The 57,671-nt window shown below is 59.2% G+C and carries 44 protein-coding genes, 17 pseudogenes and 1 other annotated feature (1 of these 62 running past the window's edge); of the genes and pseudogenes, 29 read left to right on the top strand and 32 right to left on the bottom strand.

What is annotated here, in order from left to right; translation table 11 throughout:
- Both AMK02_RS23550 and AMK02_RS23545 read left to right on the top strand, forming a co-directional pair.
- Nucleotides 1-128, top strand: the final stretch of a protein-coding gene (locus AMK02_RS23550; RefSeq protein WP_016737399.1) for a multicopper oxidase family protein. Its footprint begins 1,822 nt before the window's first position; 128 of the gene's 1,950 nt are visible here — the last part of the coding sequence; the start codon falls outside the window, past its left edge; its stop codon occupies nt 126-128.
- A 26-nt stretch (nt 129-154) separates the two neighbouring features.
- Nucleotides 155-547, top strand: a complete 393-nt coding sequence (locus AMK02_RS23545) for a hypothetical protein (protein ID WP_004674379.1) — start codon at nt 155-157, stop codon at nt 545-547.
- A 77-nt stretch (nt 548-624) separates the two neighbouring features.
- Here the strand turns inward: AMK02_RS23545 and AMK02_RS30435 are convergent.
- From AMK02_RS30435 to AMK02_RS23530, 4 genes and pseudogenes are all read right to left on the bottom strand, one after another.
- A pseudogene (locus AMK02_RS30435) lies at nt 625-1,292 on the bottom strand (IS66 family transposase zinc-finger binding domain-containing protein); the annotation flags it as partial.
- Between the two features lie 47 nt (nt 1,293-1,339).
- Complete coding sequence (locus AMK02_RS23535) at nt 1,340-1,627, bottom strand: hypothetical protein (protein ID WP_008534161.1); 288 nt, start codon at nt 1,625-1,627, stop codon at nt 1,340-1,342.
- A gap of 326 nt (nt 1,628-1,953) precedes the next feature.
- Nucleotides 1,954-2,193 (bottom strand): annotated as a pseudogene (gene tnpB, locus AMK02_RS32485) (IS66 family insertion sequence element accessory protein TnpB); the annotation flags it as partial.
- 205 nt (nt 2,194-2,398) lie between these two features.
- Nucleotides 2,399-2,866 carry an avidin/streptavidin family protein gene (locus AMK02_RS23530; protein WP_004674376.1) on the bottom strand — a complete coding sequence of 156 codons (468 nt, stop codon included), beginning with the start codon at nt 2,864-2,866 and terminating at the stop codon, nt 2,399-2,401.
- A 209-nt stretch (nt 2,867-3,075) separates the two neighbouring features.
- Here AMK02_RS23530 and AMK02_RS32695 point away from each other — a divergent pair.
- From AMK02_RS32695 to AMK02_RS23510, 6 genes and pseudogenes are all read left to right on the top strand, one after another.
- Nucleotides 3,076-3,234: pseudogene (locus AMK02_RS32695) on the top strand (transposase domain-containing protein); the annotation flags it as partial.
- Nucleotides 3,235-3,434: 200 nt separating this feature from the next.
- A pseudogene (locus tag AMK02_RS32245) lies at nt 3,435-3,653 on the top strand (FAD binding domain-containing protein); the annotation flags it as partial.
- A gap of 604 nt (nt 3,654-4,257) precedes the next feature.
- The gene (locus tag AMK02_RS23525; protein WP_008534159.1) at nt 4,258-4,536 is read left to right on the top strand and encodes a (2Fe-2S)-binding protein; all 279 of its coding nucleotides are present in this window, start codon (nt 4,258-4,260) and stop codon (nt 4,534-4,536) included.
- Between the two features lies 1 nt (nt 4,537).
- Nucleotides 4,538-5,299, top strand: a complete 762-nt coding sequence (locus tag AMK02_RS23520; RefSeq protein ID WP_004674371.1) for an N-acyl homoserine lactonase family protein — start codon at nt 4,538-4,540, stop codon at nt 5,297-5,299.
- A pseudogene (locus AMK02_RS30415) lies at nt 5,296-5,620 on the top strand (xanthine dehydrogenase family protein molybdopterin-binding subunit); the annotation flags it as partial. The gene AMK02_RS23520 and the pseudogene AMK02_RS30415, both read left to right, overlap by 4 nt.
- A 178-nt stretch (nt 5,621-5,798) precedes the next feature.
- A pseudogene (locus tag AMK02_RS23510) lies at nt 5,799-6,199 on the top strand (transposase); the annotation flags it as partial.
- A gap of 592 nt (nt 6,200-6,791) precedes the next feature.
- Here AMK02_RS23510 and AMK02_RS31875 read toward each other — a convergent pair.
- The 3 genes from AMK02_RS31875 to AMK02_RS23495 form a co-directional block, all read right to left on the bottom strand.
- The gene (locus AMK02_RS31875) at nt 6,792-6,935 is read right to left on the bottom strand and encodes a hypothetical protein (RefSeq protein ID WP_016737394.1); all 144 of its coding nucleotides are present in this window, start codon (nt 6,933-6,935) and stop codon (nt 6,792-6,794) included.
- Between the two features lie 39 nt (nt 6,936-6,974).
- On the bottom strand, nt 6,975-7,232 hold the full coding sequence (locus AMK02_RS23500) for a BON domain-containing protein (protein ID WP_008534156.1): 258 nt from the start codon (nt 7,230-7,232) through the stop codon (nt 6,975-6,977).
- 154 nt (nt 7,233-7,386) lie between these two features.
- A complete protein-coding gene (locus AMK02_RS23495) occupies nt 7,387-7,596 on the bottom strand; it encodes a CBS domain-containing protein (protein ID WP_008534154.1) in 210 nt (69 codons plus the stop codon).
- Between the two features lie 270 nt (nt 7,597-7,866).
- Here AMK02_RS23495 and AMK02_RS23490 point away from each other — a divergent pair, with 270 nt between their 5' ends.
- Nucleotides 7,867-8,919: a type III polyketide synthase gene (locus AMK02_RS23490; RefSeq protein WP_008534153.1), complete on the top strand. Its 1,053-nt coding sequence runs from the start codon at nt 7,867-7,869 to the stop codon at nt 8,917-8,919.
- Nucleotides 8,920-9,139: 220 nt separating this feature from the next.
- Here AMK02_RS23490 and AMK02_RS31870 read toward each other — a convergent pair.
- A pseudogene (locus AMK02_RS31870) lies at nt 9,140-9,286 on the bottom strand (hypothetical protein); the annotation flags it as partial.
- A 765-nt stretch (nt 9,287-10,051) separates the two neighbouring features.
- On the opposite strand from AMK02_RS31870, the gene AMK02_RS23485 reads away from it, so the two are divergent.
- Complete coding sequence (locus AMK02_RS23485) at nt 10,052-10,930, top strand: response regulator (protein ID WP_016737392.1); 879 nt, start codon at nt 10,052-10,054, stop codon at nt 10,928-10,930.
- Here AMK02_RS23485 and AMK02_RS23480 read toward each other — a convergent pair.
- The 3 genes and pseudogenes from AMK02_RS23480 to AMK02_RS23470 form a co-directional block, all read right to left on the bottom strand.
- Entirely contained in the window at nt 10,896-11,543 is a 648-nt protein-coding gene (locus AMK02_RS23480) for a BON domain-containing protein (RefSeq protein WP_029532346.1), read from the bottom strand. The two genes, AMK02_RS23485 and AMK02_RS23480, sit on opposite strands and share 35 nt — an antisense overlap.
- Nucleotides 11,544-11,666: 123 nt before the next feature.
- Nucleotides 11,667-13,022: a trypsin-like peptidase domain-containing protein gene (locus tag AMK02_RS23475; RefSeq protein WP_016737390.1), complete on the bottom strand. Its 1,356-nt coding sequence runs from the start codon at nt 13,020-13,022 to the stop codon at nt 11,667-11,669.
- Between the two features lie 108 nt (nt 13,023-13,130).
- A pseudogene (locus AMK02_RS23470) lies at nt 13,131-13,373 on the bottom strand (alcohol dehydrogenase); the annotation flags it as partial.
- A gap of 22 nt (nt 13,374-13,395) precedes the next feature.
- Here AMK02_RS23470 and AMK02_RS32235 point away from each other — a divergent pair.
- Nucleotides 13,396-13,530 (top strand): annotated as a pseudogene (locus tag AMK02_RS32235) (alcohol dehydrogenase); the annotation flags it as partial.
- A gap of 151 nt (nt 13,531-13,681) precedes the next feature.
- On the opposite strand, the pseudogene AMK02_RS23460 reads toward AMK02_RS32235, so the two are convergent.
- Nucleotides 13,682-14,137: pseudogene (locus AMK02_RS23460) on the bottom strand (pyridoxamine 5'-phosphate oxidase family protein).
- Nucleotides 14,138-14,266: 129 nt separating this feature from the next.
- Here AMK02_RS23460 and AMK02_RS23455 point away from each other — a divergent pair.
- Complete coding sequence (locus AMK02_RS23455; protein WP_008534144.1) at nt 14,267-15,088, top strand: universal stress protein; 822 nt, start codon at nt 14,267-14,269, stop codon at nt 15,086-15,088.
- A gap of 77 nt (nt 15,089-15,165) precedes the next feature.
- Here the strand turns inward: AMK02_RS23455 and AMK02_RS32590 are convergent.
- From AMK02_RS32590 to AMK02_RS30395, 4 genes and pseudogenes are all read right to left on the bottom strand, one after another.
- Nucleotides 15,166-16,004, bottom strand: a pseudogene (locus AMK02_RS32590) (HAD-IC family P-type ATPase); the annotation flags it as partial.
- A gap of 167 nt (nt 16,005-16,171) precedes the next feature.
- The gene (locus tag AMK02_RS23445; RefSeq protein ID WP_012489416.1) at nt 16,172-17,266 is read right to left on the bottom strand and encodes a nucleotidyltransferase family protein; all 1,095 of its coding nucleotides are present in this window, start codon (nt 17,264-17,266) and stop codon (nt 16,172-16,174) included.
- A 135-nt stretch (nt 17,267-17,401) separates the two neighbouring features.
- A pseudogene (locus tag AMK02_RS23440) lies at nt 17,402-17,955 on the bottom strand (hypothetical protein).
- Nucleotides 17,956-18,082: 127 nt separating this feature from the next.
- Nucleotides 18,083-18,757: a transcriptional regulator gene (locus AMK02_RS30395; RefSeq protein WP_008534132.1), complete on the bottom strand. Its 675-nt coding sequence runs from the start codon at nt 18,755-18,757 to the stop codon at nt 18,083-18,085.
- A gap of 598 nt (nt 18,758-19,355) precedes the next feature.
- On the opposite strand from AMK02_RS30395, the gene AMK02_RS23430 reads away from it, so the two are divergent.
- Nucleotides 19,356-20,081 carry a DUF2726 domain-containing protein gene (locus tag AMK02_RS23430; protein ID WP_016737385.1) on the top strand — a complete coding sequence of 242 codons (726 nt, stop codon included), beginning with the start codon at nt 19,356-19,358 and terminating at the stop codon, nt 20,079-20,081.
- Between the two features lie 203 nt (nt 20,082-20,284).
- Here AMK02_RS23430 and AMK02_RS23425 read toward each other — a convergent pair whose 3' ends face one another.
- From AMK02_RS23425 to AMK02_RS23405, 5 genes are all read right to left on the bottom strand, one after another.
- A complete protein-coding gene (locus AMK02_RS23425) occupies nt 20,285-21,106 on the bottom strand; it encodes a DUF2182 domain-containing protein (RefSeq protein ID WP_016737384.1) in 822 nt (273 codons plus the stop codon).
- Nucleotides 21,103-22,704, bottom strand: coding sequence for a tyrosinase family protein (locus AMK02_RS23420; RefSeq protein ID WP_016737383.1), 1,602 nt, complete (start codon nt 22,702-22,704; stop codon nt 21,103-21,105). Before AMK02_RS23420 ends, AMK02_RS23425 begins: the two co-directional genes overlap by 4 nt.
- Before the next feature lie 72 nt (nt 22,705-22,776).
- Nucleotides 22,777-23,169: a hypothetical protein gene (locus AMK02_RS23415; protein ID WP_029532339.1), complete on the bottom strand. Its 393-nt coding sequence runs from the start codon at nt 23,167-23,169 to the stop codon at nt 22,777-22,779.
- 69 nt (nt 23,170-23,238) lie between these two features.
- Nucleotides 23,239-24,486 (bottom strand): M4 family metallopeptidase, encoded by a 1,248-nt coding sequence (locus AMK02_RS23410; RefSeq protein WP_064807211.1) that lies wholly within the window; start codon nt 24,484-24,486, stop codon nt 23,239-23,241.
- Nucleotides 24,487-24,521: 35 nt separating this feature from the next.
- Nucleotides 24,522-24,878, bottom strand: a complete 357-nt coding sequence (locus AMK02_RS23405; RefSeq protein ID WP_064807207.1) for a hypothetical protein — start codon at nt 24,876-24,878, stop codon at nt 24,522-24,524.
- A 499-nt stretch (nt 24,879-25,377) separates the two neighbouring features.
- Between AMK02_RS23405 and AMK02_RS23400 the strand changes: the two genes are divergently transcribed.
- Nucleotides 25,378-25,569 (top strand): hypothetical protein, encoded by a 192-nt coding sequence (locus tag AMK02_RS23400; protein WP_016737380.1) that lies wholly within the window; start codon nt 25,378-25,380, stop codon nt 25,567-25,569.
- A 1-nt stretch (nt 25,570) separates the two neighbouring features.
- Here the strand turns inward: AMK02_RS23400 and AMK02_RS23395 are convergent.
- A pseudogene (locus AMK02_RS23395) lies at nt 25,571-26,804 on the bottom strand (IS3 family transposase).
- Nucleotides 26,402-26,518: a sequence feature (AL1L pseudoknot), on the bottom strand. (Overlaps the previous pseudogene by 117 nt.)
- 56 nt (nt 26,805-26,860) lie before the next feature.
- On the opposite strand from AMK02_RS23395, the pseudogene AMK02_RS30390 reads away from it, so the two are divergent.
- Nucleotides 26,861-27,103 (top strand): annotated as a pseudogene (locus AMK02_RS30390) (DinB/UmuC family translesion DNA polymerase); the annotation flags it as partial.
- 34 nt (nt 27,104-27,137) lie between these two features.
- Here AMK02_RS30390 and AMK02_RS23385 read toward each other — a convergent pair.
- From AMK02_RS23385 to AMK02_RS31345, 6 genes are all read right to left on the bottom strand, one after another.
- Nucleotides 27,138-28,502 (bottom strand): hypothetical protein, encoded by a 1,365-nt coding sequence (locus AMK02_RS23385; RefSeq protein WP_016737376.1) that lies wholly within the window; start codon nt 28,500-28,502, stop codon nt 27,138-27,140.
- A gap of 50 nt (nt 28,503-28,552) precedes the next feature.
- Complete coding sequence (locus AMK02_RS23380; RefSeq protein ID WP_009991263.1) at nt 28,553-29,140, bottom strand: hypothetical protein; 588 nt, start codon at nt 29,138-29,140, stop codon at nt 28,553-28,555.
- A 16-nt stretch (nt 29,141-29,156) separates the two neighbouring features.
- Complete coding sequence (locus AMK02_RS23375) at nt 29,157-30,815, bottom strand: c-type cytochrome (protein ID WP_016737375.1); 1,659 nt, start codon at nt 30,813-30,815, stop codon at nt 29,157-29,159.
- 10 nt (nt 30,816-30,825) lie between these two features.
- Entirely contained in the window at nt 30,826-33,654 is a 2,829-nt protein-coding gene (locus AMK02_RS23370) for a peroxidase family protein (protein ID WP_199287286.1), read from the bottom strand.
- Nucleotides 33,629-33,835: a hypothetical protein gene (locus AMK02_RS23365; RefSeq protein ID WP_016737373.1), complete on the bottom strand. Its 207-nt coding sequence runs from the start codon at nt 33,833-33,835 to the stop codon at nt 33,629-33,631. Before AMK02_RS23365 ends, AMK02_RS23370 begins: the two co-directional genes overlap by 26 nt.
- Before the next feature lie 75 nt (nt 33,836-33,910).
- Nucleotides 33,911-34,150: a hypothetical protein gene (locus tag AMK02_RS31345; RefSeq protein ID WP_125462013.1), complete on the bottom strand. Its 240-nt coding sequence runs from the start codon at nt 34,148-34,150 to the stop codon at nt 33,911-33,913.
- 452 nt (nt 34,151-34,602) lie between these two features.
- On the opposite strand from AMK02_RS31345, the gene AMK02_RS23360 reads away from it, so the two are divergent.
- The 8 genes from AMK02_RS23360 to AMK02_RS23325 all read left to right on the top strand — a co-directional run bounded on the left by AMK02_RS23360 (nt 34,603) and on the right by AMK02_RS23325 (nt 46,620).
- Nucleotides 34,603-34,785 carry a hypothetical protein gene (locus tag AMK02_RS23360; protein ID WP_009991623.1) on the top strand — a complete coding sequence of 61 codons (183 nt, stop codon included), beginning with the start codon at nt 34,603-34,605 and terminating at the stop codon, nt 34,783-34,785.
- Nucleotides 34,778-35,446: a Fic family protein gene (locus tag AMK02_RS23355; protein WP_016737371.1), complete on the top strand. Its 669-nt coding sequence runs from the start codon at nt 34,778-34,780 to the stop codon at nt 35,444-35,446. The genes AMK02_RS23360 and AMK02_RS23355 overlap by 8 nt, the downstream gene beginning before the upstream one ends.
- Before the next feature lie 438 nt (nt 35,447-35,884).
- Nucleotides 35,885-36,325, top strand: coding sequence for a hypothetical protein (locus tag AMK02_RS23350; protein WP_143541353.1), 441 nt, complete (start codon nt 35,885-35,887; stop codon nt 36,323-36,325).
- On the top strand, nt 36,306-37,556 hold the full coding sequence (locus tag AMK02_RS23345; RefSeq protein ID WP_016737369.1) for a hypothetical protein: 1,251 nt from the start codon (nt 36,306-36,308) through the stop codon (nt 37,554-37,556). Before AMK02_RS23350 ends, AMK02_RS23345 begins: the two co-directional genes overlap by 20 nt.
- 23 nt (nt 37,557-37,579) lie before the next feature.
- On the top strand, nt 37,580-38,158 hold the full coding sequence (gene dcd, locus AMK02_RS23340; protein WP_009993369.1) for a dCTP deaminase: 579 nt from the start codon (nt 37,580-37,582) through the stop codon (nt 38,156-38,158).
- Between the two features lie 220 nt (nt 38,159-38,378).
- The gene (locus tag AMK02_RS23335) at nt 38,379-41,171 is read left to right on the top strand and encodes a S8 family serine peptidase (RefSeq protein ID WP_125462012.1); all 2,793 of its coding nucleotides are present in this window, start codon (nt 38,379-38,381) and stop codon (nt 41,169-41,171) included.
- Between the two features lie 8 nt (nt 41,172-41,179).
- Nucleotides 41,180-43,252 carry a trypsin-like serine peptidase gene (locus tag AMK02_RS23330; RefSeq protein ID WP_016737366.1) on the top strand — a complete coding sequence of 691 codons (2,073 nt, stop codon included), beginning with the start codon at nt 41,180-41,182 and terminating at the stop codon, nt 43,250-43,252.
- On the top strand, nt 43,249-46,620 hold the full coding sequence (locus tag AMK02_RS23325; RefSeq protein WP_016737365.1) for an AAA family ATPase: 3,372 nt from the start codon (nt 43,249-43,251) through the stop codon (nt 46,618-46,620). The genes AMK02_RS23330 and AMK02_RS23325 overlap by 4 nt, the downstream gene beginning before the upstream one ends.
- Before the next feature lie 47 nt (nt 46,621-46,667).
- On the opposite strand, the gene AMK02_RS30385 is transcribed toward AMK02_RS23325, so the two are convergent.
- Nucleotides 46,668-47,009: an AAA domain-containing protein gene (locus AMK02_RS30385; protein WP_080956186.1), complete on the bottom strand. Its 342-nt coding sequence runs from the start codon at nt 47,007-47,009 to the stop codon at nt 46,668-46,670.
- Between the two features lie 226 nt (nt 47,010-47,235).
- Here AMK02_RS30385 and AMK02_RS23320 point away from each other — a divergent pair, with 226 nt between their 5' ends.
- Nucleotides 47,236-48,402: an IS110-like element ISRel9 family transposase gene (locus AMK02_RS23320; RefSeq protein WP_011053406.1), complete on the top strand. Its 1,167-nt coding sequence runs from the start codon at nt 47,236-47,238 to the stop codon at nt 48,400-48,402.
- A 229-nt stretch (nt 48,403-48,631) separates the two neighbouring features.
- Here AMK02_RS23320 and AMK02_RS32220 read toward each other — a convergent pair whose 3' ends face one another.
- Nucleotides 48,632-49,144 (bottom strand): ATP-binding protein, encoded by a 513-nt coding sequence (locus tag AMK02_RS32220; RefSeq protein ID WP_080956182.1) that lies wholly within the window; start codon nt 49,142-49,144, stop codon nt 48,632-48,634.
- Between the two features lie 625 nt (nt 49,145-49,769).
- Between AMK02_RS32220 and AMK02_RS23310 the strand changes: the two genes are divergently transcribed.
- The 3 genes and pseudogenes from AMK02_RS23310 (at nt 49,770) to AMK02_RS23300 (ending at nt 53,245) form a co-directional block, all read left to right on the top strand.
- Nucleotides 49,770-50,924 carry a site-specific integrase gene (locus tag AMK02_RS23310; protein WP_016737363.1) on the top strand — a complete coding sequence of 385 codons (1,155 nt, stop codon included), beginning with the start codon at nt 49,770-49,772 and terminating at the stop codon, nt 50,922-50,924.
- A gap of 23 nt (nt 50,925-50,947) precedes the next feature.
- A pseudogene (locus AMK02_RS30375) lies at nt 50,948-51,335 on the top strand (hypothetical protein); the annotation flags it as partial.
- Between the two features lie 992 nt (nt 51,336-52,327).
- Complete coding sequence (locus AMK02_RS23300; protein WP_029532324.1) at nt 52,328-53,245, top strand: recombinase family protein; 918 nt, start codon at nt 52,328-52,330, stop codon at nt 53,243-53,245.
- A 1,022-nt stretch (nt 53,246-54,267) separates the two neighbouring features.
- Here AMK02_RS23300 and AMK02_RS23295 read toward each other — a convergent pair.
- Both AMK02_RS23295 and AMK02_RS31340 read right to left on the bottom strand, forming a co-directional pair.
- Nucleotides 54,268-55,236 carry an IS481-like element ISRel2 family transposase gene (locus AMK02_RS23295; protein WP_016737360.1) on the bottom strand — a complete coding sequence of 323 codons (969 nt, stop codon included), beginning with the start codon at nt 55,234-55,236 and terminating at the stop codon, nt 54,268-54,270.
- Between the two features lie 84 nt (nt 55,237-55,320).
- Nucleotides 55,321-56,046, bottom strand: a pseudogene (locus AMK02_RS31340) (integrase core domain-containing protein); the annotation flags it as partial.
- Nucleotides 56,047-56,061: 15 nt separating this feature from the next.
- On the opposite strand from AMK02_RS31340, the gene AMK02_RS23285 reads away from it, so the two are divergent.
- Together AMK02_RS23285 and AMK02_RS31335 are read left to right on the top strand one after the other, a co-directional pair.
- Entirely contained in the window at nt 56,062-57,021 is a 960-nt protein-coding gene (locus tag AMK02_RS23285) for a transposase (protein ID WP_016737358.1), read from the top strand.
- Nucleotides 56,975-57,217, top strand: a pseudogene (locus AMK02_RS31335) (integrase catalytic domain-containing protein); the annotation flags it as partial. The gene AMK02_RS23285 and the pseudogene AMK02_RS31335, both read left to right, overlap by 47 nt.
- Nucleotides 57,218-57,671: the final 454 nt, after the last annotated feature.

The following is a 57,671-nucleotide window of genomic DNA, read 5'->3' as shown; positions in this document are numbered from 1 at the left end:
ACCAGCGCTATATCGGCGAGTTCGTTCTGCATTGCCACATCCTCGATCATGAGGACCAGGGCATGATGCAGAACATCAGGATCACCCTGCCGGACGGCCAGGGTGGCACCGTTTCCGGCCATCATTAGGGCGTCGATCGCCATTGGGAGGAACTATGAGCTTCACTGGCACTTGGAGTTATCGCAGCCTGATCAACAATCCCGATTTATCGGTTGATTTCAATGCACTGGAATTTGGCCAGGGAACGCTGGTGCTGACCGAGTTGGCTCGGCGCAAGGTCGGCGGAACCATTGGTGGGCCCGGGTGGTCGCTGGAATTGACCGGTACGGTGCGTCCGGGAGACCCTGTCGAGCTGCAATTCACTGGAAAGGGCGATGTGGCCGGCGAGACCTGGATCTACAGCTATCGCGGCTACATCGTGCCGAACTGGCCGAATGGCGTCGATCAAAGGGACGCCATTGTCGGTAGCATCGTCCGCGACGTCCCGCATTCGCATGGGGTCGCCGCAGCCGGCTACGTTGCCTCCTGGTATGCCGTGCGACAGTGATGCTCCAGCATTTGCCGCAGCTCGAAGACATTCGGATCAACATTCACCGGCCAGGGTCTAGGTCGACGGACCGATGCCTCACATTTGAACCGCGTGCTCTGGCGGTTCAGCGGGATGTGCTGCCCGAACTTGTCGAACACGATCGTCGCCAGCAACTGAGGGCCGATGAAGCCGCGCGGGCGTCGCATGGAACGGTGCGGGAGCCTGACTGATCGCCTCGCAATCGCGGCAGGTAAATTTCTCGCGCACCGTCTCGATCACCTTGAATCGGCGCGGGATATCCTCCAGCGTTTCCGTCACATCCTCGCCCAGCTTCGACAGCCGCGAGCCGCCACAGCAGGCACATGCCGTCGGCGCTTCGATGACGATGCGTGCGCGCTCGACGTCTTTGGGCCACGCCTTGCGCACTGGACGCTTGCGGGCGAAGGCGCGCACGGACTGCGTTCTGGCCGCGGCCTCTTGGACGCTCAGTTCGTCCTCGGCGGCCTACGCCACGAGCTCTTCGAGCTGCAAATTCCAACTGATCGATCAGCCGCTGCGTGCGCTCGCGGCGCGGCCCGTGCTTCTCGCGCTCCAGCTTGCCGGTCAGCAACTGCAAATGCACGTTGAGCGCCTCAATGCTCGACAGCCGCGCCTTCGCGTTGGCCGCGTCCGCCTCAGCTTGCAGCCGCGCAGCACGTTCGGCCAGCAGCGCCGGATGAGCGCTGGCAAGGTCCGATGGCAGGGTAAGCGGCGGCAATGTCATAACGACATTGAATCAGATTTCTCAACAATTTCAATGCAAAAATTGAGTCAAACCCGGCTGGGGCGCCAGGTTTCCTGCCGTGCGCGCCAGTCAATTCCCTCCAGCGACAACGCATGTTGATGCCCCTCCTGGTGAGGCTGAATGATTCTCAGATCGAGTTGATGAATGGTACGGTTGCGAAGGTCGCGAACCGCGTTGACGACCGCTGGGGAATTTTGGAACAAATATGCTCCGGTTGATTGCTGGTCGATGAGCAGGCGCTTCCGCCTGATTTGAACGTAAATCCAATTGACGGGAATATCGAGCCTGGCGGCAAGTTGTACGGCGCTGAGCAAACTAGGTTCGTGTGTCCATCTGTTGCGCTGTGCCTTTACCTAGATGCCCGCTGCAAGGCGGAGGCGTTGCACAGTGATTGGCAAAACCTTCTCCTCACAATTGGGCGAATGGTGTCCTTCGCGCGTCAGTATTTCAGGCTTCGACATATCCCTGTGTCGCAGACACGGGTATCAGCAAGGTCGATCCACCACGATGTTCAACCTCATACGACGGCGCGAAGTTGCCGCCTCTACGTCCCACCTCACGCATCACATTAAAGGGGCGTCCAAATAACGGATGGCTCGGATCCAGCACCTCGATCTTGTCCGGTGATGATTCGTCAGACTCACAAGCAGGGATATTTCTGTAGACCTTCGAGCAGATAACCGAGCTGCGCCGGTGTGATCACCACCGTGCCGTCAGCGGCTGACGGCCAGATGAAGCGGCCGCGCTCCAGCTTCTTCGTGAACAGACAAGCGCCCTGGCCGTCACGCTAGATAAACCTTCCTCGCTCCAATTTTTTCGTGAACAGGCAGGCCCCCTGGCCATCGTGCCAAACGACCTTGATCAGATCGCCGCGTTTGCCCCAAGGCGGCGCATCCTCGGATGCTTACTTTTGTCCGGAAAGTTTTGGCCGCATTGAACTCATCAAATAAGGATTTGCGCCGCGCGGACGAGCACGCGGCGCTTTTATTCGGCAGGGAAAGCAGCTTCGTCTAAGCCTTTGGCCATATTCGATGAATTCTTGCTCCACAATCTCTGACGGGCCAGCGCCGGCAGGGCAGAGGAGATTAATCCTTCAAGAGGCTTTTGTTCTCAGTCGTCGGCACGTACTGGAAAGTGTCTTGTCCTTGCTCAATGGCCGGACCGGAGCCGCCTTCGTAAGCGAGGTTCCAGCTCGTGACTATCTCAGTGTTGTTGCCGTTGACCTGTGCGTAGCCGGTCCATCCGGTTGCGGAATTGCAGTTCTCCGTCGAATTGTTCCAGCCGACCGAAAATGCGATGAACGTCCCGTTTACCCTTCCTGTTAGCGGATAGGGCGAGTTCTGGCATCCGGTGCCCTGGGCTCTGTTTACATATTGGCCGGAGACATTTCCGAACGAGTCGACTTGAATGATCATCGTCGAGCCGGACTGGTTCTGCCAACTGCTGGAAGCCGATGCGATGCTTGAAAAATCCTTGAAGTTGCTTGCATCGAAAGCAAGAGCTGAGGTTGCTACAGCAAACACAAGTGCTGCAACTGCATTAGTACGGATCATGGTTTTTCCTCCTGATGTGCGCCGACCGTCGGCGATCGTACCGAAGGTTGCATATAAACTCGTAATAATCAATCAATCCGAGTAGCAATTTCCCGGGTTGAGAAAACCGAAAGACGGGCCGCGCGTTGCGTGGCGCGGCCCGAGAACGAGCATCAGGAGTGAAGACTTACACGATGCAAATTACGAACGGGATAGCGCAACGCTAATATTTGACCATCATTGGAACGGACAAACTGCATGGCCGCAACCCCGAGAGCTACCTCACGGACGTCCTAACCCAGATCAAAGATTAACCGGTAGATAGGCTTGAAGACCTGTTGCCGTGGAATATGCTTCCGACGGTCTCCACTGCGCAAAAGGCCGCCTGATGGCTCGTTCGATGCATATCTGCACGATCGAAGACGTGGCCACCATGACCGGCGAGAACCTCGAACTGCTCAGAGAGATCGTATCCATCCGAGCAGGGCCGCGGGATTTTGGGCGCCGCGCGTAGTAACGTCGGTTCATGGAGATCGGATCGAACTGCACGGAGATCGGGTGAGAATCGGCGCCGACGGTACGCCATCACATGACCGCGACAGACCCGATCATCCGCCAACACTTGCCGATCGTGCATGAGGCGATGCATCACGTCACCCATATGACCGTGCGCAACCGCGGCACCTTCGGCGGCAGCGTCGCGCATGCGGATCCAGCGACCGAGATGCCGATGATGACACGGTTCCTCGGTGGGACGGTCATCGCCTCCTCTCAGCGCGGCAGACGCGAAATACCTGCAGCCGATTTTTTTGTCGGATCGCTGGTCAACTCGTTGGAACCGGACGAGTTTGTAATTCGCGTCGAGCTCGACGCGATGAGACCGGATGCCGGATGGGGATTTGAGGAGTTTGCAAAACGCCACGGGGACTTCGCACTCGCTTGCTTTGCGACGACGCTGCATTGTGTAGATGGCAGGGCGTCTGACGTTCGCGTTGGCATGATGGGCGTTGGTGAAACCCCGCTGCGGCTTGAAGAGATCATCGAGGACGGATGTTTCCGAGCCGGCTCTCGATACGGTGGCGGATCGCCTGGCTGGAATCCTCACGCCCAACACGGATATCCATGCCTCTGCAGATTACCGCAGGCATCTCTCAGGCGTCCTTGCCAAACGGGCCCTTCGCGCCGCCTGGAGCCGCGCGAACCACGAAAGGCTTCAAGCAAGATGAGTGAGAAGACGATCACCGTCAGCGTCAACGAAGCGTATATGACGCGCACGATCGAAGCACGAACGCTGCTGAGCCACTTCCTGCGCCAGGATCCTTTGCCTGACCGGAACCCATGTCGGGTGCGAACATGGCGTTTGCGGTGCCTGCACCGTCATTCTCGATGGAAGGAGCGCACGCTCCTGTCTGATGCTTGCAGTGCAGGCAGACGGGAGCGAAATCGAAACCATGGCCAGGGAAGCGTCGATACTCGGACGAATCCAAGAAGCGTTCCGCCAGCATCATGGCCTGCAATGCGAATTTGTAGGCCCAGTTTCATCGTTGGCGATCATCGACCTTCTTCGCCACCATCCGCTGGAAACCGATGATAAGATCAGGGAAGCGCTCTCAGGAAACATCTGTCGTTGTACGGGCTATGAAAACATCGTCAACGCCGTCCGCGAACTGGCTAGCAAGAGAGGACCTTAAGATGAAGATGCATTTTCTCGAGGCCGGCCGCCTTCGTATGCGCCGGTCCATCTACGTCCCTGGGGCGCTGAAGGAAGAAGCGATTGAATTGCCGGTTCACGCCACCCTGATGCGCCATCCCCAAGGCAACGCGCTGTTCGATAGCGGATGCAATCCAGAGGCCGCCATCGATCCAGGCGCGCGATGGGGTGGGTTAAGCAAGGTTATGACCCCGATCTTTTCGCCAGAGCGGACGGTCGTTCATCAGTTGAAGACTCTTGCTCTCGATCCCGAGGACATAGATGTTGTGATCTGTTCACATCTGCATCCCGATCATTGCGGCTGCAACGCGTACTTTCGGCGCGCAACGATCCTCTGCCACGAAGCGGAGGCGCAGGCCGCCACGGCAAGCGGTGCAGAAAATCAAGGCTATCTTCGAGGAGAATGGGACCAGCCCCAGGGTTTCCAGACCTTCAATGCCGAGCATGACGTCTTTGGCGACGGGCGCATCGTCTTGCTGCCCATGCCGGGTCATACCCCCGGAATGACCGTCGCCCGTGTCGAGCTGGAAAAAGATGGTTCATTTATACTCGCTTCAGATGCTGCCCCGCTCCAGGCGAGCGTCGACACCGGTATCGCTCCGAGAAATACTTGGAACATCGAACTCGCCGCAGAGGCACTCGCTCGCCTGAAAGCTCTTCGGGAGCGGGGAGCTTCTATCATTTTCGGCCACGACGACGCGCAATGGCAAGAGTTGCGAAAGGGTGTGGAGTTCTACGAATGAGCCAGCAGGACCATTCCGTCGAGCTGCGGCCCAAACTTGTCGGCAAGCGGGACAAGCGCACCGAAGATCCACGTCTGCTGACGGGTGTTGGTCAGTATGTCGATGACATGGCGCCGCGGTATGTTGCATATCGCATTGCGACGCTCCGACCAGCCACATGCCCGAATCCTGAACATCGATGTCGGCGATGCGTTCTCGGTGCCCGGCGTCGTCGCGATCTATAACGCGAGCGACCTGGAAGGAGAGATCAAACCTGCCATACCGACCTCGCGTATGCCTGGTTATTACGCCACCCCCATATGGCCACTTGCACGCGGGAAAAGGTGGCCGTTCTATCGGATCGTGTCCCAGTACGTGGCGTAGGTGACGGTAGGGAGTAAAGCCGAGCGCCCGCGCGCTTCTCGTTGCGCTGTAGCGGGTGACCGGCTTTGCGGGCGGCCATCAGTGTTTTTCCGCTAGGGTCGGGTTGTTCAAGACCAACCTGACGGAAAGATCACCGATGACCAATGACATGATGAACGTGCGCTCCCTTGTTGAGAAGAGTGCCGATGCAGATTTGTTGCGTGAGATGATCGGTCTTGCTGCCGATCGGCTGATGGAGCTGGAAGTAGGCTCGGCTACGGGTGCAGACTTCGGTGTGAAGAACTCGATGCGGCTCGCACAACGCAATGGCTACCGTGACATCGGGAGACGCGGGCTGGCACCGTCGAGCTTCGCATTCCGAAGCTGCGCAAAGGCAGCTACTTTCCGAGCTTCCTTGAACCGCGCCGCATGGCAGAGAAAGCTCTGACGGCCGTTATCCAGGAAGCGCATATCCAGGGAATCTCGACTCGTTCTGTCGACGACTTGGTCAAGGCCATGGGTATGAGCGGCATCTCCAAAAGCCAGGTGAGCAGCCTAACATCGGGACGAACGCAATCTGCGGGGCGAAGGTGGCTGCGACGGCCATCCTCATCAGCGGCTGGAGATAGATCAGATAACCGCCCACGGTGACAAGGATGCCGATCTGGAGTAGCGGCTCGGAGATGCTGGTCCCAACGAAACTGCCCACCGGTTCCGCTTCCGCAAAGACGATCGACAGCTCAACCCCCTCGAGCGTGGATTCCGATGGCGGCGTCTCGGCCCGATGCAGAACGCGCGCCCCGAGCCAAAGCGTGCTTTTTTCGCCCACCCAGCTTCTTTAGAGGTTGGAGGTGAATTTATCGCGCCCTTCAACACTGCGACCGCGAGATAGAGGGAGACGAGAAAGAGAAGAGACCGGTATGACGCTTGCTCGGTCGCCTCATTGACGATCCGGCGCTGGAGTTCGAGAGGCGCCGCGCCGATAACGAAAAGAGCCAGGGACAGCCCTGCGACCAACGCCTGATGACGCCTTCCCATCAGCCAGATGAAGCCGAATAGTTCGGAGAGCATCGAATCCGTCGCGCCATTTGCGGGACGCGGCCGGACAATTAAATCCTGGAGGGCCAGATGTTCATCGCGCACTCACGGGTCAGAGAGAGCGCTCGACGCGCCCGGTTCGGGAGTCGTCGGATGGCCTCACCAGTAGGACGCTCACGACCGTCCCCACCATGAGGATCAGGATGACGAGGAGAAGCCTCGACACGACGGCGTCTGCGATGACCCTGACAAACATGACGGAAACTCCAGGGACGATTTCATAGTTTGAGAGAGCTCACCATGCGGTATCCAGGGTGATGTTGTTTACCACGCCGCCGACGCCGCGGATGCTTTCCGCCGCCACCCTGGCCGCCGAGCATTCCAGCTCCGTCTCGACCTCTCCCCTCAGGGTCACTGCCCCGTCGGAGACGGTCGCATTGACGATGGGGAACCTTATTTCGAACTCGGTTTCCAGGCGGCCACGAACGGCCGTCCCTAGGGCCTCGTCGCCGGAAGCAGTACACTGCCGTCGAACATCGAGAAGCGCTCGCATCAAGTCGTGACGGCTGATTATGCCGGCGAGTCTGCCGTTCGGTGTTTGATGTCGTGGGCCTGCAGGAGTTCTGCGAGCTGGCTCGCGGTTGCGCTCGGGGCGGCGCTGACGACGGGCGTCGACATCACGTCCTTGACGCGCCAGCTTCGGGCCTTCACATAGTCCGCCAGTGCATCTTCGCGGTCGCGCGTATGCGGTACCGCCCGTCTCGCCCAGGATGACGCCACCCGGCGCAGCAGGTCTCCCCGGTGACGATGCCGGTGAGCCGCCCTTCGCCATCGATGACGGGCACCGCGCCGATCTTGCTGGCGTTGACGATCTCGACGGCTTCCCTGACGTTGTGTCCCTCGTCGAGCGTCGTCACGGGGTCGTCATGATGTCTCTAGCAAGCATCGCGCTGTCTCCTTTTCGATCGGACAATTACGGAGCCAACTTGTTGAGCGCATTGACGTGGATCAAGGCAGACACGAAGCCGCGGGAGGCATCCTTCACGCGTCGTCGTCTCTGAAGCCTTCCGACGAAGTGCGGCGTCAGGCTCGCCCGCATTGCAACTTATTGAGGATCGAGGCGTTACGGTTCGGTCTCGTCCTCGCGCGGCGTACCAAATTCTTCCCGCGCCGTCGCAAGGAGTCTTATGCAGCAACCCGTCAAGCTGGTATCCGTCGGCACCGCCGTTCCGCCACATGTCATCGACCAGCGTGACGCGGCGCGAGCCTCGCACACCGCGTTCTCATCGCGATTTGGCGATTTCGAAAAGCTGGCAAGGGTGTTCGAAACCTCGGGAATTCGGCGCCGCTATGCCGTCCGGCCGATCGAGTGGTATCTCGAGACGTCGGGATGGCCCGAACGAAACCTCGCTCATATCGAGGGCGCTGGTGCAATGTTCGTCGCCGCCGCCAGCAAGGCTCTCGTGTCGGCGGGCATTGCAGCAGGCGATGTCGACACGATCGTAACCGTCTCCTCGACTGGTATTGCGACACCTAGTCTGGAAGCGAGGGTAAGCCGAGAACTGGGCTTCCGGGACGATGTCGAACGGGTTCCCGTGTTTGGCCTCGGCTGTGCCGGCGGAGTCTCTGGGCTTTCAATCGGGTCACGGCTGGCGGCATCCCGGCCAGGCTCAGTCGTGCTGGTGGTCGCCGTCGAGACCTGCACGTTGGCATTTCGCATGGACAAGCTTACGAAGGCGAACATCGTGGCGACCGCCCTCTTCGGCGACGGGGCCGCCGCCTGCGTGGTGCGTGCTAGTGAGACCGGTCTGGCCGAGGTCGAACTTGCAGGCCAGCATACGTGGCCCGACACGCTAGACATCATGGGATGGAGCGTCGATCCGGAGGGTCTGGGCGTGATCTTCGATCGTGCGATACCACCGTTCGCCGAAACTCATGTGCTGAAGGGCGTAACGTCCATACTCGCCCGATCAGATCTTGCTCCTGCCGACGTTGACCGGTTTGCGTGCCACCCCGGTGGATCAAAGGTTATCACCGCCTTGGAATCGGCGCTTAAACTAAGCCAGGGAACCCTCGACCAGGAACGTGAGGTTCTCTCGGACTATGGGAACATGTCCTCGCCAACCGCGCTGTTCGTACTCGAGAAGCTTCTTGCGCAAGGACTACCCAGGAGAACTGTCCTGACGGCGATGGGACCGGGCTTCACCCTTAGCTGCCTCTCGTTGACGGCTGCAGCATGACCCGGCGATCATTCTCCAGGACGTTTTAAGATCGCATCGTTTGCAGAACGAACAGGACTCGAAACACGTAGCTGACGCTGCAAAGGCTGCGATTGCCGTGGGACACCCCAAGTCGAAGGCGAGGTTGCCACCTCGCACTCGAATCCTTTCTCTTGCGTGCCGGCGTAGCTGCGGCAGTATGGCTGGTGGTAGTCGCTACCCAATCCGGTCCTCTGTCGCACTAGGAGGAGCGTGCCCAGCGCCAATTCTGGATTTCCGGCAAGTCTTCTCCACGCTCCCGCACGAACGCCCGGTGCTCGTCGAGCTTTGCATGCAAGGCTGCCGTCACATCTGGCACCTTTTCGGCGAGGCCGGGCACGCGCGCGATCGGTCGCGATGTCTATCTGCGTGTATCTGAACCATGCGATCCAGCCATGGCACTGAATGTGCATCGGCAAACAAAAGCGGATTTACAACCAACGTTGTCAGATACGTCTCCCCCAAGCGGGATTGATGTCTCGGGGGCCAGTGTCTCTCGATTACGCCTGTCATCGATCGCCGACCTCGGCAGGCCACAAGGAGTGGGAAACTTTGATCTCCTACGCACTTTGCTCATCGCTTCCCATTCCTAGCTGCATTGAAGCGTATCTGGGGCAGAGTGACTTCAAATAGGCGCTTCAGCGGAGTCCACCGACCGAGGCACTGGATGTTCGCAACCAACTGCCGCTTTTCCGGAAGATGATGAGTTAAGGTGGCAGGAAACGGAATAAGACTGGTTGACGAGAAGCCCGGGAAAAACAACAGAAACTGGTTCGAAAGTTCTTGTTCGTTCATCAGCGCTTTTTGTTGGATTGTGAGAGCACGGATCCTGCCAACTGCTTGGTAGCAGTGCTGTATTTCGTGCTCGATAGAACCTGCGAAGCCTTGTCCTCCATCGCAGCTCCTGTCTGCTTTGAGGTGCCCGCCTGCAAGGGCTCTGTTGCAAGATCGACTCCGACTATGTCCTGATGTACCCGGCGATCCGCCCCGGCAGCTACGTCCTCATTTCCGTGACCGACACCGGCACCGGAATGACGTCCGATGTGATGGAGAGGGCTTTCGACCGTTCTTCACCGCGAAACCGACGGGCTCGGGAACGGGGCTTGGGCTGAGCATGGTCTACGGTTTCGCAAAGCAATCCGCAGGGCACCTGCAGCTCTACAGCGAACTTGGCGAAGGGACGACGGTGCGCCTCTTTCTTCCACGCGCCGACGCCGGAAAGGATTCTCATCCGAACGAGCAGCGGGCTGAGGAAGCCCCGCCTCGGGGCACGGAAACTATCCTGGTGGTCGAGGACGACGCGAGAGTTCGCCGAGTGACGGTCAGCCGCCTGCAGACGCTTGCCTACTTCGTGATCGAAGCTACGAACGGGATCGACGCGGTGAAGGAGCTGGAGGCGGGGCATGACGTAGCGCTCCTGTTCAGTGATGTGGCCATGCCGGGAATGAACGACGACGAACTGGCCCGGAATGTCCGGGAGCGCTGGCCGAGGGTGAAAATTCTCCTGACGTCGGGCTTTTCTGAACCCCATGCCGCGGACAAGGAGATCGAAGCGGGCGCCGGCTGGCTGAAGAAGCCGTACACTGCATCGGAGATGTCGACCCGTCTCAGGCTGCTGCTCGCCACGAGGCCTAATAGCGATTCTGCTCGACAGCAGGATTTCAATTTAGAAAAATCAAACCCAAACCTCAATCGCGCTGCCGTTGCGGGGACTCATATCTTTCTTCGCGGAAGATCCCAGCCTACGTCGCCACCCAAGGTCGCTCTCCAAGAACATCAATGGTCGCCTTGTGCTCGCGACGGAGGCTCTGCAACGGGTGGTGCGGAATTTCGTTCCGAAGACGAGATCTGCGCGCAAGTCGATCAAGGAAATTGGGCTCTATGCGAAGGGCGCTCAGCGGCGCCCTTGCTGCTGAGTGTGGGCAGAGCAGTAATGTCTAGCCAATCCCGATATTCGATCACCCGACCGTCAGTCGGTCGTCGAGAGTGCTGATCCCTGGAGCGGACCATGCAGCGCGCTCCGCCGCCTGCCGTTCCGACCAGGTCTTCACCTTGCCGGAGAGGATTACCTTTCTGCCTTGGACGTCGATTCTGATTGCATCGGCCTCAAGAGCGGCGTCGCGCTGGAAAGCATCCTCGATGCGTTTCTTGACATCCACCGCCGTAATATGCGGCTTCAGCTCCACTAGGTTGGACACCCCTACTACGCCGGCGAGATCCCGCACGGCGTCGTAGGCCGCGTTCTTTTGATATTGCCACTCGACCTCTCCCCGCAAGGTGATCCACCCTTTGAGGACCCCCACCTGCACCGAATCCTTTGGCACGGAAACGTTCCAGTCGAGCATTTTGACAGCTCGCCGGGCGATGTCGTCGTCGTCTGTTTCCTTCGGCCCGAAAATCCGGACCTCGATATCGGCAGCTATTCCGCGCACGCCCTTGACGCGACTAACCACGCGCTCTGCGGCTTCTTTCTCCGCGTAGGTGCGCACGTGACCAGTCAGTGTGACGATCCCGCTATCGACCGCGACGCCGATATCAGCCGCGTCGATGCTGGGCTCGAATTCCATTTCGTCGAGAATGTTCTGTCTGAGTTGAATGTCGTTCATGACAACCTCCTTCAGGTTTGCGACGTGCCGATCGTGACAGCGCCGCAGATTTTCGTCGTTGATCTTCATCAAGCACGAGAGCGACCTTGGAATTTCAGCGGACAGAACACGGTCTGCGGGCTGCTACTGGGTCTGCACGTCAGCGGCCACGAAGAGGCGGTGGCCGTTCCTCACGACGGTGATGAGAGCACGGGCATGCTCCTTCACGAGTATTGAGAGGAGTTGCCCGACGTCCGTCACCGGCTGCTGGTCGAGAGCGACGATAACGTCGTCCGGCTGCAGGCCGGCCTGTGCCGCGACCGAACCCTCGGCGACGACGACGACGCGGGCGCCGGGACCATCGGGAGAGTTCGCCATCTCGGCGTCGGCGAGAGGGCCGCGGGCGATATGAATGGTACGCGAAGCAGCCGGTTCGGCAACCGGTGCGTCGGACACCACGGGAAATGCTTCTATCCTTCGGCTCGCGCGGTCGATCTGGAAGGACGGCTTGGACTGCAACGGTAGCGATCCCACAAGCCTTCGAACGTCGGACGCGCCGCGCACCGTCCTTCCGTCGACCATCCGAATGACGTCGCCCGGCTGAATTCCTGCATTTGCCGCCGGTGAACCCGGAAGGACTTCGCTGACCAGCGCGCCCGCCCCTTCATCGACGCCGAACGCCTTTGCGAGACCGGGCGTCAGGTCCTGCGTTAAAATTCCCACCTCGCCGCGTACCAACTTGCCGGTCAGGATGAGCTGCCGCATCACGATGCCGACAGTCTCGGCTGGGACCGCAAAACCGATGCCGATGCTTCCTCCGGCGGGGCCGATGATCGCGCTATTGATCCCGACCACGACGCCGTCCTCGCTTACAAGCGCGCCGCCCGAATTGCCGGGATTGGTCGACGCGTCCGTCTGAATGAATCCTTCGTACCCCTCCGATCCCACGGCACGGCGCCCAAGCGCGCTTACGATGCCCATCGTCGCGGTCTGGCCCAGGCCGAAGGGATTCCCGATCGCCACGACGACGTCGCCGACGTGAAGCGAGGACGCGCTTCCAAACTCGGCTTGAACAAGATGATCAGGTGGAATTTGAACGACAGCGACATCCGTCTCGGGATCGGCGCCGACAAGTTTCGCTTGGAAGCGTCGGCCGTCGGAGAGCGCCACCTCGATTTTTGAGGCGCTTGCTATGACATGCTGGTTGGTGACGATGTAGCCGTGGACCTCGTCGATGACGACACCCGATCCGGCCGATTGGAAGCTGTGCTCTGCCGGCGCAGCGTCGTCAGGTAGTCCGAAGAACTTTCTGTAGAAGGGATCAGCAAGCGTTGCATCCGCGTCGTCGAGTTCCCTGCCCTGCACCGAGATGCTGACGACGCTCGGCACGACACGCTGGAGCATCGGCGCGAGCGACAGGCTGTCTGCAACGGCTGGAGCCGACAATAGGCTCTCACCTGCGATGAAGAGCGCCGCCAAGGCGAGCAACGAACGCGACATCTCTGATCTCCTTGCGGAAGCGCCGCCGGTTGTCGGCGGACGTCTTGACGAAGAAGCTTTTGTGTAGCGCAAGCAAAGCGCATTGATCCTTGTCAAGGGGAACATCGGCTACGGAACGATCACGGCGGCTCCAGAGACACGGCCTGCGCGCAGATCGTCGAGAGCCTCGTTCGCATGCTCGAGGGGGTAGACGCTGGTGAAGCATCTGACCCCTGCCGCCTTCCCGATCGAGAAGAATTCCGCCCCGTCGCTCCGCGTCAGGTTCGCCACCGAGACGACCCGCCGCTCGCCCCAGAGCAGACGATAGGGCATGCTCGGAATGTCTGACATGTCGATGCCGCCGCAGACCAACGAGGCCGGACGGAAGTTCACGCTTGATCTTGGCGCCGTCTGGACCGGGTTTTCCGGTGAAAGGCCGCCGGTGCCGCTCGACGCCGCCATCATCTTCGCGCCGGCCGGCGAGCTCGTGCCAATGGCGCTCGACGTGGTGCGGAAGGGCGGAACGGTTGCCGACCGGCAAAGATCTCGTCTTGAATCAGAGCGCCCGCGCGAAACGCGGGTGCGAGGTGAAATTAGATGTGGCGCTTGGATATAGGCCGCGTAGATATGGCATGTGGTGCTCCGATTGTGGGATGCGGGTTCGGCTCGAGCATCGACGGTCATTCCGTTCTGACTGCACTGCGTCCCGACACGGCCGTGACGGCAATGCCGTAGAAGACATGAGGAGAGCCATCGGGCATGGGGAACTCCTGGGGCTTTATAGAGCCGATTTCCCACCAGTCCGAATACTTTTGGAGAAGACCACGCGTGGAGCCGTTCGCTTTGTCGCGCCTCGCTGTCAGGAAATTCCTCGAACCTGCCTTCGACGACGATGCTCGTCCACCCGCCGGCGCTCGAACGCTGCTCGATGTGTAGGCAGACCTTGTCGTTCCCCGCATCCAGTCGAGCTTCTTGCCGGGCATGGTGAAGCTATAGGCGACGCCGTTGGAAAAGGCGAAATAGATCGCCGCCACGTAGAGCTGCCCATCCTTGCAGCATGCCAGATGACCGAAACGCTCGTTCTCCAGGATGCGGTAGCACTCACCGGGGTTGATCTCCGTCAGATTGATCGTCATGGCCGTGTCCTCCAGCTTCGATGAAGGCGCGATTATAGGAGCTTCATTGCGCCGCGGCCTTGACCAAGCGCAATGCGAACTCTCTCAGCGGCATGCATCATGACGGAAGTTAAACCTCAGGAGGCAAGCATGAAGCCGCAGTTCCATCTCCCGTTGTCGACCTATCCCGACGCGAGTTCCTTCGCCATAATCGACAATGCTATCGGCCTCGCTAGGCAGAATGACGCCCATCTCGTCGCCAGTATCCCACAAGTCCGGATCCCCCAGGTCCATCCGCCCTTTCCCACCGTTATCGATGTCGAGACATGGCGGGGACAAGCAGAACGGTATAGCCGGGACAGCGGGACTTCGCTGCGGGGACACATCGCCGACGCTATTTCGGAAACTGGCTTCGAGGTGCGAATCCACGGATTCGAGGTCAGGGAACCGTTCGTCTATGAACGCTTTTCTGAAATTGCCAAGTGCTACGACCTTTCCATCGTCGAAGCCTCGGAGCTCTCCCGGCAACTCTCCGAAACGCTGCTATTCGGAAGCGGCCGTCCGCTCGTGCTATTTCCAGCCACCAGCGTCTACTCTCGTGTGGACACGATCGCCGTCGCCTGGGACGGCAGCGCCACCGCAGCGCGCGCCCTTTCCAGCGCACGGGTCTTCATCGAACGCGCGATCAAGGTGCAGGTCATCTCGATCACCGACGACAAGGAGATCGACGAGGCGAACCGCGCCCTCCTGATCTCTTCGTTGAAGCATTCGGGACTCGACGTGGATGACGTATCGATCCAGGCAGGCGGCGAGACCGCGACAGGCGCCATCCAATCGGCCGCGCTGGAACGAAAGGCGGACCTTCTGGTCGCGGGCGGATTTGGCCATTCGCGGCTTCGTGAGTTCATCCTCGGCGGCGTCACTCGAGAACTTCTCGTCAAGGCCGAGCTACTAGTGCTTCTCGCCCATTAGAGGGCGCGAAGGGCGTTTAGAATGACCGCGACGTCGATGGCCTCCTAAAGCAATGCCCCGCCGACTGGCGGAAGGTATTGAAGCCGGTCTTCGAGCGTGATCGTGCCAGCCGGCGTGCCGTCAAACACTACCTTGACACGCATTGCGCTGCCTGACCCGTTAGGCGTCTCCTCCGACGCCGACGCGCACGCCATCGACGATTCCGGATCCCGCGGTCTCGGTCACCTCCGATGGGCGGCTCACTCCCAACCCACGTCTATGCGCCTCGTCCACCAGCGCGCGTCCGACCACATGCCCCGACGCCTGGTCCAGCGAGGCGGCCAGCCGCAGGATCCTGTTAGGATGCTCCGATCCCTCGATGTGGCCGACTTCGGGCTGTCCCGCGGTGAGCGTCCCCGTCTTGTCGAACACCGCCACGGTGGCCTGGACGAGTGCCTCGAGAGGTCCCGCACCCTTCACCAGAACGCCCTCCTTCGCAAGTGCGACGGGTACGGCCAGGATCAACGGACAGGGCGTGGCGACGACCAGCACGGCCACGATCCTTGACAGGTCTCCGGACATGAACGCCGAGACGCCTGCAATCGCTACCGTGGCGAACAAGAACCACACCGAGAACCGGTCGGCCAGTCGCATCAGCTTCGCCTTGGAGCGCCTCGATGCTTCCACGAGCCTCACTATTCCGGTATTCCGGCATAGGTGCTGTCTCGGCGCGACTTAGAACGCGGATTTCGATCACGTCCCCCTCGTTCGTAGCGCCACTTGAAATGTTGCCATCCCTCGCGATGCGCACCCTTAAAGGCTCTCCGGTCAGGACCGCCTGGTCGATCGTCGCGACTTCGCTGACGAGAGCCCCGTCGGCCGGTACGACGTCGCCCTTGCGTATCAGGAGCACGTCGCCGACCGCGATCTTCTCGATTGACCCCCTTGCTATGTAGATCAGCGCTTCGCCTGCCCGGCGCTGGCCGGGGCCAGATCTGAGACCGTGCGATGCAGATATTCGGCACAGGACCCCGCAGGACCATATTCATCTTCATTGTCTTCACGACTTCGAATCAAATCAACTGCTTAGCCTTGAAAGACGGCCTATTCTCCAAACGGAAGTTCAATTTCTTCGCCGTTTCTTTTTCCGCCCTCGGTCAGGACCGTGTTGAGCCGCTCGGCATCTTGTGCTGGCAGCATTCCCGCCCCGGTTCGAATACCTTCTCGCCATGTAGGCCCGCGCCTCCATGCTTCGTTGTAGACGAGCGCCAAGTCGGTAGATCGCCTTGTCTGCTGCAGCGCTTCGAAGAGCAGCGCAGCTTGTCGGATGTCCTTCTCACGCTTCGCCGGCCCCTGCCCGTCCGTGTTTCGGCGGCTGGCGACTATTAGCTTGTGGACGGCATACCGGGACGGATCAGGGACGACGACCGGAACACCGCTTCGGTGGAGCAGCATTGTCCTGACGGGTTCCCTTATGAGGAAGTCGAGAAAGCGCAGTGGATCCGCGCTGGCGCCACCAAGAGCGGGCATCTTCGCCGGCTGATCGATGTAGTCATCCGAACCACGGTTCGACGTCAGGAACTCAACCCTGTAGCCGTCGGCATTCTGAAACGCTGACGATACCGCGGCTCCCGATCGATGTGGAACTGGACGAAAGCTGGCGTCGACGCCCTGCAGCAACTCAAGGATCGGAGGCAGACTATCTTCGACCTCCCGACTGATGGCATAGTCCTGGGCGATGTCAGCATCGCCGGTCAGGATCGCAGCCATGGGAAGACGGACACCGAGCAGTCCTGAATAGCACTGAAAGGCCACCGTGCCTATGAGAATACCCCGGAGCCGAAAGAGACCGCCATCGGCAAGAGCCTCGACGATATCGCCCGACATGGCGTCAGGGGCGATCATCCCGCCTTCGCGGGTCAGGGTATTTACCAAGCGCCTGCGAGCGCGTAGATCGTCCTTGTCCCGCTTATGATCAGCTACGCGCTGTGCGATAACCGGATCATCAGCGGAACCGACGTAACGACGTTTCGTACCACCATGTCCATCCGGGATGTCGAAATACCAGTACTTGCGCCCCTTGATGTTTGCCGGGGTGAACCGACCCTCCGGAGGGAAATCGGCCGTCCAAGCGGCGTCGAGCGAGCGCTGACCGAGCTCAGCGAGCATCGTCTGATACATGAGGTCGATGGACTTCATAGCTCGACTCCAGGGTTATACTGTTTTTCAAAAACAGTATAACGGTCGTGAGGATAGGTCGCAAGATAGGATGCCGCCTCTATCGCCTTGAAAGGACACCTGCAACAAGCTTAAAAGGCAGGCAGCGCGTCGCGCTCATCGTTCAAACCGCTCCAGCATTTTTCTCAACTGCGCGTTTTGCAACGTTAGCTTTCTGGCCAGCTGATCCCTGAGCATCCTGATCTCGTCATCGAGGCTCATCCCGTTTGCAGTTTGGATAAATTGGGGATCGTCTGCAATCGCCACCGCTTCCTTGCTGCGGCTCCTTTGCTCGCGCGGTGCGACTCGGCAATTCGCTTGAGCCTAGCGGCATCATTCGCAGCGGTGACGTCGAAACCAGTACCACCTGATATAGCGGGATCAGCGACCTCCACGATTTCGGCAACTTCGCCGTCGACCTTGTCGTGGACATCGCTTTCGGCTTCTTCGGAATGCACAGGCTTGAGGGAAATTGCACCGGGTTGACCGTGACGAGGTAGCTCCGCGCCTGCCGGCCGACCATCGCTATTCAGGCTGTCCTCGGCAGGCGTTTCAGTCGGACCAGAACTAGGCAACGCCTCCGGCGAAACCTTCTCGGTCGAGCCGCTTTCTCGCTTTTGTTCGCGTCCCGGTGAGACCAGTCGGGCAAGAAATTTCCAGGGAGACGCCATCTATCCGACCTCGCGTTTTATCCCGCAAGCAGGCAGTAAGTCTTCATTCCGGCAACAGCTCACCGTCGCCAAATTTTATCTCTTGATAAGCATGGAAATGCGGCCGGCGATTGACCAGCTGCTTTTATCAATCGAGCTTGAGCCGTTTGCGCAGATCGGCATTTTCAGCGCGAAGTTTTTCAGCCAGAAGCTTGCGCAGCCGCTGATTTTCCTCTTCTAACTGCAGGAGGTCCGCCATTTCATCGATCGCTGTCATCGGCGCGGCAGGCGCCGGCTGCACAGCCTTTGGAGCGCGGCGCACCGGTGCGCGTTTGGCACTCGCCGCAGCTTCGACCACCTTTGTCTTGCGCCCTCTCCTCTTCACACCACCGGCGCCGGCCAGAGCAGCTGCTGGCTCTGCCGTAGTGTCAGCTGACGCGGTTTCGAGTGCCGCGGCTTTCTTGGCCCTGGGTTTGCGCTGTTTCTTCGGCGTAATTGGCGTTTCGACAACGGCCGGCACATCGGCACTGGTTGCAGTATCAGTCTCGTCGGCCATGCTCGTCTCCTGTGTATCTGATGCAGTTGTCGACGGCTCAAGAGGCGGTGTCAACAACGACTCAGCCTGATCTGGTTTTGGTAGAGAAATTTCGCTGTTGGATTTGCCACTCTGAGAGCTATCCGACAGAAACGGCATTGCCTCTTTGTCTAGGTCGCGAGCGACGGATTTTAGGTCCACGTTGCCCCAGATCGAGTTCGACCTAGTATCGAGTTTTCGTCTGCCGCTTTTGTACTCGACGGCAAAACTGCGTTGCACTTTTTTCAATATAAAAGCCCTTGAAAAATTCACGGGATGATTTGGTGATGGGGTGGTGTATCCGAAATAACGATTACCGGACTGCCCGTCTATAGCCACGCTCGAATGTCCACCTCACCTTTCCAGGAGCAGAATTCGTGGCCAGTCGAATGGGGGATGAGACGGGTGAGGCTACATTGGCCCTGAACGAAGTCAAACCGTACTGATTCAAAAGTTGCACGTGGGCAACTTATCGGCGAGCTTCCTTGTTGTGCATCGCCGGAGTCTTAAAAGATTTTAACTGCCGAACCCTCAATCGAAGAAGCAATGCGCCTGTCAACCTTGTCTTTCTTTGCTCGCCTGCCGGGCCAGTTCCCTTCGATCCATTATGCGATCTTCCTGGCCCAAAACGTGAACTCCATAGCAACAAGCCGGCCGCTGGCCTCGAAAGCTCTCCCAGTACCAGCGACGTAGGAATGTCCTGGGCCGAGCGGATTGCGACTGACCGCTAGAGCCAATATCGGTGCGCCGGCGGAAGCTTCATGCGTGCGAGCCCTCATTCTTTTGGATGACTTTCCGCGCATCGTAAAAGCGTCATACTATCTTGGCGGGAAATTCGGAGAGGGGCATGCATTATCGCCAAAGGTCGGTGCTGTCTGCGGCACCTTGGCTGATCATCGGAGCTGCCGTAGTAGGCGCTTCGAGCGGTGTAACTGTTGCAGACTTCGAAAAGCCGGAACTGCTAATCGCCGCCCTGCTTGTCGGCCTTATCATCGGCATGTCCGTTGAGCAGTTCCTAACCAGGACGAGCAGACAGGCGTGGCGCGAGAGAAACAGGTCACGATCGGAGGAAAGGCGCTGGAACGAGCGCATCATACAGGAACCCAGGCTTCAGACGCCAGCTGCTGAGCCATTGCGTCCAGTCGACGCCACGGATCAACTGCGTATTGTGATGCGCTCCAATTTCACCATTCAGCCATTGTTGAACAAGAGCGAAGCCCGGGTGTTTCGGGAACTCGACAGCGTCGTGATCGGCTGCAATTCCACCTGGCAGGTGATGGCTCAGGTTTCGTTGGGCGAGATCCTTCGAAGTGCCGACCCAGACGCCTACAGTTGCATCAACTCCAAACGTGTCGACTTGCTCCTCGTCGACGGCAATTGCCAACCGAGGCACGTCATCGAATACCAGGGCGGAGCACACCACCAAGGCACCGCGGCCGCGCGTGATGCGGTAAAGAAGGAGGCGCTGCGACGCGCCGGGATCGGCTATTATGAGGTGGTGGCTGGCCAAACGACGCCGTCGGAACTCAGGCGATTGGTCGAGAAGCTGGTGGACAACCCGCGTGTCACTTAAAGCGATATCATCACAAACCTATGCACGGCCGAGCCTCTTCGACAGGAAGAAACGATTGTCTTGCCGCGATGTAATTGAGGCACACCCGGAATGATCTCCGATCTCCAGGCGGTTCGCGAAAATCTGTTTCCGGCCAGTCGCGCAGCGATCGAGGACTTGCAGGCGTTCCCTTGGCATCGTGATCGAACCAATCGAATCCAAGCCTACAAGGCGCATTCGTCGCAAGCCATCGTAATCGATGTACTGCCAGAACTTTGTCGCCATCCCGCAACGTTCCGGGCGATGAGCCTGATGGCCCTTGAAGGCACCCGGAATTGCCAGCGAGGCGCACAGGCCGGCTCCAGTCGCTCCGCCCAGATGTAGACGGCGACAATTGCCATGAGTGGCAGATGATGCGACGGCGCAAGCAAGGGCAACAGCATCAAGCCCCAACAGCTTGCAATGCACCAGAGACCGTGTGTCATCCCCCATGCCAGCACATTTTCATAGGCCGCCGGCGGAAAGGCGGCCAGGCTGGGGCGGCGATGACACCGGTTCAGGGCGACCTGCTTCCAGGGTGAAATCTGCCAGATAAACGCGATGATCAGGCACGCGACCAGAGGCAGGGCGGAACTGGTTGAAGCTAGGCGCAGCGTGATCGCGACGCCGAGGAGAGCAATACCCGCCACCATCCATGTACCGAGATAACTGACGACAAACAACAGCTCGGCCCACGGCCGCACGCGCCAGAAGCTGCGCTCGCGCACATGCCTCAGTGGAACAGAGAGCGTCGGCAGCATCATTGCCATCACCATCATCGCCCAGCTGACGATCAGCTGCAAAGGTGAGACGTAACTGAAGAAAAAGGCATAAGTCTTCGGTGAGGGAGTGGACCAGACGAAAGCAGCGGAACAGATCGTCGGCATGGAGGTGCTGTCGCCGCCGACAGCCAGGGGAATCCATGCCGAGCCGGCAGCCAGTGCGAGTGGCGCAAAACCGCGGCGCCACTCGCGCACCGCAGGAGAGGTGCTGCGCAAGACGCTCACTCGAATTGCCGATAGATGCTGATCCGGCCGATTTTGATATTCGCCGCATCCGGGATGTTTTCGAGCGGGACGAAACTTACCGGCAGGCGGGCGACATCAAATTCGCCGTCGAGGTGCATTTTATCGACAATGTCTGTGATTTCCAGCTTGTATGTGATGCCGTTTCCGGAATGTTTGCCTGCCGGATCGCTCGCCTGCGTCACGCCAAAGAGCGCGACACTGCCCGCCAGATATTTCTTGTTCCCGGCGGGATCGGCCCCCTCGGGCAGCCCGACATAGACCTGGAATATCACGGCGTCATGCACGCCGGTGACATTCTCGAGATTGAGAAACACGCGGTCGGGCGCCGTCGGGGCGATCCTGTTGGCGCTCAGGCTTTGGCTCACCCTGGCCCTCGCATCCGGCTCGACCTTGACAGAGCTGCGCATAGTGCCGCTGCCGGCGAGCGACATGCCGCTGTCGCTGGCCGCGACCAGTTCCACCTTGTTCTGTGTCGGCATGTCTAAACCTCTTGTGGCAGCAACGGAACTCCGCGCAATGCCCAGTCTCTCCATGCGTGCGGCGACGGTGACGATCGGTCCGGCCTCCGCGCCGGGTGTCAGGTCGTCGTATTCATAGCCCAGACTGGCCAAGTCCTGCATTTTCGTCGGAGTATAAACCCATTTGGTCTTATCTGGGTTCGGCATTGTAAATTCGCGCTCACCGATGCTCGCCGGCCCATCCAACCATTTGGAGTCTGTCGGATTTTGCCAATCCGTCGGCGAAGTAAAGGGTTTGCCTGTGGGAAATTTGTTCCAGCTCTCCCACAACCGATCGATATTGCAGTGATGTAGGTAAAAGATAGGGTCGAGCGCTGCCGCGGTCGGAGTCGACATCAGGCCCGGCAATGGGCGCCCGGCCTGAGGCGAACCTGGCGGAAACACCAGGGTTGGGTGACCACCACCAACCAGCACATGGATGATGTTGTGCGGATCCGATTCGATTCCGCCGCTTTCTTCGCCGCTCCAGCTGAAGCCCGTTTCAACGCCACCGAATCCGGCACTGCCCCCGCCGCCGGGTCCGGCAAATTCTGGATCCTGCATCGCATTCAGGTTGGTTTGCGAGCTGACGTCGAATGGTGTGCTGCTGCTGAGCACCCCCCACCGCTGTTCGACAAACAGCGGATTGTCTCCGGTGCCATCCGGCCAATTGGCCGTGCGGAATGCCGGCGGCAGGACGTCCTGATCGGTTCCGAAATAGTTCCAATAGGGCAAGGCCCAGCTGGCGCTTGGTCCGTTGAGCAGTTCGATCTCGTGCCGGAGCATATTTTCCAGAGCCAGGAGATACCCGCGATGCCAGGGCAGGAAATACCAGCTCTGGTGCTGACATTGGTCGAGATAGGTCGACGTGTCGGATGCATTGGGGTCCGCATCGGCACTGTCGGTGATCTGATAGAAATCCCAGAGCCCGCGCCACATCCCATGAATCGCCGCATAGAAGTTCCAGCTTGTCGGATCTTCCAGCTTGCGGGCCTTCATCGCCTTGACGCCCCTTGCATACCAGAGGATCGGGTCGGCCCAGTCACTTCCCAACTCAAAGATATTCTCCCGTTTGCGCATCGCACTGTCCTCTCAGGAAACGATCGAGAATTGCTGGCCGCAGACTGCACGCGACCACTCAGGCCGGCCGCATCAAACGCGCACCGCATAGAACGTGGCCGTATAACCCGCGGGTGACTGACCATTGGAGTGGGTCACTGTCCGAATAACCGTACCGACGATGGTGTCGATCTGGTCCACGCCGTTCGGCCAGCGGGGAACGGGATAGCCGAGATAGTCGTAGACCCATTCCTCGTTGTCGATCATGCCGCGCCCCTGCCATTTCAGCGTCGCCGGCGCGCCGTCCGTGGCAGCCCCGTCGAGGGAAAGAGACCAGCCGGTTCCGCCAAGAGAACCGCCGATCTTGCCGGGCGCAGGCTCGGACAAAATCAGCGTTCCCGCGCCAAAGCGCAAACTGTCGAAAGATGCGGAAAGGTCGGGGTTGTTCACCAGGCTTCGATAACTCCAGATGCCGGAAAAGCTTATCGCCATGATAGTCCTCCTTCGGTGAAGCATGCTCAAATCATGTGGCGAGCGGCAGAGGGTCCCCCCGCGTCAGGCGATGCCGACACCGTCGAATGACGCGTCGATCGCCGAAATCCGTCGCGCAAGCTGAGCGGATGGAGCGGTCCTGAACAAGGTGCGTGCCGCACTGACGACAGCCCGACGACTGTCACGGAATTGCGAGGTGCGCGAGAGCAGCTGCGTCACCGCGACATAGAAGACCGCGGCGACTTCGTCTGGCGTGAAGACCAGACTGCCGCCTTCCTCCGCCACCAGCATGAGATAAGCCGCCTTGTTATGGATACCGCTGTTGACATGCACCCCTCCCCAGTCGCCATTCTGAGTGACCGGCATGATCCGATACTGGTTCATATGTGCAGGCTGGCCCCGCGACGCGGGATCGGACATGTCGCGGATGGGACCGCCGCCTCGCGCGAACCCCTGCCCGAGCCTCCAGTCCCATTGGCGGGGATCGGGATTGCCTCTATTGGCGATCAGCATGCCGAAAATATCGGAATAGGATTCGTTGAGCGCTCCGGATTGCGCTGCATATTCGAGGCGTGAGGTATTGTCGGTCACGCCATGGAACATCTCGTGCCCGACGATATCGAGCGCGGCGGCCAGGGTGAGAAGCTGGTTGCCGTTGAGCACCTGGCCATAGACCATTTGGACGCCATTCCAATAGGCGTTGAACCACTGGTTTCCACCGGGGCTTTCGCGCATGACGACGCAATTGATGCTGGCGTTCATCGGGCCGCCGCGATTGTCGATATTATTCCTCAACACGACTTCACGGAGGAAATGCGCGACGGCCGCCGCATTTGCATGCGCGCTGACTGCGGCAGGCGGCCAGGCAGGTCCTATTTCGTCCCCCGGCAGCAGGGCATCGTTGACGTTCGGATCCCGAAAACGAAAGTCGAAGGTCTGGATATTGTTCACCGTGTCCTTCAGAACGGCGCGGGCACCAATTTTTTCGACATTTATGGTCCGTTGAACATTGCGGGCGTCGAAGGCGAGCTGCTCCTCGGCGGCCATTGTCGGGGTACGCGGTAATTCCGCAATCACCCTCCCGGTATTCGCATCCACCACGTAGTCGAAATAACGCGGCCTCAACGGACCGGATCCGGCACTCTCCGGCATCGTCACCTCGACGTCCTCGAAAATATATGCCAGATGCCATTTGTCCTTCTTGGCCTCGTAATAGAAACTGAGACGGGGCGCGACACCGGCGATCTTCTTCTTGAACTGGCCTTTCTTGTCGACCGCCGACGCCGCTCTGGTGGCCGAAATCTTCGCCACAGGCGGAACATTGGTCGGCTCCCCCAGCGCCGAATTCAGCTCACGAGTTTGTTGTCGTCGTCCAGCTCCACGGTCACCAGCGACCCGTAGACAGGGATGTCGTGGAACGCCTGGCGAAATTTGACGGTACGGGTATGGGTCAGTGGAACCGTTTCTGTGCCGATAACCTTGAATTGAGAGTCAGCGTTTTCTGCAGACGGCGCAGTAAAGTCGGGGACGCTATTGCTTGTGAGCGCATGGCCGAGATATCGACGGGCCGCAGTCTCAGGGTCCACCACCTGTGTGGCAGCAGGCTCAAACGCGAAGGTCGGGAGGTCAGACTGTTCTTTAGCGAGAGCGGCGAACATAGGAGCCGATCCGGCGTCCGATACGTGCATCGAAAAAGATTTCATCCCGTTTCCGGGCCTGTGTGACTCTGCCATGGCAAATCCCCATCCCCATAGAGGCAGCCGCGTCGCAGGCGGCACGCCGGCTATGCAGTGTTGCTTCGGTCAAATCCGATATCGCTCACACCCTTCTAAATCGTTCGCGGAGGTATCCATGCTCGTCGGCTCGCCATCTGTAGCGCACGTCCTGTTCGTTCTGCCCGCGTCTACGGTTCAACGCCAAAGTCACAAAAGCACAGCATGCTCCGCGAGTAGGGTCACGACATAGTCGCGTCCCCCTCCGAGAGAGGATCCGGAAGAACTGAAATGGTGTGGATGCCCTTATAACGATAGGTTTTATTAAAACACGAACGCAAGCAACCATCAAGAGCTTTATCGTTCATAGTACAATTATTTCATGCACTCATTATTACTTGTAGGGACGATGGATCCATAGGTGTGCAGGTGGCCGCATTAGGCCTTGCAGGGAGAAAACGCGCACCAGCCGCCTGGATGAGAATCTGCATTGGTCGGCAAGGCGGATTTAGGCTCAGAGGCGGGTCTGGGAGAGCAGGCAACTTGCGAGCACGAGCAGCTTGAGCATGATGGCGACGAGGAGATCTTGGCTATTTTTCCTGCGGCTTTGAATGTGTTTGCTAAGCGAGCAAGAGCGGGGGGACTGAACCGCGCCGGGTTTGCCGGAGACCGTTTGGTTTAAGTTATGCGGCCATAGCTGGTGCGTCCAGCATGGCGTAGTATCGTTCTTCTGCCTCTGCTGGCGGAATATTCCCAATGGGTTCCAGAAGACGGCGGTGGTTGAACCAGTCGATCCATTCGAGCGTGGCGAACTCCACGGCTTCGAAGTTGCGCCATGGGTCCTCGCCGATGGATGACCTCGGCCTTGTAAAGACCGTTGATCGTTTCGGCGAGAGCATTGTCGTAACTGTCGCCAACGCTTCCGACAGACGGCTCGTGCCCGCCTCCGCCAGCCGTTCGGAATAGCGAATGGACACATATTGCGAGCCGCGGTCGGAATGATGAACCAGCGCGCCACGTTTAACGGGCCGCCGATCATGAAGCGCCTGGTCGAGGGCATCGAGCACAAAGCCCGCATGGGCCGTTCGGCTTGCCCGCCAACCGACGATACGGCGGGCGAAGGCATCAATGACGAAGGCCACGTAAACGAAGCCCTGCCAGGTCGCGACATAGGTGAAATCGGATAACCACAGCATGTTCGGCGCTGGAGCGAAGAACTGTCGGTTCACCCGGTCGAGCGGACATGGAGCGGACTTGTCCGACACGGTGGTTTTGACTGGCTTGCCGCGAATGACGCCTTGAAGCCCCATCATTCTCATAAGCCGAGCGACGGTGCAGCGGGCGATGTCGTAACCTTCTCGCTGCAACTGCCGCCAGACTTTGCGCACGCCATAGACCTGGAAGTTCTCGTTGAACACCCGACGTATCTCGACTTTCATGGCAATATCATTCCGTTCGCGGGCCGATAGGCGGTCCACGTCCATGCGCTTGGCGATAACCTCATAATAGGTGGACGGGGCAATCGGCAGCAGTCTGCAGATCGGCTCGACCCCGAGCACCGAGCGGTGTTCGTCGATGAAGGAGATCATCGCTTCAGTGGGCGGTCGAGCTCCGCCTGGGCAAAATACGCCGAGGCTTTGCGTAGAATCTCATTCGCCTGACGAAGCTCGCGGTTCTCTCGCTCCAGAGCCTTCATCTTCTCCGCCACGTCACTCGGCAAACCTGCACGCTTGCCGCTGTCGACCTCGGCCTTCTTCACCCATTCATGGAGGGTATGCGCCGAGCAACCGATCTTGGCCGCTATCGATGATACCGCCGCCCAGCGGGGGGGGGATGTTCGGCTTCATGCTCCGTCACCATCCGAACGGCGCGGGCACGAACTTCAGGAGAGAATTTGTTCGTCGTCTTGCTTGTCATAGACCCTACTTCTCACGAGTTGGGGGCTCCGGCAAACTCGGCGCGGTTCATTCTGACAAGACCTCCATACCTACGACCCGGCCCGTGAAGGGCTTGAGCCGCTAATCGAAAAGGTGTGGAGTTATTGCGAGGCCAACGGGATCGCCGCGAAGACTGTGACGCTCAAGTTGAAATATTCTGATTTCGCCCAGATCACCCGCAGCAAAACGGTTCCCACACCGCTGCCGGTAATCGCCGACCTGAAGGAGATCGTCAACCTTCTGCTGGTGCCGATCTTTCCGCCCCGAAAGGGCATTCGCTGTGTTCCGGCGTGCAAATTTGGCCTAAAGCTCGTCAATGCCAATGATTGTCGTGGTCGTGGTGCGCGCCGGTCAATGCGTTTTTGAAATAACGGTTATAGTATTCGAGGTCGACGTGATGCACCTGTATCCACACGCCGGGAACATGAATTGCATCGACATGCGCGGGGAAGCGACCATGGGTATCATATATGTACTCGCAAATGTCCGTCACGCACTCAATCACGTCGCTACTGTACTCGGCGGCCTCGGTTAGGTAACGATCGCCAAAGTCATCCTTGTAAATTCCCTTGAAAAGGGCCGCATCCTTGTAAATCCCCTGTGAACCAAACTTGGCCGAAACCACTTCGTCCACGGCTTCTCTCATGTTTTGATAGTTCGGGGGGGACTTCGCCTTGATAAGGTCGCGGTCTCCCAGTCGCAGACCAACCGGATGTGCCCTGAGGCTGCTGTATTTCGGCAGCGGCACCTGCCAGCGTAAAATGTCGAGCAGTCGCCATTTCGGCACAGCGAAATCGAAACCTAGCATCGGACCGTAGCTGTCCCGGAATTTTGGATCGCCGAGCAGTACCGGCGGGCTGATGGAGGCGTGAATATAGGCTCCTAGGCCCATGGCATCAGCGACCAACATGAGATTCTGGAGCAATAAATCTGCTTCGATCTGGGTCCGTAGGCTACCGATGACGCCGAGCGGCACCTTGATCTCTTCGTTGAGAAATCGATTCTTGACCCATTTTCCTACGCCGGCCCTAAGATAGAAATTACGATCGTCAACGATTGTTGGTCGGTGTCCTTCGGGCTGTGTCAAGAGATACATCAGGCCGTTAATATATTGATGTGACAGGTCTACGACGGGAAAAAGCACCGTCGTGCCGGGCAGGTTCGACAGCAAGCGATTGGAATCGAGATAGGCGGGGAATTCGCGGTTTGCCGTATCCAGTCTGCCATTGCTAATTTTCACTTTCGCTCGTTTGGCATGTGCGATTAGTGCCTCCGGTTCGAACGATAATGGTGGGGTGAACGGAACCCTGTCGATGAAGTATGTGCCGGTATCGTTGATGAGGAAGAAATATGTCCCTTGGGCATTGTCGGGGCTGCCGGCCGTTCGCCCTTCCATATGGACATTCGGCTTTGCCATTACGAACTCGCCGGTGACAGGATCCTCAAACGGCCTGTCCGGCATTGTAAGGCCGGTAAGGCCAGTCATGGCGATTAAAATTGCCTCTTCGAGGTCGGTAAGTGGCACCGGTTTTTGGGTGGATTGATAGGTCATGGTGCCTGCTTTGATCAGGGGAACACCTCGGCCGATCCGGTGCGTACGCCGTTGAAGAATCGTCTGGATTAATGGGCGCTCGAGCAATCGCTCAAAACCGGTTTTGTTTGTCTCCTCGCTGCTCATGTTTCCTCCCCAGCCTCCGAATGTGGCGTCGACGACCCAGCTTGGCCGTCTCAGTATTGGACGGCGCGCTCACGTACCCACAGCCGAATGGCCAGGGATAGCGAGATCACGGCCGCAAAAATGATCCCAAGAATATGAACCGGACCACTTCGCAAAAACAGGAAGGTGGTCGCGAATATTAGAAAAGTAAGCGTGCGTACAGCGATCTGGAAGCGCGCCGCGGGCGGGGTCCGGCTCGGCGCAAACCATAGAAGCAAAACATCCAAGCCCCACAGGATAACGAGCAGGAAATTTATGCTGGCAATGGGAATGCCCATCTGCACGAAGGTGTCCTTAAGCCCGTTGAATATTACGAATATGGCCCAATAAGCGTGAACAAGAAAAAGCAGATAAGCGAAGGTCCAGAACAAGTGTACGACGTTGGCCATGCGTTGGGAGAGCGTGCGGTAGGGATAGAGCGCCAAGCTCGGGAGAAGCATGAGACTTGTCACCCAGATAGTGGCTTTCGTGCGACCGAGATCGACGTCGTCCAGCGTCGTCTCCGGCCAGAGGAGCGCAAGAACCAGCAGTACGCCAAACGTCACGAACGCCAGCGAGAACTGCGGCAGAGTTATACTGTTCGGAGGCATGGCCTTCATGGGCTCGTTCCTGACGTTAGAGCATTTTCAAATAGTCAAGCAGCGCGGCAAGATCGTCCGGATTTCGTTTCGGGTCGTCATAGGCCCATGGATAGTCATGTCCCCTGTTCGAGTTGCCGATCTGAGTCGTATCGAACGTGAAGTAATTTCGATCGTCAGCGCTTTCCGGAGAGCGAAAGCCGACGTCGGCCGGATCGTAGGTGTTATCGCCCCGATAAAAGACATCTCTACGCTTCCTGAGATTAATCAGTTCAGCCAACGTCATGACACTGCCGTTATGGAGGTAGGGGGCACGCAGGAACATCCCGTCCAGCGGCGCGTTTACGTAGCCCCTAATGGATGTCTCCTCCTCTTGTCCACGCTGGGGCCAAATATCCTCTCGCTTAAAATGGAACGGGTGCTTGTCGGGGAAGAGCGCAAACATTTTTTCGGCGAGAGGTCCATAATGACGAAACCGCACGCGTTCCGGATCGGTGTTGAGCTCACCGGCCGGCACGACTTGGCCGGTCTTCTCGCCGTTGACCCAAGCCCCGGTCGAATCCCGATCGCCGTGGCAGGCGGCGCAATATTGCCCGTAGACTTTGCGCCCCTGCAGGATACGTGCAGGATCGATCGAGGCCGCATCTTCCGGGAACATGTCGGAATAGCGCAACGGACGCAACGTCTTCGTGAAATCGCTCGCTTTGCGGATATTGTCGGCAATTTCCGGCTTAGCCATATTAGTGACCGTGGCCCCGGCTGCGAGCGCCGCCAGCGAACTGCGGGCATATATGTCGCCGATCGACCCATCGAACTGGGCGCGCGCGCGATGATCCTCCGAAAAAACCGTGGCAATCTTCGTGTAGACGGGCATATCGTTGCCAGGCCGGTCGAGCACAGTGCGAACGAGAGTGCGAAACGGTTGGGTACGTGTTGGACCCGTCGGTGTTACGTCTGCATCGCGGGATCGGTAATTTCCGATCGGTTCGTCGAAGCGCGGCAATCCTGCCTCGATCCGAGCGCGAACCTGGCGAAGCCATAGCCCAATCAACAGGCGTTGTATCGAGCCCAGCGTTTCACCCGTCTTGGCTCTATACGAATCGCAAATGCTGTCGACGGTCAGACGATAGGGCCGTTCCATGTCCGTTTCGCCATCTCTTTGCGGCTTCACCCTGGTCAAGACCGCCGCCTGAAATGCATCGATCCAGGCGAAGAGATTGATCGATACGCTGCCTGGTCCGTAGACGACGACGCCCTTGCTCTCCTCACTTTTGCGAATTCGCGTGGTGTGGCAAAGAGCACAACTGAAGCCGACGAACGGGACAGGCGACGGCGCCGCGGAACCGGGGCGGTAGTTGCTGGTCGCAAAGCCGAGTGGCAAACCGTTATTGGCCTCCGGGTTGTCATACGGCAAGAACCCGAATTGCTTCACCCAATCGCCGGCATCCGCACCGGCCGGCTGAAAATGCTCGGGAAACAGGTCGGGCAGTACCAAAGCGACCGGTAGCGGCATGAGTTCCGTGCCGATGGTGCCATTTTCGAACGCATCCTTTGGATCCCGGATAGTTGGATGCACCCAGTCGCCTTCGAGCCTGATGAATATCCCCGTTGCAACAAGAGTGATGAGTACAAGCAGGTTGACGCTCACCAAGAGGAAGCGAAAGAGCCGGTATAATCTGTCGCGGGAAATTGGCATGGTGTGCCCCTCAAGACAGGATAGGCCGGAAAGGGGCGAATGCACTGGCAGTGCGCGGCAATACCGGGGCGAGTTGCGGACAGTGACGCAGGATGATGCTGGTCATACCGTTGTTCTCGATCCAATCGAGCCCCAGGGGCGAGTAGATTTCCGGCCGAAAGTCGACGGTGAGAAAACGGTCGCTCTGCAACCGTCGGGAGGCCATCAGAATAAACACGCGAAAAGCCGTATCGCTGAAGCCGAAACCGTCCGGCGGAGGCTCAGAATGCAGGCCGACCATGGTGTCCACCATGTCGATATTGCCATAGAGAACCTGCATTGCCCGCACCGTTTCTGGATCCGACGACAATTCCTCCCAGTTGCTTAAACGCGGCTTGTGCAACGCCTCGCGAAAGTCATTGAAGCGAGGAATTCCGCGGTGCCTATCCCTGACGATGTCGACGACGGAAAGATCGATAATCTCCTCCACGTCGCCTGACATCCGTTTAAACTGGCGTAACGCATTGGGGTAATTATGCAACGTGATTGCACCGGGATGTGCGATTCCGAGTGAATAGATGACATTGTGGAGCCGAAGGTGCCGCATTTTGGCATCGGTTCCCGCACCTTGAATGTCGGCGAAGCCCAATGTTTCTGTTCGCGCACCGGTCTCATAGTTGAAAAACTGATAATCGTCGGGAATGAGCGGATGGAGACGGTAGACCGAAACGAATTCCTCCGTCAGCGAGTACGGGATGCCGTGATGGTCGGGCACAGTCTGCGGAATGCCTTTGAGTTCGTGCGTGTCGAGCATCCAGATGCCGAGCTGCGTGAGCCAGTCCTTAGGCGCGCCGTACCAGTTCGCCGGCAGGCCGACTTTGATCGCCCGCGTCGCCAGAATAGCTGGCGTCCACTCAATGGTGTGAATCTTTGCGATCAGAGCCGATACAATCAATCGAGCGGTGTTGTAGATCCGGTCCGGCTCCCAGTCCGGATATTCGCGCATCAATGCTTCGGCGAGCACGTTGTGTTCACGAGCAAACAGCGTGTGCATCATACTGAGGCCCAGCCACCAGCTTTCGTTGAAGCCAGTGACGTTCATGCCGTTCAATTCGGTCGGCAGATAGAGATCCTCGGTGAGCTTAAGACGACCTCCGTCTCGCAGATCCAGCGCTTTTTCCGCTGTATTGCCGTAAACCTCTGAACCGTCCCACCACGGTGTCGTCATATTTTTGAAAATGGGGTAGCCGCCGGCAGCCATGCGGAAAACCTCATTGCCAGCAATGCGCATAAAAGCCTCCGGCTGACCGCCTGTGGTGCTCTTCCAGAGCTCTCCGTTCGGCATTCGCAATGCAATGTCGGTCTCCGCATTCCCGAGACTATGGCGCTTGTGGTTGACCCAGTCATGCACCTGGAACTGAATCCAGGCCGCGGCAAGCACATTTAGCGAGCGTGCCGGAATGAAAGCCTTTCGCGTCATCAGTTGGCGACTGACTTCGATTGGGTTCGGCTGCCCGAATAGCTCTGGCTTGTAGACCGCTCGCATCGTACGGCCGAACGTCGCTCCCTCCGCACCCATCCGCGGGTTTGAGAGATCGTTGTAGGTACCGTCGAATGTCCGCTGAGTGCGGACCGCCTCGGGAATTACTGGCGGCTGCGGGGTCGCCTGCGGTGGTGCATCCGGCAATTCGGTGTCAAACAAGTTCTTTGTGCGTAGCTCTTCCCGGAGAATGGAGATGTTAAGCAGGCTCATGCGCCAACCGAACCTATACCAGGGCACGTGTGCATTAATCGCCTTAAACAGGGCCGCGACAGCCCGGGCAATCACGATGTTGCGTAGCGGCTTCCGTTCCCGGAACCGTTGGTTCAAGCGATGCGCGGAGCTGGCCGTATAGGCTGCCTTGCGGACACGGTTGAGATTGCCCAGCGGGCGAAATGTCTCGGTCGTATTCCAAGGATTGAAGCCAAGCTGGTCGACAAGCCGCTCCATCGCCCTGCCAGGCGCCGCATCGATGTCCTGCGACGGAATGGTCAGCGTTGCGACCCCGATCGGCCTCGATGCGTCTTCCGTCCACTCGACCGCACCATCCTCGATTGGAGTAAGTTTCTCATCGACATAGCGCTGCAGCAGGAAATCGAACTCGACAGGGCCTTCGCGAAGCCGCTCGGCAATCTCACGATGTAGAAAGTCAGGGTCAGTTGCCGAGGCGGGCTTTGCCGCGGTCGTCTTGGCGCTTGGACGCAGCAGGAACCGAACTGGACCTGCTTCATTGCCCCAGAGAAGAGCGCCTCGGCTCCAATAGCCCTCTGTGGCTAGGCTGTCGACGACGCGCGCTCCCCTCAGGACGTTTCTGAGCATCCTGAGGGTTTCGGAAAAGCCGACTGCGAGGACGAGGCGCGGCAAAAGCAGCAGCTTCGAGCCGGACATCGCCTTGGCGAACGCCACGAATTGATAAGCGTTGCGGGCATGAGAAACCGGAAAATTCGTTGCGAGGAAATCGTGATATTCGTTCTCGGATACTTTAACGCGTAGCGCTATCCCACGCATATCCTTCTTGAAGTCGGCCTGACGGACACCGTTGGCGTTGGAAAGCCGCACGGTCACGTCGTATTGCTTGCCACGCTCAAAAAAACCGACTTCGAGATCTTCTGGAATATTAGGCAGAATCTGAAGTTTCGCATTGTCGACACCAAGTATACATTTCGCGTGAAACGCGCGACTTATGTCGCTTGCTCGGGCGTTCGCCCTATTGGCAAGTTGCACATCCATGATATCGCGTGCCAGCTCTGCAAAAAGCAATGCTTCCGCCTCAGGGTTTCCTCCCTCGTAATTTTCACGCCAGATATGGCCCGAAGACATGCACATCCCCCTGCACAAAAAGCATTGCTAAGAAAAACAAGAATGCGCGACTGGCCATTTTCAAACGCAGGCGTAGCTCCCCACACAATACGCAGGGCTGCGCAAGCTTATCGCCAGTCAGGATACTCGAATAAATTGCGAATTTGATGATAGCACCAATAATGGGAAAATAAAGTGCCATTAGCAAAGACCTTTTTCTCCCCATGACGGCATCGCAAGGGGCACTGGTTGGCCTAATGACTTCAACCAAAGGCGATCAGAGCGTCGGCGGCTTGAATACAGCCAATCGGAAATGCCAAGCGATCATCTTGCGCAGGGTTAGAGGCGGTTGCGGCAACTTCCCGACATAGTCAGCCGAGGTTTTGCGGCACAGCTCTGCCGCCTTTGCGCTCCAATCCGGAAATCTCTCTGCTTTTTCATTTGTCCGTCGGGAAGGTGCACCGATTTCGTGATAGCTGAATGACCGCAATTGACCCGTAGTTGCCGCATCCATCATGGATGCGACCGTTGCCTTCGAATATCCGATTCGGTCAGGGGCGAGTGGCACGCCGCTTACGATGAAACCTGTGAAGCAGAGACTTCGCTGCTCGTAGCGGGAGGCAACGCGCCGGAAGTGTTGCGGCCATTGGAGCACCTCTCGATGCAATAGCCGAAACAGTTCAGAGGCCGTCAGTTGCCGGAGCCATTCCCCCGGGGCGGGGCGGTCTTAGAGCTGACCGATGCCCGCATCAGTGCGAGAAAAAATGAAGAACGAAACGCCAAGCCTCGTTGCCAATCCCGTCCCGCGCTTCTTGCTGCTCGCCAATCGTCGCGATCGGCATTATGGTGCTAGCGCAGTTGCAACACTCTTCCACAAGCTTGGCGCAATTCCATGTTTCTATCCTTGTCGAGGTTGCCTTGCAAAGGAAAACCGCTTTTATGGACGCCTAAATAAAAAGGACGCCTGCAATGAACGAACCGCTCAGAAACCTCCTCGAAGCCGCCAGAAAAGTGCAGTTGTCGAAGAGTGACATTGAAGTCCAGCGTCGCAGCTTTGCATACGGCAACACTCATTTCGAAAATGAGATGATAACCCGCGAGTTGGTCGATCGCGTCGCCGACGAGATGGCAGATCAAAAGAAACATGACTGACGCTACGCGCCGCCACAGCGTGGCAACCGAAGCTTATTTGATCATGGATGAGAAGGCGCGCGCCGAAGCCGAAGCCCGCAACGGCCTTCTCCAGTTCGACCTAGCGCGCGACATGATTGTCGATGCAATCGACAAAGGGGAAAAATGGAAGCTTCGTCCCTCGATGCTACTGTCGCTTCACCGTGAGGCATTGCAAGGCATTAGCATCTATGCCGGCAACTTCCGGCCCGCTGAAGTTTCAATTGAGGGCAGTAAGCACAAGCCTGTCGGGGCATTTCAGGTCCCTGGACTCATTGAGGATTTGTGCGATTATGTCAACGACAACTGGACCGAAAAGACAGCCGTGCATCTTGCGTCGTTCGTGATGTGGCGGCTCAACTGGATCCACCCCTTCAGTGATGGGAATGGGCGGACATCGCGCATGGTGTCCTATTTGGTTCTTTGCGTAAAGCTTCAATTGCCCCTACCCGGGGTCAAGACCATCCCGGACCAGATTGTCGATAACCGGCGCCCGTACTTCGACGCTTTGGAAGCGGCCGATGCGGCTTCAGAAGACGGTGCCTTCGATCTGACAAAGATGGAAGAACTCATTGAGGGCATGCTCGCTACCCAGTTGGCAAGCGTCCTGGAGACCGCGACGGGAAAGCATTTTCTTTCCTGATCGAGGAGGCGTGGCCGGGACGACAGACCAAGTCTTCCGAAAGGCGGCCTGACCGTGGTTGTTGTAGTGCGGCGGCGCGCAGCAGCCGCGGCCAGTGCGGGGGATCGCCCAGCTACACTTGGGACGCCGCGCACCCACGTTCTCTGTTCTTCCAGAGGCCGACCGGCTTGCGTCCTGCCAGCCGAAAGTGAAATGGGCGCGGTCGTGCTGCCTGCGGCGCCTCGGCACCCCACGTCCTCACTATTTGCCCGTCGAGGTCCGGATTTCGCCATGGAGGGAGTCGATGATTGAGCATTCGTACGCATCACCGTTCACCATAGTCCGTTTTAGACGCTTGACGAGGAGTCACCGCGGATTCATAGTTTCGCTGGTCCGTCCCGGTTCGATTTCTGTACCAAACCGTTTCGATGATATCACAGGCGGAACAGTTCGCGACCAATGCAAAGCCGAGGAAATCAATTCATGGACTTCCCATCGCTCGCCCTTGACGCCGCCATCGAGCTCGACAAGTTGGAAAAGCGGCAGCCGGCTGATCTGGCGACTATCCAGCGCTTCGGTCACTATCTTGAGGCGCCGCCGAGTGGCGGACGGCCTGTCAGTCTTTTCGCCCTGAGTGAAAACCCGGTCAACGTCGAGATCCTCAACTCAGCGATCTTTCACACCGAAGGCGCCTCACTCAGCAACTTCAACGATCTTGAACAGTGGGTCAGGGATCTCGTCGCGCAGGCAAAAGCCATCGCCGCCGGTGAAAGCACCGGCAGCGAGGAGATTGGCTCCCTCAAGCGCTTCTGCCTGTCATTGCATCAGGTTCTTCTCGAGGAACTGACACCCGCGCCCGACGACGAGTGGATGCCGGCATATGACGAACGGGTCGCTTGACATCGATTTCGTGCGGCAGAAGCTGCTGTCGGTCATTGACCAGATCAAGCATCTGCAGACATCGGAGTTTCCCTATCAGGAATCGAGAGAAGCTCTTAAATTGCTGGCCGATCTTTACGGTCGGGAACTGAACCGGCTTTCCGGGATCGGGCCAACGACTGACCATACAATACGCCAGCAGGTAACCGCGCAGGTCAATGCCTACATAGCGCGCTATTATACCGTTCTCGGCTTTATCCTGCGCTCGACTAACGTGCGCAATGCGTTCGAGATCTACGATCCGCTTCTGCGCATGAGCCAGACTATCTACGGGCCGGAAGCCAAGTTGATCGTCAGCTCGGAATGGAGCTTTTCGCCGTTTACTTATCCCGCGATTACTGACGAATTCCCCAATCTCATGTTCATAGGGCTGCCAGCGACCGAATCCGGCAACCCGTTGATCGTTCCTCTTGCCGGTCATGAACTCGGCCATTCCATCTGGCGCAAGAAGCCGCACCGCAGCCCCCACCTTTCTGCCCTTGACGCAACATTGCAGAGCCGCCTGGTTGGCGAATATCAAAACAGCTGGAGTGAATTCCAGCAGTTGTTCGACGTCCAAACCAAGCCGGCCGACCTGTTGAGCGACCTTTTCCTGCGCAGCATCTGGGCGCGCTCCTACCGGCTGGCCACGCGCCAGATTGAAGAGCTTTTCTGCGATATCATCGGGCTGCGACTGTTCGGTGAAAGCTACCTTTATTCGTTCATCTACCTGATCGCGCCGCACACAGGCGAGCGCGCCGCCTACTATCCGTCCTTGGGCTCGCGGGTCACGGCACTCGAAAGCGCAGCGAGAGCGTTCGGGATCACCGAGCCGCCGGCCTTCTCGGGCTATTTCATCGATTTGCCGAAGCGGCTACAGGCCAACGAGGCGTTTTGCCTGCGTATGGCAGATCAGGCGTCCACCGCGATGATCGAGGATCTGATCGCCGCCGTAAGTGGTCACGTCGCCCGCACCGGCCTGGCTTTGCCTTCCGACGCCGAGCGCGATCGAATTGTGAAACAATTCTGCGCCCTGTCACCGGCAGCATCGACGACTTCGATCGGCGATACGATCAACGCAGGTTGGGCGATCCGGCTCAACTGGGCGCATTGGAAGAATTTCAACTTCCGCGAGGACACTAGACTGGAAATCCTCAACGATCTGGTGTTCAAAACCATGGAAGTCATGGAATTTGAGTCCCGCACGAGGTAATCTCTATGTTGAGCAGCACTGGATTGATCGGCCGGCTCAATCTCGCTCCTGGCGCCGACGGAGGCATGCTGGCAATCGTGCCGCGCCCTGATCTTGGACGGCTGGCCGCCGTGGGCGCCGCGTCGCTCGATCTGCGTCTCGGCCGATGGTTTCGGACACTGCGGCACTCGCGCACCTCGCTGTTGCGCGTCAGTGAACCGGATGAGGATCCGGTTCCGACCAAGGAACATTTCGTTCGATTCGGCGAGGAGTTCATCCTGCACCCGCACAATTTCGTACTCGGGACGACCTTGGAGTGGATGCGCCTGCCGGCGGATCTCGCCGGCTATGTCACAGGGAAATCGTCACTCGGACGGCGCGGTCTGATTATCGAGACGGCAGCCGGAATCCAGCCGGGGTTTGCTGGCTGTCTTGCCCTCGAATTGAGTAACGTCGGAGAGGTGCCGATCGCCCTGCAGCCGGGAATGGAGATCTGCCAGATCTTCCTCCACGACGTCGGCCCGGACGCAAAGTTCGCAAAGAGCCAATTTACCGGCCGCCGGAAGCCGGTTCTCGGCAATGTCCGGTCCGACGACGTACTCAGGCGGCTCAGCAGCAAATGATACGGCACCAGGGTTAACGGGAGAAAGCGAGCCCGCCTCTATAATCTTGCTGGTCATGTGACAAGACCCGGAAGACGTGTTGAAACCGGCATGCAATCGTTGCTGTAAAGAATGTCAGCAGTATTGTTTATATTGCTGATTCATACAACCATGGCAGCGTATCCTCATTGCAAAATCGAAAAATAAGAGACATAAAGTAGTATCCTTGGGGGGCGATACGGTGATTGAACTTGATATCCTGCGTTCCGTCTGTGAAGCCTGCGACGCCGAAGATCCCGTTCTCCGGCCAGGAATTATACGCTTCGAACTGGAGTTGAAGCGGCCAGATGACGCTGGCGGGTTGGAGGCCCACATCGCCGGTTTGCTGAAAGACGGCCGCTTCGTCCTTCAGCCGCTCGATCCCTTGCTCCCGACGTTCTATGTCCTGCAATTTCCTGGCGTTGCGCGCACCATCGCACCGGACCGCCTATTCGCGATTGCCGACTACCTTGCAGGTGAACTCGAACTCGTGTCCTGCACGCCCGACATCGGCTCGACACTTTACGCCGAGCCCGATGCCCATAGGCTTGACCGGACCAATCCGGAATCAGCGGCTGTCGATGCCCTTTGCTGGTCGAAGGCGTCGGCCCCCACTGATTTCCACTGGTCGGCAAAGGCGGTGCGCGCGCCCGAAGCCTGGGCGATTTCGCCCAAAAAGGGTGCGGGCATTATCGTCGCTCAGCCCGATACCGGTGTCGCCAGTCATCCCGAACTGGATACCGAGGCGCTTCGCTTCGATCTCGCCATCGACATCGTTGGTGGAGATAAGGACCCCGCTGATCCCCTTGATCCGTCTTTTGCCAATCCCGGACATGGAACGGCCACGGCGAGTGTGGTCGTAAGCCGTGAACGTGGCCAGATGGTCGGAACGGCACCAGCAGCGAGCCTTGTGCCGATCCGTTGCACGACCGACGTCAAGATATTCGACGGGACCCCGGTGGCGGCCGCCATCCTTCACGCCGTGAAAATCAAGGCCGACATCATCACCATGAGCCTCGGGGGGATCTTCTCAAGATCGATTTCGGCTGCCATCGGCGTCGCCGTCGATCGGGGACTGATCGTGCTTGCCGCGGCAGGAAATTGTGTCAACTTCGTCGTCTATCCGGCCTCAGACGACCGTGTCATTGCTGTGGCCGGTGTCGATTCGAACGACAAACCGTGGAAGGGAACCAGCGCCGGGCCCAGTGTGACGATCGCCGCTCCAGCGGAGAATGTCTACGTGGCACGCAGGACACCGAATGATCTCGGCATCGGCACGGTTAGCGGTGGGCAGGGGACCTCCTTCGCGGTAACGACCACCGCCGGCGTGGCGGCGCTATGGCTTGCGCGGTTCGGACGCGACAAGGTTCGGGCGGAGGCCAAGCGCCGCGGCGTCAGCGTCCAGGCGCTCTTTCGCGCGGCACTGACGGCGACTGCACGGCGTCCCGCCCGCTGGAACAGCTGGCTTTACGGTGCCGGTGTTGTCGATGCCGCTGCCTTGCTGCGCTTGGCGCTGGCGAAGATCCCGGCAGCAACCGGGAATGAAATAGCACCTGAAGCCGTTCCGGATGCGCCGGAGAGCGCCGCCGTTGCGCAAGTCTTTGCCGATGCCCAGAGCACGGATGTGGTTTGGGCGCGTTACGGCGCAGAGGCAAGCTACCTTGCCGCCGACGCCTGGAGGCGCGGCGACGCCGGGCGCTCCGCGCTGCTCGAAACCCCTGCCCGGCCGCTCCCGTCACCAGGGCTTCAAGCCAAGGCGCCCACCGTCTTGAAACGAAGCCTGCGATTTGCGAATGCAGTTCCACATCTCCAAGCTCCGATTCTTGCGCCCACACCGCCTGCGCGCCACCCTCTGACAATAATTGCGCCGTTGAAGCCTGGCCAGGAAAGCACTGCAGAAAACGCGCGCGCAAGTCTTGCCGGGACGGGTCTGAGGGACTTGCAAGATCTCATCGAAGGCACGCTGACGCAGATCGAATCCCAGACGGAAAGTACCCCTGAGGCAACCGCCGCACGCCGCGATCTGTTGAACAGCACCGAAGCGGTCGTCCGCCAGCTTGCCAGCGATGGCGAGGCGGCGCTTTCCATCGAAGGCAGAATCGTGACCGAGGCGCTTGTCCGGCTGAAGGGCCGCCCAGCCTTCAAGGTGGAGGATGGCGCGATCTCCTCGAAGCATGCCGAATTCACCGATTGGAGTGCGCTTCTGACGGCGGCCAAGCAATATCTGCCCGCCCTTTGTGCGAGCGTCGGCCGCATCGACGTTGCGGGCGCACATGTCGGTACGGGATGGGTCGCCGGTCCCGGGCTCGTCGTGACCAACCGCCATGTGGCAGAGGCCATCGCGGACGTCGTCGTCAAGAGAGGTAGCGGATCGAAATGGTTCATGCGTGACGGTGTCACGATCAATTTCAGCGACAACGGAAGGGGCAACGAATTGCGTTTCAAGGTCAAAGGGGTTGCCGCTGCTGGTGATGCCCAAATTGGCAGAAGCGTCGATTTCGCTCATCTTGACATGGTGGTGCTCGACGTCGAAACGGAGAACACTACCGCGAAGCTCCCCGCGACCGTGGGGCTGACGGGCGATCCCGGCGAAGCCGCAACTTTGCAGGATATCGCGGTGGTCGGTTATCCTGCCCGTCCTGATCGGTCCGCTCTGGAGGATCCTTCCGGCAAGGAAGCTACTGAGACGATCGGAGGCCGTCTGGCGATGATCTTCGGTCTCGACTATGGCCGGAAATATTTCAGCCCGGGCACCATCGTCCAAGCGGCCGGGGGCGTGAAGGCGGACGGCAATCACTGGATATTCAGCCATGACGCGACAACGCTGGGTGGCTCGTCAGGCTCCGCAATCATTACCTTTTCAAACGATCTTCCGATCCTTGGCCTGCATTTCGCAGGCCAGGTGATGACCGCCAATTACGCTCACTCTCTGGCCGCAGTGAAACAATCGCCATTTATCGGGGCGGATGTTACCGAACGGATGGTATGGAGATAGGGCGCGCCGTGTCAGAAGGTCCTGATGAGCTCGATCCCGGCAGGCTCTCACGTCAGGTCAAGGTAACCCGCGAGACGTTCGAAAAGGCCTTCGACGCCTTTGCCGAGGTGAGCCCTGACGAACGCATCCCGTTCAAGGCCGTCGCCTTGAAACGTCAGCGGGCAGCGCCCCTTGGCCCGGGCCGCGAGCGAGATTTCGCCGATTTCGAAGCTGCGCTGCGCTATGCGAGCGATAAAGGGTTCCTGCAGGGTTTCTGTTCCGCAGGCGGTGCAACGCTGTTCAAGGCAAGCAGCGAGGATGATGGTACTGGCGGGGTGGTCATGGCGGCCGCGCTGGTTGCGGATGCGCGCGATCGCGCGAGCGTGCTCGTCACCTTCGAGGCAATCGTTAATGACCAGGAGCGCTTTCGCGATCCCGACGACGTCAATGCCGCGGTGATGCGCGCACAACGCTGCACCTGTCGCATCGTTGTGCGCGATGGTGCCCGGCGTACACGGGGAACGGGTTTCCTGATCGGGCCGCGCCTCGTGCTGACGAACTGGCACGTCGTTCGTTCGCTGTTGGAACCTATGAGCGACGAAGAGGCTGCGGCCGCAGGGCTCGCCCCGGCAGAATCATGGAAGGCTGCCGCCGGCAGCGCGGCAAGGCTCGGCGTGGAATTCGATTTCACGGCACGCGCCGCACAGGCGGGCGGTGTTATCCGCATCGGTGTAATCGAGAACTGGCTGGTCGCGGCAAGCAGTGCCGAAGGATCCGAGCGAACCGGCAGTGAACGTGCCGGCGACTGGCCGGCAGACGGCGCGGATTTCGAGCCGTACGACGATTTCGCCGTGATTGAGATCGCCGAGCCGGCAGGACTGGAGCGGCGCTTTTATGATATCGTCTCCGAAGACCCGCCTATGCCAAGAGGCAATATGGTCCTCCTGCATCACCCGGGCGAATTTTCGATGCGCCTGTCCTACGGAAGTTTCGATCTCGGTCTACCAGCTGCAAACCTTCTCGGCGGCGTTCCCGCGAAGACATCTGCGAGGATCCTTCATAGCGCAAATTCCATCGGCGGCTCATCCGGCGCACCTTGCTTCAATTTCGACATGATGCCGGTGGCGCTGCACCAAGCGGGCGTCACCTATGGCGGCAATTCTGATATCAGCGACGATAACGGCGATCCCGTGCCAAGCGCGAACGTCAATATCGCCATACCGTTGCGCCGTATCCGTGCCAAGGCCGGACCGGCCATCATCGCCCGGATGGGTGCTCTCCAAGCACTTAAACCAGCGCTGTCAAATGGCGATCCATTGATTGGGCGCGGAGAGTTGCAGGAGGCGATTGCGGAGGCAAGCCGGGGCAAGGTCAAGATACTCATCGTTCGCGCCGATCTCGGTGTGGACGGAAAGCCGCTCCAGCGCGTCGGCAAAAGTTTCTCAAGGCGCATCCTGCGGGAATTTCTTGATCTCGCCGAACACGAAATCGTCGAGATCAGCGCCGCAAACCTAATGCAGAACGCGTACCGCACTGCAGCCGCCCTCCTTGAGGCTGTCAGCGCCGGCCGGTCATCCGCCCTGACCCCCGTTGATGACAGCAGCCTACCTGCCGATCGTCAATCGACCGAGATCAACGACGTTGTCATGCGCGTTGCTGGCGAACTAAAGGCTGAGCTCGTCAGGATCGCTGGCCAGCGAACATTGTGGCTCGTCATCGACGAACTTGAAAAACACGCGCTGCCGGACACAACTACGCGAACGCTCCTCGACCGGCTTTATGCAGACGTCTCCGTCGAACCGTCGCTTCGCCTCGTCATGCTCGGCCTGGTTGACGTCGATCTGCCGTCACTGCAAGGCATCAAGGCCAAACGCCTCGAAAAGCCGCTGACGCATCTCGACAGCAGCCGGGTAGCCTCCTGGGTAGGCAATCGAGTTGACGGGCGGTTCGGCTTGCCGGACGTGGCGTGCGAATGCCTTGCCGCCGTCGTCTCGTCGGTCGCAAGCAGCCGGGTCAGCGAGACCTTCAGCATGACGCAGGCCGTCGCCGCGGTTGTCCGCAACGACCTCGACCCCCATCTCAAGAAACGGATGGGTGTATGAACGCAACCAAACATGACACACCCGAAAACGCCGCTCTCGTCCTTCGCCGGCGGGCCGCCGTCGTCGGCACGTTCGATCCGGTGGCTTTCCTGCAGCTGCCGGTCCGCGCGGAGGACAAGGAGGCCTTCGAGGACCGTGTCCTGGCATTCTTATCGCCGATGATGGAAGAGGTCATCGAAGACAAGCGCGTGCTCTGGCGCCTGCGGCCGCAGCCACGGCGCGACACTTTGAGGGAGATGGCCGCCGAGGGGGTACTGGAACAGACCGTCAGGCAAACCAAACCGCAAGTTTCTGATCGCTTCGGCCAAGTCCTGCAGGCAATGTTGAAAAAGGGGGCGGCAGCCGGCGATCCGCGCAAAATGTCGACGGACGACCTGATGTTACAGGCCTTGGCGCTCGATTTCGTCCGTTCCTTGCCGACGGATTGGCCGGTCAGGGAACCGCCGGTAGACCCGCGCGTGATGTTGGCGCGCAAGGCCGAGCGACGCCGGCAGGACTTTGTGGCCCCCCGTAAGCTGTTTGGCCGTGCGCTCGAGGCACATGCCCTCGACCAGTATATTGAAAGCGGCCTTTTGCAGCAGCCACTGGTCGCGCTCCCCAAACCGCCAAGCGACTTCGCACGCCTTCGTCCTCTGCTCGTCACCGGCATAGGCGGCTCGGGCAAGTCGGCTCTTGTCGCCGATTTAATGCGCCGCACCCAGAAAGACGACTGGTCAGGTCCGATCTGCGTCTGGATTGATTTTGACCAGCGCAACGTTGCTCTCGGGGGCGAGCGCGAATGGCTGAACGAGGTTACTCGGCAGATCGGCTTTGCCAGGCCAGCAGCGGCCGAGCGTCTATCGGCGATCCGGAACGCGGCTCGAAACGATCTGCACAGGCTCACTCAAGAGAGCGGCGACGTGGAGCGGCTCTCCGGTACCGAGAGCTTGAACGTTGTTTCATCCATGCGCGAGGAAATGCAACGGGCCTTGGGTGACGGGATGTTTGCCGAACAAACCCTCGTTGTCCTCGTCGATACCTTCGAGGAAGTCCTGGTACGCTCCAATATGAAGGCCCCTTTTCTGGACCAGGAGCCGTTCGGCCTTGTGCTCGAATTCTTGAACTCACTCGAAGTGCTCCGGTGCCACGACGGACGTCCGCTGTTCAAGGATGTAAGGGCGGTAGTCGCTGGCCGAGCGCATCCCTTCCAGGGCGATGATGGTGATGCTGCTCGTTGGTTCGAAGCACGCCTGGAGATCGGCGAGCTCGGTCCCGAGGCCGCGGTCGAGTTCCTGAGGAGCCGTGCAGATCGCCAAATCTTCACACAGGCGCGAAGCCGGCGCCTCGTTGGCGCCATTCCGCGGTTTCCAATCGTGCTCCTGTTGCTCGCTGCGTTTTCGCGCGGGCGCACGGCTGCGGAGATCGAGGAGGCTGCCACGCTTGCCGAAGGCTCAGGGGTTCTTGGTGCCGCATCCAGTACGCGCGTGCTCTATTCCCGCTTTCTGCACCGGTTGAAAGACCATATCGTCACCGATGCTGCCGGGGAGCGGCTGATTTCCAGGGACGACCTTTCCAAACTGGCACATCCGGGACTTGCGCTCACGGTGGTCACGCCCACACTTATCCGGGAGGTCCTTGCCGGTCCGACAGCACTTGGCGCAATCGATGTGCAGAAATCTATAGACCTCTTTGAGGCCCTCTCCCGTGAAGTCTGGCTGGTCGAGCGCTCCGGCGATGACGCAATACGCCACGTTCCTGTCCTCAGGCGCATCATGCTGCCGATGCTCGACAGCGACCTGTCACCGGCGGGAAATTCCGAGATCCCCATGCGCGAGACGGTTCGCGCGGTCCATCGCGCTGCCGCCAACTGGTACCGGGCTGGCGGTGGGGCTGGCGAGCCGGACGCTGCAACTCTCGCAGCCTATCATGACGCCTTCTTGGGCGAGGTCGGTTTACTGCTCACCGATCCCAGCCTGGTGCGCCGCCTGATTGACCTTGCCGGGGAAGACGTCTTCGCGATGCCGCTTGCGGCGCGTGCAATCCTCCGCCGCGAGGACAAATCGGACATCGGGCTGTCCAACCAGGAGACCGCAGCCTTGCCTGTCGACGCGCGCAGAAAGGCTGTTGCGACTCGCCGTGCCGAACGGGCGCGCCTCGGGGTCACATCGAGGCAGGCAGAACGATATGAGCCCATAGGCGATCTGGAGATGGAGCAGCTGGCGCTTATCGATGCGGGTTCCGATGAGCATTCTTACCAAGGCTCCGGCCACGGACGGCAGCTCGACATAGTGGAAGACATTGATACGGCTCGCCGGATCGCAGCCCTGTTTTCCGAGGCCGACTTCGAAGGCGTCGTTCGCTCCGGCCGGAGCGGCGTATTGCGGATGGCGGAGGCTCCCGAGCATGAGCCGCCCCTTGACAAATTGGGCGACTTGACCAGCCACTGGCTTTGGAAATGGGCATTGTCTTGTCTGGCGACTGGCGCCGTCCAGGAAAGCGACCTTCTGTGGGCAACCGAGAGCGCATCCTTCCCTTTTCAGCCATCGTCGCGAAACCCCTTCGCGCTGGGGACCCTCTTGGCGCTTGCCGTTGCGACGGTGGCGCTCGGACGTACCCCGGCTTTCGTCGACCATGCTCCTTATCGCGACGCTATTACCGCCTATCCGGTTCTTGCCTCTGCACCAATCGCGTCCATCCTATCGCTGCGCCTCCATGCGCTGTCGAAGTATTGGAACCCGGCCTTGATGGCCTATCCGCGGAACTATTTTGACGTCCGAGCGGATATCACCCAGGTCGTGGCCATCTGGGGGATGTTGAAGCCAGACGAGCGCGAGGGGTCGACGTTGCTGCAGATCCCTGGCACCCTCTTCAGGCAAATCGACGAATTCCAGAGTGGGCCACCGGCATCGACGGACCTTAAAATCCTGGATGCCCCAGAGGCGTTCTTCCGGGTCTCCAACGAGGGCGTTCCAGCCTATCGTTCCGCACACGGCGGCATGGCCCGGGCGATGGAAACCGTGTTGCGTGGCCGGACCCCGGAGCTTTACGACCCCATCCGGGCGGCGTTGGGAGACGTTGCTGCCGACGACCCCAGCGGGTTTGGCGAAGCCCTCGATGTGATCGCCGCCGGAACGCCTTTCTGGCCATCGGACTGTCACCCGGGCCAACTGTTTTCGACGCGTCACAACCTCAGAGAAATCGACTTTTTTCTCGCGCGACTCGTTGTGTTCCTCGATCTTGCGGGACTGACGCAAGACCTGTTCGCTGCACTCTCGGCAAGCGCCCAGCGCGGACGACGGTTCGTCGCCGTTGCCGGGCTCTTGCATCGCTATGACAGCCTGCTGCGGCTGCCCCGCTTTGACGAGATGGTGGCCGCTGGTGGAGCCTAAAATGCCGACCAGAGCAGGAAGCCGTTTTCCCAATAAGCTCGGCAGCATCAAAGATTGCGCTGCGGCAGGTACCTATGTAGGGCCGCGAAGAAGCCTGCCGATTTCCATGCGGCTCGATTTCCGATGACGAAGAGCGATGTCTTCGCGCGGGTTACGCCGACATTGGCGAGATTCGGTCTTCCACCAGCCCACGCGCGTGCGCCCTGTTGAGAGGGAGACTGCGCGCTCAGAACAAAGAAAACAATATCCGCTTCTCGGCCTTGAACTGTTTGAACGGTCCCAACCCGGTCCCTGACCCACGTCCGAGGCTCGTCTACCCAGCCGTCGAAAACGCGACTGTCGACCAGTTTGTCGCGGAGATTGTCCTGAACGACGACAAATGGCGTGATGACACGTCAATCAGCACCGAACATTCACCCCTTTTGCTTATCCAATTTTGACCCCCCTGTGCTGTAGATCAGCGCTTGGCCTGCCCGGCGCTGGCCGGGGTTGCAGAGGGTAGGCCAAGTGCGGGTGATGATCTTCTTCGACTTTAGATCCCATGAGGAGTGAACAGCGGCCGCCGCTCTGGCAGAGTGAGGTTGCATCAAAACACTCGCTCAGGAGGAGCAGTTTATGGAACCTGCATCCATTCATCCGACCGCTGTCCGCATTGATCTTGGCGCAATTTTTGTATCATTGGAACTGAGCCGATCGACCTGGTTGATCACTTCGCTGTCGCCTGGCAGTGGCGAGAAGATGTCGAAGCACGTAGTGGCCGGTGGCAATGTAGCCGAGCTGCTGGATCGATTTGAGCAGCTACAACAGAAGGCGCGGTTGAGAACAGGGAAGTTATTTCCCATCGTGACGATCCAGGAGGCAGGATTGGACGGCTTCTGGATACACCGCGTGCTGGAGACTCACGGCATCGAAAGTTACGTCGTCGACGCAGCTTCGATCGCGACTTCCCGTCGACGTCGGCGTGCCAAGACCGACAAGATCGATGGAGAGGCTCTGACGCGCACATTGCTTGCATTCAAGCGCGGCGAGCCTCGCGTATGTGCGATGGTCAGAGCGCCAGATCCGAAGGACGAAGATCGACGTCGGATTTGCCGGGAACGCAAAGTTTTGATTGCTGAGCGGGTCAGGCATGTCAATCGCGTGAAGGGGCTACTCTTCGCTCAAGGCGTCAGCGGCTATCAACCGCTCCGTAAGGATCGCCGTCAGCGGCTGGAGGAACTCCAGACCGGAGATGGGCGCGAGTTACCGAAACACCTGAAGGCTCAAATCAATCGCGAACTCGACCGTCTCGAGTTGCTGCTAGAACAGATCGCTGCAGTGGAGAGCGAGCGTAATTCTCTCCTATCGATGGACGAGCAGCCAGCGGTTGAGGCAACCTCGCCCGCAGCGATGCTGCTGTCCTTGAAGGGTGTTGGCGCTGAATTTGCCGCCGTTCTTTGGACCGAAGCCCTGTCCCGGCATTTTGATAATCGGCGGCAGATTGCCGCCTATGCAGGTTTGACACCAACCCCATGGATGAGCGGGACCATCGACCACGAACAGGGTGTCTCAAAGGCAGGAAACCCTCGGCTGCGCACCACGATGATCCAACTGTCTTGGTTGTGGCTACGCAATCAGCCAGCATCAGCGCTTAGCCGTTGGTTTGTGGATCGGGTTCAGTCGAATGGTGGACGCTTAAAAAAAGCCGCGATAGTGGCCCTGGCGCGCAAACTCCTTATCGCACTGTGGAAGTTTGTCACCGCGGGTGTTGTCATCGAGGGGGCTGTCATGAAGACCGCCTGACGACCCCAAAAGATTGCCGAATACACAAATCTTCCAGGACTGATCACTCCTGGCGGATCCAGGTGAGCGAACCGCCTCAAAGTCGGGCTTTAAATGCCGCGCTTTAGATTGGTCCCGTTCTCCTGAGCCTTGCCGCTACGCAAGCGGGATAATGGTGCTGCCGGACAAAACGGCGACCGTATGTGAGTTTGAACCGGTGACGGAAACGTGCCGCGTCAAGCAAAGTGGCTCAGACCATGGGTTCGAAACGAAATTGAAGGGAACAAGCTATGAAACTATGATTGATCTTGACGGCAAAATCCTCATGTGAGCTTTGAGAGCGGTTCTTGAAGCGCCAGGACTCATTGCCGGTCTCGACAATCTCGCAGTGATGGGTCAGGCGGTCGAGAAGTGCCGTCGTCATCTTGGCATCGCCGAACACCGTCGGCCATTCACCGAACGCCAGGTTCGTGGTGACAATGATCGACGTGCGCTCGTAGAGCCTGCTGATCAGATGGAATAGGAGTTGGCCGCCGGCCAGGGCGAAAGGCAGGTAGTCGCGCCCATTGCGCGCGAGGCGCGGCGCGTCGAAGCAAAGAACAGTACCGACTTTGCCGACGGACAATGCAGCCACCAGCTTCTCAGGAGCTGGACGGGCAACCATTCCGCTGGCTGAACGTCTGAGATCATCATCGATGACCTCAACGGTGCGGAAGCCGCGATGCCGCCCGAAGTCAACCAGTTCATATATTGCCGGCGACAGCTCGCAGGATTGTTCTCAACGTGGCCTTTGCTCGACTGCCTTACGTAAACAATGGCTTTCGCTTGTCGCTTTCAATTTGCGATTTCAAACGGCGGAATACCTTAAGTCAGTTGGACTTAACGGGCAGAATCAGCCCAATTTTCAGCTAAGGATTTCATGGTTTACAATTGCAAATGCGGTTAAGGTCTTGGATCAGCGCCACTTCCCAAGGGAGGTGTTGTTCGTCGCGATGCATCGTATGCAAGCAAAATTGTGTCCACCGATAAGCCTTAGTCACTCGCAGCCAGTCTTGACCTGCGGAGATGGCGTCCGATTTTCAGCTGGCGCTTGAATGAAATCCCTAGCTGAAATTCACAACGCCGGATCCCGGGTGCCTGGCAAATCGGCGACGGCGTCGAATTTACGGTTCGTTAACCATTTGAATTAACCACGTTCTTTTGGAATAAGGAATTGAACTTGGCCCTTACTTCCGTCGCACCGAGGGCGTTTTTTTGAGGCAATCACCTCCGATAAGTAATGCTTATCGGAAGTAATTGCTATCACGCCGCAAATCAGTGAAAACGGGACGAAGGACGGGGCGCCGACGACGTTGCGGCTGCCGGATTTTCGCCGTTCAGGAGCTCCTGTGGACATCATCGCCCCGAAATCAGTGCCCGATGGCATTGCAAAGCGCGCCGAAACCCTCGACACCATTGCCGCGGTACTGCCGATCGACCGGCGCGACAAGCTCGCCGAGATCCTTACCGACCAGGACGTTGAGACGCTCAAACACCTGGTCAACGAAGGCATGGGTGACAACACCCTGCGGGCGCTGGCCTCCGACCTCGGCTACCTCGAAGCCTGGTGCCTGGCGGCGACCGGCAGCGCCCTGCCCTGGCCGGCGCCGGAAGCGCTGCTGCTGAAATTCGTCGCCAATCATCTGTGGGACCCGGCGCGGCGCGAAACCGATCCCGAGCACGGCATGCCGGCCGCAGTCGGCCAGGCCTTGAGGGACGGCGGTCTTCTTCGATCGACCGGGCCGCACGCGCCGGCGACCGTCGGACGACGGCTCGCCAACTGGTCGACGCTGACCAAATGGCGCGGTCTCGACGGCGCCTTCGCCTCCCCTGCCCTCAAATCAGCCATTCGTCTGGCGATCCGAGCCGCGCCAAGACAACGTCTTCGCAAGAGCGCCAAGGCGGTGACATCAGATGTTTTGGCCAAACTGCTGGCCACCTGCGGCGGCAACAATCTGCGCGATCTCCGCGATCGGGCGATCCTGATGGTCGCCTTCGCGTCCGGCGGCCGCCGGCGCAGCGAAGTCGCTGGCCTGCGCAAGGAGCAGCTGACCATCGAGCCGCCCGTTGCCGGCGAGGACGGCAGCCCCCTGCCCTCGCTGTCCATCCATCTCGGCCGAACCAAGAATTCCGGCGCCGGTCAGGACGAGGTCGTCTACCTCACCGGGCGGCCGGTGGAGGCGCTGAATGCGTGGCTGGCGGCCGCGAAGATTAGCAGCGGTAGCGTGTTTCGGGGGATCGATCGCTGGGGCCATGTTTCGCGCCGGGCGCTCGATCCGAAGGCGGTCAATGATATCGTCAAGCGGCGGGTGAAAATGGCCGGGCTCGAGCCCGGGGAGTTTTCGGTGCACGGGTTGAGGTCCGGCTATCTGACTGAGGCCGCCAATCGCGGCATTCCCCTGCCCGAAGCCATGGAGCAGTCACGTCATCGTTCGGTTCAGCAGGCATCAAGCTATTACAATAGTGCAACCCGTCGAAGCGGCCGGGCCTCTCGGATGCTATAATTAGATGCCGCTAAACGTCCACCACCGTTCTGGCCGGCATCCGCAACACCCATGTAGCCCCTCTTCGCCAAAAAGAAGCCGTGCTCCCCGAGCACATGATCGCCATACTCGAAACGCTCGATAGGGGAACTCCGCGCGGCATGCGGGATCGGGCGATACTGCTGATCGGCTTTGCCGGCGGCCTGCGCCGCTCCGAGATCGTCGGGCTGGATTGCGGCCGCGACCAGACCGAAGGCGGCTGCGGCTGGGTCGAGACGCTTGCCAAGGGCCTGCTCGTCACCCTGCTCGGCTGAGGTCGACTTGCGGTATGTCCAAAAACAGCTCGGTCATACCAGCGCGGAAATGACCCGCAAGTATCACCTGCGCCGTGACCGTTTCCGGATCAAACTCACCAAGGCATCGGGCCTTTAATGGCAACAATCAGAGCTGTGCCAAGGGGCAGCGGCCGCTGATCTGCCTTTTGGCGATCGCAGCAAGTTGACCCCTACCCAACTGCGACGTCGTTGCCTTTCGGCAGCGTATCTTCAAACCGTTCGTGCTGCGGGCCTTCCAAGATGACCGCCTCGATATTGTCGCAAGACATGACTTGAAGACGCAAAGGGATGTTGTTGCCGGCCCGATCTGGTTCATGAGCCAGCCGACACAGTGGGCTTCCTCCCCTGGCGCATGCTCATGGCAAGCCATCACCTGGCCGGTGCCTTTCAGCGATTCCGGCTCGGCGATGGTGCGGACAAGAGCCTGATGCAGTTCTTGACTATAGCCATTCGGAATATCATGAGGGTTCGTGGACACCTTCCAAGGGCACTTGGCACACTGCTTAACTCGCCTCAGTTTCCAGCTCATCCGAAATTCCTATCGTTATCGTTAGCCGGTTTTTACAACCGTGAGCGCGTTCTTCCAACACCCTTCCACCAACTCGAATGATTTCGAACATCGCTCTCCCCTCCCCTGCTCCGTGTGAAGCCATTAGGTCAAAGTTCGGCGCCAGTTTTTCAGCTTAGCGCTTCAACTGAAAACGGGAAGTAAAAGCCACCTCGGCAGCGATTGATTTCAGCGCGCAAATCAGTGGTCGGCCGTCCTGGATGACCGGACTCCCCGAGACAGAATTCGGCCGCCCCAGTTGGCCCGCATGATCCCGACCCCTTCTTGCCGCATGATGCGCCGGCGTCCTCCTGCGGCCCCCTGCTCTCGCGACATCTCCAAAACCGTTGTTTTCCGGCCTTTCCGCCACAGGAGCCCGCTGGCGCGGGTTTGTCAGTGCGGACGCTCCGTTGCTTATCTCGGGTGGCGATTTGAGTCTGGTGGGCCGCTATTTGACACTTAAAACACGCTTGCAACTGTTCGATTTCTAACGCATGCCTTATCTGTACAAACTACTTCGAGACAGGGCCGTTACAAGCGCGATGGCAAAGCCACAAACATTTGACAACCAACAATCTCCCAAGCGGCTGATCGGTTATGCCCGGGTGTCGACGGATGAACAGGTCCACGATGCCCAGTTGGACGAGCTGCGTGCAGCCGGCTGCGATCGGATCCATCAGGAGCATGGTTCCGGAGCATCGCGGGCTCGACCGGTGCTGACGCGATTACTCGCTGAGCTTAGCGCCGGCGACGTCCTCATTGTCGTGCGCCTCGATCGACTGGCCCGATCCGTCAGTCATCTCTTGTCGGTGATCGAGGACCTCGAGGCCCGCGGCGCGCATTTCCGGTCGATCCGCGATCCAATCGATACGTCGACCCCGCAGGGCATGTTTTCCCTTCAGGTCCTCGGCGCCGTCGCGCAGCTCGAGCGGGCGCTAATCGCCGAGCGTACCAAAGCCGGCATTAAGGCGGCGAAGGCACGCGGCAGGCTTCCTGGAAATCCGGGTCTGCGAGAACGACGGCCGGAGGCGATCAAGGCAATCTCGCAGGCACGGGAGAAACTCTATCTCGATGAACTCATTGCATCGGCGCAGACGTGGCTGCCGATGGTGCGTCAACTCCGGCCGCAGCACAGTTGGGACAATGTCGTGCGGGTTCTCAATCGCCGTGGCCACGACTGGACCGTCGAACGCCTTCGTCGCGCTGTTCATCGCATGGTACGCGAAAAGCTCGCGGAGAAGGAACTCCTTGCTCGATCCCCTCGCCGCGCTCCCGAAGACTATCTGATGAAGCTGGTGGCGGCAATTGCCATTGCCGATCCCAAACTGTCGCTGCGCGACATTGCCGCGCAACTGGACCAGATGGGAGAACGGCCCGTGCGCAGCGGCAGGAAGTGGCAACCGTCCTCGGTGCGGGTCCTGCTGGACGAAGCCCACAGATTTGGCCTCATTCGCCGTTGAGGGCATGGTTCATCCGACGCCCGATGGCAGAGAGTCTTTTCTTGTCGCTATTCGACTGCATAACCGTCAAGCGCCAGGACCGCTAGTCGCTATCGCTCCGCGGTTTCAGCTCAGCGCCTACACTCGCCCGCGGAGCCGGCTTCCTCCGCCTGCTCGCCCCCTCCCCCGGAACGTGCTGAAGGCTTCAGCCGCGGTGATTATGATCCGCAGAGGCGCGCGGGCCATGACCCTCGGTGGCGCGGGTAAAAGCAGAGGACAGCCCCTCCCCTCGCTACCAAAAAGCCGTCTCGGCTGCACGAAGAATTCGGGCGCGAGCCGGGACTCAGTCAAACAGTATTTGTTTCTTTTACAATCCGTCCGCGTTTCGGCGTTCTTTCAAGGATGCTCGACAATTTGATTGAGCCATTTGTCCGCGCCGCCAGCTATATTTCCTACAAGAATGACTACGGCCGAAAATCTGCAAATATTCGTTTTACGACCAGCAAATTTCCACTGTCCTCGAAGCCTGGGAGGTCTTCGTCCTGAAGCATCCTGCGGAGACCGCCGTTAAGATTACAAAGCAATGTCTCCTTTCAGTCGTGACAAACACCGCCATTGTTCGTTCGAACACGAAGCCGCTCAATCGGCTCCGTGCATCAACTGACCTTACTACACCAGCCGCATCGAAGGGCTGTCGGCCATTCTACCCGTGCAACCATGACCAATGCCCTTAGAACGTCATGTACGATCAAAAATGACCGCCAAGACCCTGCGACCCATGGCGGCGACAGGACGGTACCTATCTCTACACAACCGATCTTGTGAGAGGTCGCGCGAGGAGCGGGTCATGCGACGTCCATAGTAGCGCCCGAAAATGTCGTTTCTTTTCAGAGTGTTGGAGCTGTGGTCAGCTGACCACCGGAAAAGCAGCTGTTGGCAGTGCGTCCACCCCAAAAAACTTGCTGGCCCACGACAGCAGAGTCTGGCGAAAAACCTCGATCAGTGGACCCGCTGACCTAGCACTCGATCCTCTCCGGCGGCGACTAGATGTGGAGCCTCAACAGGTTGTCCTGGGTAAGAGCGAGCCTAGTGATTGGTGGTTTTGAGTTTAGACTTCCGTGAGGCCTGTGCCAATTGTAGCGATGAAGCCATCGTGGCAGTTCGGCGGCGCGCATGTCCGAGTTGGGATAGGCGACGGCGTAGGCCCACTCTCTGAGGGCGGTCTGGATGAAGCGTTCGGCCTTTCCGTTGGTTTTAGGCGTATATGGTCTGGTGCGGACGTGCTTGAGGCCGTTGTCGCGACAAGCTTGGCCGAATGGCTTTGATGTGTAGCAGGGACCATTGTCGGTCATGACGCGCTCGACCGCGATCCCGAGGCTGGCATAATAGGCCAATGCCGCCTTCAAGAAGGCCACGGCGCTTTCTTTCGTCTCGTCCGGCAATATCTGTGAGAAAGCGATGCGAGAGGCATCGTCGATGGCCACATGAACGCATTCCCAACCGGCGCCCCAACTCTTGCCTCTGCGCGAACTCTGGCGAGTGCGATCGCCGGTGATGCGGTGGCCGACCTCATGAAACCGGCCGAGCTTCTTGATGTCGATATGAATCATCTCGCCGGGAGCCTGGCGTTCATAACGACGCACAGGCTCGGCCGGCTCGATATCCTTGAGGCGGGAGAGGCCTGCGCGCTTGAGAACCCGGCTCACCGTCGCTGCAGATACACCGGTTTCGATCGCGATGTGCTTGCCAGTCAGGCGCTGGCGGCGAAGCGTGATGATGCGCTCCGCCAGCGCCTGACTGGTCTGCCGGGGCATGGCATGAGGTCGGGAGGAACGATCGAGCATCGCCTCTCGACCACCGGCCTTGAAACGCTCGACCCAACGGGCGACGATCTTGGCCGCGACGCCATAGGCCTGTGCTGCCTGAGCCTGGGTCAGATGCCCTTCGATAACAGCAAGCGCCATTTGTTCCCGGCGCAACGGCGTCAGTCGGGCATTCTTATGAATGTTCATTCGCGGCGATCCTTCCGACTCGAGGTGTGATAGCTCCAGTCTCCTAAATCCGCTTTGAATGGACAACCTCCCGAAAGCTCACAACTAGAGCCTGCGCGCTCCGAGTACGCCAAGTGGCGGAAACGCGAAGCTTTCATCTCGCGCAGCGTTGGAGCCGGTTGCGGCAATGGTATCTGCATCACTTGCCCGGGTCTGGTCCGAGCGATGAGTGCGGCCGGAAGTGGTTGTAATCGTCGGCCCAGCAATGGCGCTTCGGGCATAATCGCAGCCGAGGAACAGGCTTTGGTTGACCATCTCGTCCCGCATCCGGCCGTTGAAGCTCTCGACATTAGCGTTTTGCATCGGCTTCCCGGCGTGATGCCGTGCGACTCGACCCTATGATCCTTCGACCTGGCAAGGATGGCATTCGAGGTGAATTCCGTGCCGTTGTCGGAGACGATCATCCCCGGTTTGCCGCGCCGTTCGATGAGGACCGACAGTTCGCGAGCGACGCGACGACGCAAGATCGAGGTGTCCGGGATCGCCGCCAGGCATTCGCGGGTCACGTCTTCGACGAAGTTGAGCACGCGAAACCGCCTTCCGCAAGCGAACTGGTCGTGAACGAGATTCAGCGAGCATCGGGCATTGGCCTTCGCTTCGACCAGGATCGGGCCACGCGTGCCAACAGCGTGCCGCCCCGGCTTTTCTGCTTGCGAACGGAAAGTCCTTCTTCGCGATAGAGCCCGTAGATGCGGTCGACCCCAACGGCGCTCCCTCCCGCCGAAGCCGCCGGTCGCCGAAACGCCATCGCTCATTGGCGAGGTCGCGCAATAGGGCGACTTCTTTATGATGTGGGCGCGCCTGCCCGACCAACGCTTCGATCTTTTGTCGCGCGTCATGCATGACCATGCACTCATCGGCGGCTCTAAACTGCGTGATGTCGTAGAGACAGTTCGGTTCTGCGACACCCAAACGATCGAGCTGCGCGAGCGCGCCGACCGTCCGGCGCGGCAGGCAACGTTGTGCCTGCGCTTCGGCCAGGCGACGATCAGGCGACCGCAAAACCTGCGCGAAGAAGGGCTGCCCGACGGGGTTAGGCTCAGTTGGGTCGAGGTCGTCGAACCGGACGCACCCGACGGTGTCGAGCCCTTGCATTGGCTGCTCTTGACCACCCATGCGCTCTCCGGTGCGACTGACGCCTGGCAGATCGTCGCTTGGTACAAGCAGCGCTGGATGATCGAGCAGTTCTTCCGGGTGATGAAGACGCAGGGCTTCAAGATCGAGGACAGCCAATTGCAGTTAGCGGCGCGGCTGGAAAAGCTCGTCGCCATCGCCGCCAAGGCCGCGGCAATCGTCCTCCAACTCGTGCAGGACCGCAGTGGCGGCGATCCTCACCCGGCAAGCCTGGCAGTCAGTCCCCAGGAGATCAACACGCTCGCCGCCCTCGAAAGCCGCTTCAAGGGCAAGACCAAGCTGCAATCCAATCCCCATCCCAAAGCTTCGCTCGCTTGGGCCGCTTGGATCATCGCCAAACTCAGCGACTGGAACGGCTATGCCTCCTCCAAGCCGCCTGGACCCATCACCTTCTTCAACAGACTCAAATACTGTGCCGATGGCTGGGCCTTGCGAGATAGGTATATGCCTCAGTCGTTCGGTGGAGAAATGTTCCACTGGATCATTTGCTTTTGGTCACGAACAAAATCCAGCGACCAGCGGGCAGAGCCTTCGCGTTGGCCAGGATCGGTGCGCGCGTGCCTGCAAGTTCGCTTACGGAAGGGGGGTTCGCGTGCTCAACATCGTCCATGACGCGACGCGAGAATGCCTCGCGGCGATCCCCGGACACCTCGATCTCCGGTCGTCGCCTCGCTCGAGAGCTGACGACGCTGATCGAATGGCGCGGCAAACTCGCAATGATCTCTCCGACAACGGCACCAAACTCACCTCGAATGCCATTCTTGCCTGGTCAAAAGACCATAGGGTCGAGTGGCTCATTGCGTCACCTCGCCCAAGATAGCGGTTGATGAATTCTCCCAGTGTTGTGGAAGTGCCGCCGCGAAGCAGCCCCGTAGATTCCGGCGCTGCGGATGGCAGCAGGTAGTTGTTCCTATTGCGTCCTATCCATGCGGCGCCATCGCCCATTCGCGATTAGCCGGCACAGCCGGCCGCCTTGCGATTTGCTCGCCGCGCCGGTGCCAATGAATTGATGAAAGGCGGCTGCCATTTCGTGCGAAGACTTCGCTCCTGGTCTAGTTCGTGCGCGACCTTGGGCGCGTTCGTATTGAGATCACGGTCTACTGTTCCCCTAAGAGGCGTCATTTGGCTCGGGAGCCAGACGGTAACCGGCACAATGCCTGCGACAAGCCGCCTTTGAAAGTTGGTGTTTTCCAAGGGGTTAGCTTGGTGGTCAGCTGACCACAACCGAAATCCTCAACGGCAGGAATAACGATCAGCCGCAC

Origin of the sequence: Rhizobium sp. N731, assembly GCF_001664145.1 — a bacterium.
Lineage (GTDB): Bacteria > Pseudomonadota > Alphaproteobacteria > Rhizobiales > Rhizobiaceae > Rhizobium > Rhizobium esperanzae.
This window is presented reverse-complemented; position numbering and strand designations above follow the sequence as displayed.

Coding starts and splice junctions, on each gene's coding strand:
- AMK02_RS23295 (WP_016737360.1), bottom strand. CDS start 55,236: ATGAACATTCATAAGAATGCCCGACTGACGCCGTTGCGCCGGGAACAA.
- AMK02_RS23345 (WP_016737369.1), top strand. CDS start 36,306: ATGACGAACGGGTCGCTTGACATCGATTTCGTGCGGCAGAAGCTGCTG.
- AMK02_RS23365 (WP_016737373.1), bottom strand. CDS start 33,835: ATGGCACTTTATTTTCCCATTATTGGTGCTATCATCAAATTCGCAATT.
- AMK02_RS23350 (WP_143541353.1), top strand. CDS start 35,885: ATGCAAAGCCGAGGAAATCAATTCATGGACTTCCCATCGCTCGCCCTT.
- AMK02_RS23285 (WP_016737358.1), top strand. CDS start 56,062: ATGATGTGGGCGCGCCTGCCCGACCAACGCTTCGATCTTTTGTCGCGC.
- AMK02_RS23455 (WP_008534144.1), top strand. CDS start 14,267: ATGAAGCCGCAGTTCCATCTCCCGTTGTCGACCTATCCCGACGCGAGT.
- AMK02_RS23355 (WP_016737371.1), top strand. CDS start 34,778: ATGACTGACGCTACGCGCCGCCACAGCGTGGCAACCGAAGCTTATTTG.
- AMK02_RS23485 (WP_016737392.1), top strand. CDS start 10,052: ATGGTCTACGGTTTCGCAAAGCAATCCGCAGGGCACCTGCAGCTCTAC.
- AMK02_RS23420 (WP_016737383.1), bottom strand. CDS start 22,704: ATGCGCAAACGGGAGAATATCTTTGAGTTGGGAAGTGACTGGGCCGAC.
- AMK02_RS23325 (WP_016737365.1), top strand. CDS start 43,249: ATGAACGCAACCAAACATGACACACCCGAAAACGCCGCTCTCGTCCTT.
- AMK02_RS23360 (WP_009991623.1), top strand. CDS start 34,603: ATGAACGAACCGCTCAGAAACCTCCTCGAAGCCGCCAGAAAAGTGCAG.
- AMK02_RS23545 (WP_004674379.1), top strand. CDS start 155: ATGAGCTTCACTGGCACTTGGAGTTATCGCAGCCTGATCAACAATCCC.
- AMK02_RS23430 (WP_016737385.1), top strand. CDS start 19,356: ATGCATTATCGCCAAAGGTCGGTGCTGTCTGCGGCACCTTGGCTGATC.
- AMK02_RS23520 (WP_004674371.1), top strand. CDS start 4,538: ATGAAGATGCATTTTCTCGAGGCCGGCCGCCTTCGTATGCGCCGGTCC.
- AMK02_RS23445 (WP_012489416.1), bottom strand. CDS start 17,266: ATGAAGTCCATCGACCTCATGTATCAGACGATGCTCGCTGAGCTCGGT.
- AMK02_RS23525 (WP_008534159.1), top strand. CDS start 4,258: ATGCTTGCAGTGCAGGCAGACGGGAGCGAAATCGAAACCATGGCCAGG.
- AMK02_RS23300 (WP_029532324.1), top strand. CDS start 52,328: ATGGCAAAGCCACAAACATTTGACAACCAACAATCTCCCAAGCGGCTG.
- AMK02_RS23320 (WP_011053406.1), top strand. CDS start 47,236: ATGGAACCTGCATCCATTCATCCGACCGCTGTCCGCATTGATCTTGGC.
- AMK02_RS23530 (WP_004674376.1), bottom strand. CDS start 2,866: ATGATCCGTACTAATGCAGTTGCAGCACTTGTGTTTGCTGTAGCAACC.
- AMK02_RS23375 (WP_016737375.1), bottom strand. CDS start 30,815: ATGCCAATTTCCCGCGACAGATTATACCGGCTCTTTCGCTTCCTCTTG.
- AMK02_RS23500 (WP_008534156.1), bottom strand. CDS start 7,232: ATGCGAGCGCTTCTCGATGTTCGACGGCAGTGTACTGCTTCCGGCGAC.
- AMK02_RS23480 (WP_029532346.1), bottom strand. CDS start 11,543: ATGAACGACATTCAACTCAGACAGAACATTCTCGACGAAATGGAATTC.
- AMK02_RS23385 (WP_016737376.1), bottom strand. CDS start 28,502: ATGAGCAGCGAGGAGACAAACAAAACCGGTTTTGAGCGATTGCTCGAG.
- AMK02_RS23490 (WP_008534153.1), top strand. CDS start 7,867: ATGCAGCAACCCGTCAAGCTGGTATCCGTCGGCACCGCCGTTCCGCCA.
- AMK02_RS31345 (WP_125462013.1), bottom strand. CDS start 34,150: ATGATGGATGCGGCAACTACGGGTCAATTGCGGTCATTCAGCTATCAC.
- AMK02_RS23380 (WP_009991263.1), bottom strand. CDS start 29,140: ATGAAGGCCATGCCTCCGAACAGTATAACTCTGCCGCAGTTCTCGCTG.
- AMK02_RS23405 (WP_064807207.1), bottom strand. CDS start 24,878: ATGAAATCTTTTTCGATGCACGTATCGGACGCCGGATCGGCTCCTATG.
- AMK02_RS23370 (WP_199287286.1), bottom strand. CDS start 33,654: ATGTCTTCGGGCCATATCTGGCGTGAAAATTACGAGGGAGGAAACCCT.
- AMK02_RS31875 (WP_016737394.1), bottom strand. CDS start 6,935: ATGTTTGTCAGGGTCATCGCAGACGCCGTCGTGTCGAGGCTTCTCCTC.
- AMK02_RS23475 (WP_016737390.1), bottom strand. CDS start 13,022: ATGTCGCGTTCGTTGCTCGCCTTGGCGGCGCTCTTCATCGCAGGTGAG.